This window comes from Streptomyces gottesmaniae, assembly GCF_031845845.1.
Taxonomy (GTDB): domain Bacteria; phylum Actinomycetota; class Actinomycetes; order Streptomycetales; family Streptomycetaceae; genus Streptomyces; species Streptomyces akebiae.
Window position 1 is genome coordinate 1 of record NZ_JAVRFJ010000060.1, and the last position, 45,992, is coordinate 45,992.

Genomic DNA, 45,992 nt, shown 5'->3' on the forward strand with positions numbered 1-45,992 from the left:
CTCCGCGACCGCCCCTGCCCGGCGTGCTCCGCCACGGCGCTGCCCGACCCGCTCCGGCCTCTCTGCGGTCGTCGGCTCACGGGGGCATGTGCGCATCAGGTCCGCGCACCCGCCGCTCCGGTCACTCCGGAGTGGTTGCCCACTGGCCGCGGGCGTGGTCGGCCAGGACACTGGAGGCGTGGGTGCAGTCAAAGCGGCGGTCGCCGCGGTCGGAGTCGCGTTCGCGGCCGGTGCGGCCAGTGTCGCAGCGGGCCGGCTGGCCAGCGACGTGGCGCTGAAGGCGCCGCCGGGCGAACCGCTGCCCACCGAACCCCGGCTGACCGTGCACGCCACCGCCGCCGGCCGCATCGCCCTGACCCGCGCCTTCGCCTCCCAGCGGCCCGGCGTCTACGGCCTCACCGGCGACGACTCCCACGCGGTCGTCGGCGCTGTCCTGGACGGCGCACCGCACGCCCCCGACACGGTCGTCCGCCGCCTGGAGCGCGTCACCCACGGCACCCTGGAGCCGGGCGACAAGGTGTGGCTCACCCCCGGCCTCCACCGCGGCGACCCGCGCACCGCGCTCGGCCTCGACCACCACGACGTCGAGATCCCCGGCGAACTCGGCACCCTGCCCGCCTGGTTCGCACCCGGGGACCGGGACATCTGGGTGATCGCCGTGCACGGACTGGGCACCACCCGCGAACACCCCATGAACGTCATGGAGTTCCTGCACCGCCACCACTTCCCGGTGCTCACCCTCGCCTACCGCGGCGACCCGGGCGCCCCCCGCTCACCGGACGGCCTGAACCACCTCGGTGAGACCGAGTGGCGCGACGTGGACGCCGCCGTCCGCCACGCCGTCCGGTTCGGCGCCGAACGGGTCGTCCTGCTCGGCTGGTCCACCGGCGCCACCATGGCCCTGCGCGCCGCCACCCGCTCCCCGCTGCGCGACCGCGTCGCCGGGCTCGTCCTGGACTCACCGGTGCTCGACTGGGCGGCCACCCTGCGCGCCCTCGCCGCCGCCCGCCGCACCCCCGGCGCCCTGCTGCCCCTCGCGGTCCGCGCCGCCCAGGGCCGCACCGGACTGCGCGCCGCCCCCACCGGCGCGGACACCGACTCCTCGGGACTCAGGACACCGACCCTGCTCTTCCACGGCCCCGACGACACCGTCGCGCCCTGGGGCCCCTCCCGAAACCTCGCCGCCCGCCGCCCCGACCGGGTCACCCTCCGCACGGTCCGTCACGCCCCGCACGGCGCCATGTGGAACGCCGACCCCAAGAGCTACGAAGAGGCCCTGCGCCGCTTCCTCACCCCGCTGGTATAGGACCGCGCACGGTCGGCACAGGGAGGGGGAGGTGCCGCGGAATCGCCCCGTCAGAGAGAGGTACGCCACATTCCGTTTAGCGTCGCACCAAGGCGATCCTCCTCGGTGCGGACCCGTGGGAAGACCCGTGCGTTGGCCACCCCTGTCGCCCGCTGTGACATTCCGTTTGGGTTTTCCGACCGTCAACCGGAAGACTGCCCCCGTGACGTCCCGTAATCCGCGCGACTCCAGGCTCCGACTCGTCAGCCCGCGAACCCTGGCCGCCGCTCCCCGAGCAGCAGTGACCCAGCGCCGCCGACCGGCTCCCCGGCCCCCGGAGGGCACACCGCCGCCCGTGGAACTCGCCCGCATGGCCCGCGCCGTCCTGGCGGACGCCGCCCGCGTCGCCCGCTGGGCCGATGCCGCCCTGCGCCCCGGCCGCGAGGGCGCGAGCCCCGACGGCAAGGGCACCCTCTCCGCCGCGACCGCCGAACGGGCCGCCGCCGAACTGGGGCTGACCCCGGCTCAGGTCCGCCACGACTGGGACACGGCACGGCTGGCCGGCCTGGTCGAGGTGCACGGCGACAGCGCGCGCCCCGGCTGGCGTCTGCGTGCCTGGAACCGTGACGACAGCGCCGTACTGCGCGGCTGGGTCGCGTTCTTCGACGCCTGGTCCATCGCCTATCCGGAGCCCGAGGACCGGGAGCCGGCGGCGGTCGCCGAGGTCGTCTCGGCCATGCCCCAGGTCCTCTCCTTCCTCCAGCTCTCCGCCGGGCCCGTCCCCGTGGAGCAGCTCCTCGACCTCCTGGCACAGCGGGTCACCGAACTGCGCACCGAGCGCTGCGAAATCCCTTACGTCCCACCCGTCGCCCCCCACCACCCTTCTGACGAGGCGCTTCGCGCCGCACCCGCTGATCCCGAGCCCGGCGCGGAGCCCACGTCCGAGGACACCCCCCTCGCCCCCCTCCTCGACTGGTCCCTGCGCGCCCTCGCCTCCGTCGGCGCCCTCACCTACGGCGACGGCCAGGCCACCCTCACCCCGCTCGGCAGCTGGGCGGTCTGGGTCAAGCTCGAACAGATCTGTGTCGCCGCGCAGAGCCCCGCCGGGAACATCGAGGTCTCCGCCGAGGACATGCTCAGAGGCTGCGCCCAGCTCCGGCCGAACGCGGCCCGTGCCGAGTACCGCGCCTGGCTCGCCGCCCGCCCCGTCGGCGGCGCCGTCACCGAGCTCATCGACGCCGCCCGCGGCGAGGACGCCCTCATCCGGGGCCTGGCCTTCGAGGCCCTGCGGGTCGTCGGCGCCCCCGCCGAGCCCGACGTCCGCACCGTCGCCGACGAGACCCCGCTGCGCCCCTACGCCCTGCTGTGGCTCGCCGAGCACGAGGGCGCCGACCCCGAGGACGCGCACGAGGTCCTCACCCGGGAGGAGTCCACCTGGCTCTGGGTCGACACGGCCGCCGCCGTCGCCGACCACGGCGAGGCACCCCTGCTCGTACGGCATCTGGAGTCGGCGGTGCAGCCCACGGTCCCCGCGCTGCTCGACGAGGTCCGCGCGGTCGGCCACCCCCGCACCGTCCAGGTCCTGGTCGCCCTCGCCGCGGCCCACCCCGATCCGGCCCTCGCCAAGGCCGTCCGCCGCGCCGCCTTCCAGGTGCACACCGGAGGCAGCTGACCGGGCCGGCCGGCGGGGCCGCGCGCGGCCCCGCCGCTCGCGCGGGTGTCAGCCGCCCGTCTCGGGGGCGTACGTGCCGAAGCTCCACACATTGCCCTCGGCGTCCCGGGCCATGTAGTCCCGGGAGCCGTAGTCCTGGTCCGTCGGGGGCATCAGGATCTCCACCCCGTGCTCCATGGCCCGCCGGTGGTGGGCGTCCACGTCGTCCACGACGACGTACACCCCGGTGGGCCCCGCGCCCTTCATCGCGCCGTCGAAGACACTGCCGCTGCCCTTGGATCCGATCATCACCGCGCCGTTGCCCTGCGTCAGCTCCGCGTGCCGCACGATGCCGTCCTCGCCCTCGTACACCGAGAGCTCGGCGAAGCCCAACGCCTCCGTGAGCTGCCTGACGGCGGCCTTGGCGTCCGCGTAGAGCAGCGTCGGATAGATGCTCGGGCGTCCGTCGTCCCTGCCTGCCATACCGATCACGACCTCTCCGTCGTCCGGAGCCGTCCGGACGGCGACAGCCACCCGGAACACGACCCGCTGCCCAGTTTTGCACCGGACACCGACAACGCCCCGCCGGAAGAAACGGGCCGAGGGCGTCCGCTGCCCGGCGGACCCGGTGACCGAGACCACGTGATCCCTTGTCACACGGGCGGAAAACCGCTTGCCGCCCCCAGTTAGAATCGGCCCATGGCCATTCTCCTCGCGCACTAGACGGCGGGAACGTCCTCAGCCGCCCACACCCGCCACCCCAATCCGCCCTGGAGTCTGTCCGTGATCTCCGCCTCCGGTATCGAGCTGCGTGCCGGTGCCCGCGTCCTCATCGAGTCCGCCACCTTCCGCATCGCCAAGGGCGACCGCATCGGCCTGGTCGGCCGCAACGGCGCGGGCAAGACCACCCTCACCAAGTGCCTGGCCGGCGAGGGCATCCCGGCCGGCGGGACCATCACCCGCTCCGGCGAGGTCGGCTACCTCCCGCAGGACCCCCGCACCGGCGACCTCGACGTCCTCGCCCGTGACCGCATCCTCTCCGCCCGCGGCCTCGACGTACTGATCCGCAAGATGCGCGACAACGAGCAGCGCATCGCCAGCGGCCAGGGCTCCACGCGCGAGAAGGCGCTGAAGCAGTACGAGCGCCAGGAGACGGAGTTCCTGACCAAGGGCGGGTACGCCGCCGAGGCCGAGGCCGCCACCATCGCCGCCGCGCTCAATCTGCCCGACCGGGTGCTCGGCCAGCCGCTGCACACCCTCTCCGGCGGTCAGCGCCGCCGTATCGAGCTCGCCCGGATCCTGTTCTCCGACGCGGACACCCTGCTCCTCGACGAGCCGACGAACCACCTCGACGCCGACTCGATCGTCTGGCTGCGCGACTACCTCAAGACCTACCGCGGCGGCTTCATCGTGATCTCCCACGACGTCGACCTGGTCGAGACGGTCGTCAACAAGGTGTTCTACCTGGACGCCAACCGCGCCGAGATCGACGTCTACAACATGGGCTGGAAGCTCTACCAGCAGCAGCGCGAGGCCGACGAGAAGCGCCGCAAGCGCGAGCGGCAGAACGCCGAGAAGAAGGCCGCCGCCCTGCACTCGCAGGCCGACAAGATGCGCGCCAAGGCCACCAAGACCGTCGCCGCGCAGAACATGGCCAAGCGCGCCGACCGGCTGCTCGCCGGCCTGGACGCCGTCCGTGTCTCCGACAAGGTCGCCAAGCTGCGCTTCCCCGAGCCCGCGCCCTGCGGCAAGACCCCGCTGACCGCCGAGGGCCTGTCGAAGTCGTACGGCTCGCTGGAGATCTTCACCGACGTCGACCTGGCCATCGACAAGGGCTCCCGGGTCGTCATCCTCGGTCTCAACGGCGCGGGCAAGACCACCCTGCTCCGCCTCCTCGGCGGCGTCGAGAAGCCCGACACCGGCCAGGTGATCGAGGGCCACGGCCTCAAGCTCGGCTACTACGCGCAGGAGCACGAGACCCTCGACCCCGAGCGCACGGTCCTGGAGAACATGCGCTCGGCGTCCCCGGACCTGGACCTGGTCGAGATCCGCAAGACGCTCGGCTCGTTCCTGTTCTCCGGCGACGACGTCGACAAGCCGGCCGGGGTGCTCTCCGGCGGCGAGAAGACCCGTCTCGCGCTCGCGACCCTGGTGGTGTCCTCCGCCAACGTCCTCCTGCTCGACGAGCCGACCAACAACCTCGACCCCGCCAGCCGCGAGGAGATCCTCGGGGCCCTGCGCACCTACAAGGGCGCGGTCGTCCTCGTCACCCACGACGAGGGCGCGGTCGAGGCTCTCCAGCCCGAGCGGATCATCCTGCTGCCGGACGGCGTCGAGGACCTGTGGGGCGCGGACTACCAGGACCTCGTCGCGCTCGCTTGATCGAATGGGTTGATCAACCGCCGCTGGATCATTCGGCCCATCGGTGATCCATCATCTGTGTGAGATCTCCTCGTACCGAGGTGTGTCCTACATCGATTTCACGGCCGAGTCCTTCTGCGCGAAGGGCTCGGCCGTCGTGCGTCTCTGACCTGGGACTTCACGGAACAACCCGTTCGGCCGTACGGACACGCCTGTGCGGAATCACGGGTTCCGCTCGTGGGGACGCGCTCCCGTCGTCAAAACCTTGTCGCACGGACCTTGCCGAATGGGTGGCCATCCCGCGCCGGAGGGGTGATCATGAGGAGACCAGAGCGCACTTCCCATGAGGAGGACCGGGTGGCCGAGACTCTGAAGAAGGGCAGCCGGGTTACCGGCGCCGCGCGCGACAAGCTCGCGGCAGACCTGAAGAAGAAGTACGACTCCGGTGCGAGCATTCGGGCACTGGCCGAGGAAACCGGCCGCTCGTATGGCTTCGTACACCGGATGCTCAGCGAGTCGGGCGTCACGCTCCGAGGGCGTGGCGGCGCGACGAGGGGCAAGAAGGCCGCGTCGGCCTGACGCCGGGCGGCCCATCGGCTTCGATGGTGGCCACCCGGTCGGTCGACTGATCGGCCGGGTGGTTACTGTGCAGTCACTTAGCATCGCTTCATCGCTCTGCTGACCGCACCCCATCGGAGGCGCCCCATGGCTTCGCTCGAAACGCTGCTCGACAAGGACGGCGTACGGCTCACCGTCGACGACGCGATCGCCACGGTGACGCTGACCAATCCGGCCAAGCGCAACGCGCAGAGCCCCGCCCTGTGGCGGGCGCTCACCGAGGCCGGTCGGTCGGTGCCGGGCTCCGTCCGCGTGGTCGTGCTGCGTGCCGAGGGCAAATCGTTCTCCGCCGGGCTCAACCGGCAGATGTTCACGCCCGAAGGCATCGAAGGGGAGCCGTCGTTCATCGATCTCGCGCGCCGTGACGACGCCGGGCTCGACGCGACCATCGCCGAGTACCAGGAGGCGTTCACCTGGTGGCGGCGCAACGACATCGTGTCCGTCGCCGCCGTGCAGGGGCACGCCGTCGGTGCGGGCTTCCAGCTTGCCCTCGCCTGTGACCTGCGCGTCGTCGCCGACGACGTGCAGTTCGCCATGCTCGAAACCAGCCTCGGACTCGTGCCCGACCTCACGGGGACCCACCCGCTGGTGAGCCTCGTCGGGTACGCCCGCGCGCTGGAGATCTGCCTCACCGGACGGTTCGTCCAGGCGGACGAGGCCCAGCGGATCGGGCTCGCGAACCTCGCGGTCCCCGCCGACCAGCTCGACGACGCCGTGCGCGACCTCGCCGGTGCGCTGGTGACCGCGCCCCGGGACGCGGTCGTCGAGACCAAGGCGTTGCTGCGCGGTGCCCAGGGCCGGGGGTACGACGAGCAGCGGGCGGCGGAGCGGGCGGCCCAGGCCCGGCGACTGCGGGACCTGGCGGGCGTCGGCGAGTAGTTGGCTCCCGGGCCGGCACCCTCGGGATCAGGTGCCGATCGCTGTGATGAGCACCGCCACCGACGGGCGGTCCGGCAGCGAGTCGCTCACCGCCGCGCGTACCTCGCGCGCCACGTCCAGGGCACGTCGTTCCTCCGTCACCGCCAGCTCCACGCGGACATGGCGGCGGGGGAGGGCCGGCCCGGCGACGATGTCGACCGCACGACCGAGACCGCCGAGGGCGCCGGTCAGACGGGCGACGCCGGGGACGGAGAGCGCCGCCGCGGCCACTCGGGACTCCTCGTCGTCGCCGGCCGGCGCCGCCGGAGCGGCGACGGGGGGCGGCGGTTCGGCCGTCGGACCGGACGGCCCCGCGTCGTCCTCCAGCAGATGGGTCACCCGGAGGTCCACCTCCGTCACCGTCAGTCCGAGGCGTTCCCCGGCGGCGGTGAACAGGGCCGCGCGCAGACGGGCCGCCGTGGCCGGGAGAGGTTCGGTGGCTGGGCCGACCGAGGCCGCGAGGTCGGCCGTGACCCGGAGCGGACCGGGCGGCAGGGCACTCGGGGGCGGGGGCACGGCTGCCTCGCGCCCGCGATCGTCCGCGTCCTCACCCTCGCTCCCACCCGAGTCGACGGACGAGATGCGGAGCCGGCCGAGGCTAAGCCCGCGCAGGGACTCGGCCGTGCGGCGCAGAGCCGATCCGGCCGCGCTCTCCGTGATCCACGCGCCGTCTCGCGGGCCACCCAGGGGAAGTACGCGGCCGAGCCCGAGCTGCTGGCGTACCGCTCTCGTCCAACTGTCCGCCGTCATTCCTCCAGCCTGCCGCATCCCCGGCGCGCGGGGCCGCAACCGCGCTTACTGTGGGCTTGAGGGGGACGACCGGAAGGGACTGACGGCATGACTGACATGACGGAGCGGAACCGGACGGAAGGGCCCGACACCACCAAGGAGTCGACGCAGGTCGGGCGCAGGGCCACCCGGCGCGGCGGCGGTGATCCGGCGGGTCGGGGGCGTACGACCATCGCCGACGGTGTGGTGGAGAAGATCGCCGGGCTCGCCGCGCGGGAAGTGATGGGTGTGCACGCCATGGGCAGCGGGCTGTCACGGACCTTCGGGGCCGTGCGCGACCGGGTGCCCGGCGGTGCCAAGTCCGTGACCCGGGGCGTGAAGGTCGAGGTCGGCGAGGTGCAGACCGCTCTCGACCTGGAGATCGTCGTCGACTACGGGGTGTCCATCAGTGATGTGGCCCGTGATGTGCGCGAGAACGTCATCGCGGCCGTCGAGCGGATGACCGGCCTGGAGGTCGTCGAGGTCAACATCGCGGTCAGCGATGTGAAGCTGCCGGACGAGGAGGACGAGGAGGACGAGTCCCGGCTGCAGTGAGCGGAGATCGCGCCCTCCACCACCCCATTCGTGCCCCGCACCCCGTCCGCCGGTGTTCAGGAGTCTCCGAGTCGCTAGGAGCACAGCATGAGCTTGGCCGTGATCGGCATGGTCGCCGGGATGGCGCTGGGCTTCGCCGGATACTTCGGCGGATTCGGAGCCTTCCTGCTGGTGGCCGCCCTCGGTGCCGTCGGCTTCGTCGTCGGCCGGTTCCTCGAGGGGGACCTGGACCTGGGCGGCTTCTTCCGCCCGCGTGACGACCGGCGCCGATGAACCCCGTGCCAAGCGGTCCTGCCACGGAGCGGAGAGCCGTCGAGTCCGGGGGGCGCGGGGCGCTCCGGATCGCCGACCGGGTGGTCGCGAAGATCGCCTCGCAGGCGGCGCGTGAGGCACTCGAAGCCACGCCGCGGGACTCCGCGCCCCCGCACGCCACCGTCGCCCTCCACCACGAGACGGCGCGCGTGCGCGTCAGTCTCGAACTCCCCTACCCCTCGGACATCGGTGGCCAGTGCGCTGCGGTGCGTCGTCATGTCACCGAGCGGGTAGGGACGTTGGCGGGAATGCACGTGTCGGAGGTGGCCGTCCAGGTCGAACGGCTGCACCTGACGCACGCACACTACGTGGCACAGGGGAGGACGCGATGAGCGAACCCCAGAGCTCCGAGGGCACCACGCGACGACTGCCCGTCATCGAGAAGGCCGACGACAAGGCCGACGAGAAGACAGGCGGGAACGACGGCGGACGGACCGCCGGCCGCGAGCCGGACCAGTCCGCGTCCGCCGCCGACTACGACCCGCTGCCCGTCCTCGACGACGAGAACGGCGACGAGAAACGCTTCTGGTCCGCCCGCAGAGTCCCCGCGGGCATCCTGGCGGTGCTGCTCCTGGCGGGCACCGGCCTCCTCCTGTACGACGTCGCCGCCGTCCGGGCCGACCGGCCCGCCATGGCGTGGCGCCGCTCACTGGCCCGGGAACTGGCCGAACGCCCCCTCGACGACCCGTGGGTGCTCGCCGGAGCCTCGGTCGCCGTACTGCTCGGCCTCTGGCTGCTGCTGCTCGCCGCCACCCCGGGGCTGCGCGACGTCCTGCCCATGCGGCGGGTCCACCCCCGGGTACGGGCCGGGCTGCACCGGGGCGCCGCCGCGCTGGCCCTGCGCGACCGGGCGATGGAGGTCTCCGGCGTGCAGTCCGTACGGGTCCGGGCGGGACGCAGGAGGGTCGACGTCCGCGCGGTGTCCCACTTCCGGGAACTCGACGAGGTGCGGGCCGACCTGGACGCCAGGCTCGCCGACGGCATCCGGGGACTGGGGCTGTCCCGGCCGCCCGCCTTGTCGGTGCGTGTGCGACGGCCCGGCCGGAAGGGATGAGACGCGATGCTGAGGATCCTCAACCGGGTGCTGCTGGGTCTGGCGGGGCTCGTCCTGGTGGTGGCCGGCGGTGCCGTCCTGGCCGTCGGACTCGGCGTGGACCCGCCCTCCTGGTGGCCGCACCACGGCCCCGCGGACGTGCCCCTGAGCGACGCCGAGCGGACCCGGTGGCACGACTCCGGCTGGTGGTGGCCCACCGTCATCGCCGTGCTCGCCCTTCTCGTCCTGCTCGCCCTGTGGTGGCTCACGGCCGTCCTGCGCCGGCACCGGCTGGCCGAGGTCCTCGTCGACACCGGCGACGGCGAGGGAGCGCTGCTGCGCGGGCGGGCACTGGAGGGTGTGCTGACGGCCGAGGCGGCGCAGTCGGACGGCGTCGAGCGCGCCCACGCCCGCCTGACCGGCCGTCGCAGCGCCCCCGAGGCCCGTGTCCGCCTCCGCCTCCAGCCCCATGTGCATCCGGGCGAGGCCCTGCACACCCTGACCACAGAGGCCCTCGCCCACGCCCAGCACTCGGCGGGCCTGGCGGAACTGCCGGCCGAGGTCAGACTGCGGGCGGCCAAGCACCGTGCCGAAAGGGTGAGTTGAGCGCCCGGCGGTTCAGAACCCGTGCCTCATCCCGCCGTCGACCGGCAGCATGATCCCCGTCAGATAGGAAGCGGCCGGCGACAGCAGAAACGCCCCCGCGCGCCCGAACTCCTCCGGCCGCCCGTACCGCCGCAGCGGAATCCGTGACTCGTGCGCCGCCCGTGTCGCCTCCGGATCCGCCGACATCCCGTCCAGCTCCCGCACCCGGTCCGTGTCGATACGGGCCGGGAGCAGGCCGACCACCCGGATACCGCGCGGTCCCAACTCGTCGGACAGCGACTTGGCGAAACCGGCGAGTCCCGGCCGAAGCCCGTTGGAGATGGTCAGCCCGGGGATCGGCTCGTGCACGGACCCGGAGAGCACGAAGCCGATGACGCCGCCCTCGCCCAACTCCGCGGCCGCGGCCCGCGCCAGGCGCACCGCCCCCAGGAACACCGACTCGAACGCGGTGGTCCACTGCTCGTCGGTGTTGTCGGCGACGAACCCCGGCGCCGGACCGCCCACGCTGACCAGGATGCCGTCGAAGCGCCCGAAGTGCTCACGGGCGGCGGCGATCAGCCGCTCGGCGGCCTCGGGGTCCGCGTTGTCGGCGGCGACACCCACCGCGTTCACCCCGAGCGCCGCGGCCGCCGCACCCGCGCTCTCCTCCTCGCGGCCCGTGACGACCACCTTCGCGCCGTCGGCGACGAGTTCCCGCGCGACCGCGTTGCCCAGCCCGCGGGTCGCTCCGGTGACGATGTAGACGCGGTCCTTCAGCCCAAGATCCATGGCCCCTATCCTGCCTTCTCCCCGTCGTAGAGGGCGAGGGCGGTGCCGACGAGACCGACGTGGCTGAACGCCTGCGGGAAGTTCCCGAGCTGACGGCCCGTGACGGGGTCGTACTCCTCCGCGAGCAGTCCCACGTCGTTGACCAGCCCCACCAGCCGTTCGAACAGGTCGCGCGCCTCCTGCGTGCGACCGGTCAGATGGAGTGCGTCCGCCAGCCAGAACGAGCAGACGAGAAACGTGGCCTCGCCGCCCGGCAGCCCGTCGACGGAGCCGGTCGCCGCGGTGAGGTGGTCCGCGCTGTAACGGCGGACGAACCCCTCGTGGCACAGCTCCTCACGGATCGCGTCGACCGTGCCGACGACCCGGGGGTCGTCCGGCGGCAGGAAGCCCATGAGGGGGATGAGCAGCAGCGCGGCGTCGAGTTCGCGGGAGCCGTAGGACTGGGTGAACGTGCCCCGGTCGGCGTCGTAGCCGCGTTCGCAGACCTCGCGGTGGATCTCGTCGCGCAGGGCCCGCCAGCCTTCGAGGTCGCCGCCGGTCAGGGTCGGGTCGTCCTCCAGGGTGCGCACGGCCCGGTCGGCGGCCACCCAGCACATCACCTTGGAGTGCGTGAAGTGGCGGCGCGGCCCGCGCACCTCCCACAGCCCCTCGTCCGGCTTCCGCCAGGCCGTCCGCAGGTACTCCATCAGCGCGCACTGCATCCGCCACATGTCCGGCTTGTCGGGGAGGCCCGAACGCCGGGACACGAAGAGGGAGTCCATGACCTCGCCGTACACGTCCAACTGGAGCTGGTGGACGGCGTCGTTGCCGACCCGGACCGGGCGCGAGTCCTCGTAGCCGGACAGCCACGGCAGTTCGTACTCGGGGATGCGGCGCTCACCGGCGAGGCCGTACATGATCTGCAGGTCGGCCGGGTCGCCGGCGACCGCGCGGAGCAGCCAGTCCCGCCAGGCCTCGGCCTCCTCCTGGTAGCCGCAGGACAGCAGTGCGCCGAGCGTGAGAGTGGAGTCGCGCAGCCAGCAGTGACGGTAGTCCCAGTTGCGGACGCCGCCGATCTCCTCGGGCAGCGAGGTGGTGGCCGCCGCGACGATGCCACCGGTGGGGGCGTACGTGAGGGCCTTGAGGGTGATCAGCGAGCGGACCACGGTGTCCCGGTGCGGACCGTCGTACCGACAGCGCGCCGCCCAGGCCCGCCAGTCGTGGAGGCTCGACCGCAGCGCCTCGTACGGGTCGACCAGACGGGGGCGGGGCTCGTGCGAGGGGTGCCAGGTCAGCACGAACGCGACCTTCTCGCCCGGCTCCACCGTGAACTCCGCGTACGTGGCCCGGTCCTCGCTCCACGACCGCACCCGGGGCTCACTGCGCAGCCACACCGAGTCCGGGCCGGCGACCGCCACCCGGTGGCCGTCCGACCGGCGCATCCAGGGCACCGCCGAGCCGTAGTCGAACCGCAGCCGCAGGGTGCTGCGCATCGTGACCCGGCCGGACAGGCCCTCCACGATCCGTACGACGTCGGGCGCGCGGTCGCGTTGCGGCATCAGGTCGGTGACGCGTACCGCGCCCTCGTCCGTCTCCCACTCGGTGTCGAGCACGAGGGAGTCGTGCCGGTACGACCGCCGCGTACAGGTGCCGCCCTCGCCGGGCGCGATCCTCCAATGGCCGTTCTCCTCGTCACCGAGCAGCGCGGCGAAGCACGCGGCCGAGTCGAACCGCGGCAGACAGAGCCAGTCGATGGAACCGTGGCGACTCACCAGCGCGGCTGTCTGGTGATCGCCGATCAGGGCGTAGTCCTCGATGTGGGGATGCACGGGGGTCGGGTTCCCGGAGCGGGGGGTGATCAGTCCCGTGCCCGGGAAACCGCGCGACCGTCCGTCAGCCCGGCCCCGTCCCCGCCGTCGTCCCTCCCACCCCCGAGAAGATCACCCCGGAGCCGGAAGGGGCCTGGTTGAGGACCCACAGGCCGAGCAGTGTGGCGAGGGCGAAGACGACGAGGACCAGGACGGCCAGGACCAGTCGCCGTCGGCGTTCACGCCGGAGCCAGTCGCCGCGGGCCGTGCGGTAGGCGTCGGGCGCGGCGTGCACCCCGCCCGCCAGTGCGGCGAGCGCCGCGGCCAGCTCCCGCTCGGTGCGGTCCTGACCGGTGTCGTTGCCGGTGGTGTCGTTCATCGCCGGGCCTCCATCGCCTGGGTGAGGGCGGCGAGGCCGCGTGCGGTGTGGGTCTTGACCGAGCCGCAGGAGATGCCCATCGCGGCCGCGATCTCGCTCTCCTTCAGCCCGAGCCAGTGGCGCAGCACCAGCGCCTCCCGCTGGCGGGCGGGCAGTTGCTGGAGCGCCTCGATCAGCACCCGCTGGTCGTCGTGGAGGAGTGCGGTGCTCTCGGCGGAGGCGACCGGTTCCTCCGCCGCCGGGGTCTCCACATGCCGACGGGCGACCTGGAGGTGCCGTATCCGCATCCGCGTCAGGTTGCAGACCGTGGAACGGAGGTACGCCTCCGCAGCCTCGGCGTCCCTCAGGCGCCGCCACTTGCGGTAGATCTGGTAGTACGCCTCGGCCACCACGTTCTCGGGGTCGTCCGCGCCCAGCAGCACCGCGAGGCGCAGCATCGAGGAGTAGTGCAGCTCGAACAGCCGGGCGACACCCGCCTCGCGCTCCACGTCGACGGGGTCCCCGAGGGCACCCGGCGGCAGCGCCGCGCCCGGGACCGGCGGGGAGTCCGGGCCCAGCCCCGGACGGGGGACCAGGGGCTCGGCATGGGGGACCTGGGGCTCGGCGGCCGGAGCGGGCATCTGCCCGAGCGGCCCGGCTGCGGTCATGGGTGCGGGGGCCGCCGGGGACACCGGCATACGCATGTGCGGTCTGCGTCTCACGGGTTGCTCGCTCCCGTCTCGGGGCGCCGCCTGACGGTCAGGCGGGACGGTAGGTCGGTCACGTCGGCGCCGCGCGGGACACCGAGCCGTTCGAGGACCGTGGTGCCGACGACGGCGACGGTCAGATTGAGCAGCAGGGCGAGCAGTCCGGCGTAGATCTCCAGCGAGCCGCCGCCCAACAGCACGATGGACGAGAACCCCTCGCGCACCACCAGGAAGGTGCCGGTCACCATGCCGACACCCCACCCCGCGAGCAGCGCCCGCGGATGCAGCCGCCCGGTGAACAGGCCGACCGCCACCGCCGGGAAGATCTGCAGGATCCACACCCCGCCGAGCAGTTGGAGGTTGATGGCGTCCTGGTCGCGCAGCCCGAACACGAACGCCACCGCGCCCACCTTCGCGGTCAGCGACACCACCTTGGCGATGCGCACCTGACGCTTGGGCGTGGCGGTGGGCTGGAAGTACTCGACGTACACGTTGCGGACGAAGCCGGTGGCGGCCGCGATCGACATCACCGCCGCCGGGACCAGCGCGCCCACGGTGATCGCGCCGAACACCAGGCCGGCCAGCGGGCCCGGCATCAACCGGTCCACCAGCATCGGCACGGCCGCCTCGGCACCGCCCTCGGGGGCCTCGACGCCCGACGCGAGCGCCGCGACCCCGAGGAAGCCGAAGAGGGCCAGGAGTCCCGTCCAGGCGGGCAGCGCCACGGCGACCTTGCGGACCGTGCGCGCCCCGTCGGCGGCGAAGCCGGCGGTCAGCACGTGCGGGTACATCAGCAGGGCCAGCGCCGAACCGAGCGCGAGGGTGGCGTAGGCGGGCTGCTGTTCGGAGGCGAGGAGCAGCGCGGACTCCTCGACGCTCGTGCCGCCGAGCCGGCGGGCCGCTCCCTCGAAGACCGCGCCCGGCCCGCCGAACCGTTGCAGGACCAGCCAGCACACGGCGGTCAGCGACACGAAGACGGCCACCGCCTTCAGCGCCGAGATCACGGCCGGCGCCCGCAGCCCGTGCCGGTACGTCGCCACCGCGAGCCCCGCGAACAGCGCGACCATCACCAAATCGCCGGCCGCGCCCTTCGGATACACACCCCCGGCCGTCAGCACCGCCCTTATGCCGAGCAGCTGCAACGCCAGGTACGGCATCGTCGCGAGTATCCCGGTCAGCGCCACCACCAGGGCGAGCGGCGCCGAACCGTACCGGCCGCGCACGAAGTCCCCGGCCGTCACGTACCCGTGCCGCCGGGCCACCTCCCACAGCCGGGTCAGCAGGACGAAGGCAAGCGGGCAGACGATCACCGTGTACGGCACCGCGAAGAACGCCGGTGCCCCGTTGCCGTACGCCAGTCCCGGTACGGCGGTGAAGGTGTACGCGGTGAAGATCGTGCCGCCGAGCAGCAGCCAGGTCCACACCGGGCCGAGGCCGCGGTCGGCCAGCGCCCAGCCCTCCAGGGAGGGCAGCCGGTCGCTGGGGCGCAGCCGGCGCGCGGTGACGGCGAGCAGCGACGCTCCGCCGATCACGGCGAGGAACGTCGCGGTCATGGCAGCGTCCGCCATGGGTCACCGTCCTTGGTGTGCCTGGGCCACCGGCTGTACCTCGGCCCTCGCGTGTTGGTTGCGTCGACGGCCGGTTCGGAGGACACGAATCGGCGGGAAATCTTCTGGAAATTCGCTGTCAACCGGATCCGTCGGGTGGGCAACTCTTGCACAGACCCACAGCGACAGGGAGAGGAGCACAGCCCATGGCACACCACGCTCACCAGCGACTACGGCGCGTCGCGACCGCCGTCCTGCTCCTCGCCCCCGCCGCGGGACTGCTCTGGGTCCCCTGGTACGCCGGTGCCGAGCCACGGCTGGCGGGCACGCCGTTCTTCTACTGGTACCAGCTCGCCTGGGTCCCGGGATGCGGTCTCTGCCTGCTCGCCGCGTACGCGCTGACGGGCCGACCACGCCCGGACCGCGGCCGCCCGGACGGGCCGCGCCCGGACCGACATCGCTGAGCCGCAGTCCTCCCGCCCTCTCACCGCTTCCCGCCCCGCCTCCCTCCCAGAGCCCTTCTCCCTCTCCCCGTTCCGCTCGCCCTTCTGCCGGTCTCTCGCCGCGCACCCGTTGAAGTCACAGGAGCCGCCATGCCTACGTCAGCCATGCCCGAATCCGGTCCCGAGGCGCCGGAGAGATCCCGTATGTCGCCGAGATCGATCGCGCTCTGGATAGCCGTCGCCCTCGTCGGAGCGATCGGCTGGGCCGTGCTCGCCCTCTCCCGGGGTGAGGAGATCTCCGCCGTCTGGCTGCTCATGGCGGCCCTCGGCTCGTATGCGATCGGCTACCGCTTCTACTCCCGGTTCATCGCCCGCCGGGTCCTCCAGGTCGACGACAGCCGGGCCACCCCGGCCGAACGACTGGAGGACGGCGTCGACTACCACCCGACCGACAAGCGGGTGCTGTTCGGCCACCACTTCGCGGCCATCGCCGGCGCCGGCCCGCTGGTCGGACCGGTGCTGGCGGCCCAGATGGGCTATCTGCCGGGCACCATCTGGATCATCGCGGGTGTGATCTTCGCCGGCGCGGTCCAGGACATGATCGTCCTGTTCCTCTCGATGCGCCGGGACGGCAAGAGCCTCGGCCAGATGGCCCGGGACGAGATCGGCAAGGTCGGCGGCGCCGCCGCGCTGATCGGTGTCTTCGCCATCATGATCATTCTGCTCGCGGTTCTCGCCATGGTCGTCGTCAACGCCCTCGCCGAGTCCGCGTGGGGCACCTTCTCGGTCACCATGACCATCCCGATCGCCCTCTTCATGGGCTTCTACCTGCGCTACCTCCGCCCCGGCCGGGTCGTCGAGACCAGCTTCATCGGGGTGGCCCTGCTGCTGCTCGCCATCCTCGGCGGCGGCTGGATCCAGGACTCCTCGCTCGCCGAGTACTTCGTCTGGAGCCCCGAGACCCTGGTCTTCTGCCTGGTCGGCTACGGCTTCGTCGCCTCCGTGCTCCCCGTGTGGATGCTGCTGGCCCCGCGCGACTACCTCTCCACCTTCATGAAGGTCGGCACCATCGCCCTGATGGCCGTCGGTGTCGTGGTCGCCGCCCCGAACCTCCGCGCCGAGTCGGTCACCGAATTCGCGCACACGGGTGCCGGGCCGGTCTTCGCCGGCTCCCTCTTCCCCTTCCTCTTCATCACCATCGCCTGCGGCGCCCTGTCCGGCTTCCACGCCCTGGTCTCCTCCGGCACCACGCCGAAGCTGATCCAGAAGGAGTCCCAGGTCCGGATGATCGGCTACGGCTCCATGCTCACGGAGTCCTTCGTCGCCGTGATGGCCCTGATCGCCGCGTGTGTGCTGGAGCCCGGCCTCTTCTACGCCATGAACTCCCCGGCCGCGCTGCTCGGCCCGACGGTCGACACCGCCGCCGAGGCGGTCAAGAACCTAGGCTTCACCATCACCCCGGAACAGCTCACGGCGGCGGCCGAGGCCGTCGAGGAGGAGACCCTCGTCGGCCGCTCCGGCGGTGCGCCCACCCTGGCCGTGGGCATGTCGGAGATCTTCGCCGGGGTCTTCGGCGGCGCCGGGATGAAGGCCTTCTGGTACCACTTCGCGATCATGTTCGAGGCCCTGTTCATCCTCACCACCGTGGACGCCGGCACCCGCGTCGGGCGCTTCATGCTCCAGGACATGCTCGGCAACGTCTGGAGGCCGATCGGCCGCGTCACCTGGAAGCCGGGCATCTGGATCACCAGCGCCCTGGTCGTCGGCGCCTGGGGCTACTTCCTCTACGCCGGTGTCACCGACCCCCTCGGCGGAATCAAGCAGCTCTTCCCGCTCTTCGGCATCGCCAACCAGCTGCTCGCCGCGGTCGCCCTCGCCGTCACCACCACCGTGCTCATCAAGTCCGGCAAGCTGCGCTGGGCCTGGGTCACCGGCATCCCGCTGGCCTGGGACGTGGCCGTCACCTTCACCGCCGGCTGGCAGAAGATCTTCTCGGACAACCCCGCCATCGGCTTCTTCGCCCTGCGGGACAAGTACGCGGCGGCCATCGACAAGGGCGAACTCCTGCCCGGCGCCACGAACATGGACGACATGCACACGATCGTCACCAACAACACGGTCGACGGCGTGATCATGGCGATCTTCCTGCTCCTGGTCCTCACGGTCCTGGTCAACTGCGCCGTGGTCTGTGTGCGCGCCGTACGGTCCCCGGTGCCCCTGCCGTCGACCGAGGCGCCGTACGTCGAGTCCCGCATCGACGCCGACGACACCGAGAAGCAGTTGGTGGGAGCCCGCCGATGACCGCCCGGGACTGGGTGCGAGGGGTCCGCTGGTACCTCCGGGAACTCACCGGAGAGGCCGAGTACGACCGCTACTGCGAGCGTCGGCGCCGCCACCACCCGAAGGTTCCGCTCCCGACCCGCAGGGAGTACGACGCCCTGCGGACCCGGCAGAGAGAGGAACACCCGGAGGGCCGCTGCTGCTGAGAGCCACGGCCTCCTGCTGAGCCGGCCCAGGGTGCGTTGTCGGGTGCGGGTCCGGTGGGGCTTCTCGCGCAGTTCCCCGGGCTTTTTGGGGCGCGGGGAACTGTGCGAGAAGCCCCCACGCACCCGCACCCGGCAGCGCACCCGAACCCACCCCACTCCGACCCCCGGATCCAGAGATGCTGAGACGCCGACCCTCCCTGCTGATCCGTCCCGAACTCGACGACGCCCCCCTGCACAGGACGCTGACCGAACTCCGCCCCACCCCCCAGCTCCACGGCCTCGGCGCGGGCCGCACCCGCCCCCCGTGGGAACCCGTGGCCGACCTCCTGCGCGCCACCGGCCGCGACTGGGACCGCCGGGTCCACCGCATGGCCGTACTTGCTCAGCGACTCCCCGCCGCCGTACCCCAGCGCTGGACGGCCGACCGCCCGGAGGACGGCGACGCCCTCACCCTGCGCGCCTTCGTCGAGTCGCACCACACCCCGGCCACCGACCGGGCCGCCGTCCGCCGCGCCGAGCACTCCTGCCTCCGCGCCGCCGAGGCCTGCCCCGAGGACCCCACCCCCTGGCTGGCGCTGCTGTCCCTGATGTACACCTGCGCCGTACCGGTCAAGGACGCCGTGCCCGTGTGGACGGAAGCCGTCGACCGGGCCCCCTGGCTCCGGACCTCGTACCACCGCCTGCTGCGCTATCTGTCCCCGCGTGGGCACGGGACGGTCCCCGACATGATGGACTTCGCCTGGCAGGCCGCCGCCCGCGCGCCCCACGGCTCACCGCTGGCCCTGCTCCCGGTGGCGGCCCGCGTCGAACTCATGGCCCACCGTCAGGGATCGACACCCGTCGACGTCCTCGGCTCGGGCGGCGGCAACTGGAACGAGCCCCGGTCCGTGCACGAGATCGACCTGGCCCTCAAGGGCTGGTTCGACGTCGGCACCGCACCCCACGCCGAGGTCGTCACCGACCTCAACACCCTCGCCTTCGCCCTCACCCGCGCGCACCGCCCGGCCGAGGCCGCCCCCGTCTTCGAACGCCTGGGCCGCCACATGACCCCCCACCCGTGGGACCTGCTCCCCGAGCCGCGACGCACGTTCGCGTACTGGCGGGAGCGCGCGGCCGAGAGTCGCGACCGCACCTGAGCCCGGCCGACGCCTACACCGGAGTCGGTGCCGTCTCCTTCTCCTCCTCGGCCTTCGTGGCCGCCGCCTGCGCGCGGTCGCGGCGTTCCCGGCGGGCGAGGATCACGTAGCCGATGGGTACGCCGAGGGCGAAGAGCCACCACTGCAGGGCGTACGCGTAGTTCAGCGCGGCGTTCTCGTCGCCGGGGCTGCCGAGCTGTTCCGGGGTGTCCCCCTTGGGCTCGGGAGCGGTCTGCGCGAGATAGCCGCCGAGGACCTGGACGCCGAGGCGCTCGGCCTCCCGACCGCTGTCGATCAGCATGATCTGCCGGTCCGGCAGGCCCTGGAGATCCTTGATGCCGCTCGCCTCGGTCGTCTCGTCGGGCATCAGCCGCCCCGTGACGGTGACCTCGCCGGCCGGCGGCGCGGGAATTCTGGGGAACGCGGTCTGGCTCGGACCGTTCGCGGGGATCCAGCCCCGGTTGACGAGCAGCACCTTGCCGTCGTCGAGCACGAACGGGGTCAGCACATGGAAGCCGACCTCGTCGTCGGCGTTGACCCGACGGCGGACGACGACCTCGTCATCGGTGTCGAACCGGCCCTCGGCGGTCACCGTGCGGTAGCGCTCGGCGCTGGTGACGGTGTGCCCGGGGGACGTCAGCCGCTCCACGGGCACGGGCTTCGCGGCCAGCGCTTCGGCGACGAGCTGGTTGCGCGCGCTGCGCTCCTCGTAGCGATGCATCTGCCAAATGCCCAGCCTGACCATGGTCGGGATCAGGACGAGGGAGAGCAGCGTGAGGATCACCCACTGCCGGGACAACAGGAAGCGGTACACCCCACGACCGTACAACTCGGTCGTGGGGTGTGTTCGGGCGGGTGCGCACTCGCAGGTGTTCAGACTTTGTCGACGATGCCCGCCTTCCCCTCGGCCCGCGCGCAGTGGGCGCCGCAGTACCAGTGGCCGTCGACGTCGACGCCCTGGCCGATGATCTGCACCCGGCAGTGCTCGCAGATGGGGGCCATGCGGTGGATCGCGCAGGAGAAGCAGTCGAAGACGTGCACCGCGCCCTGGGCGTGGATCTCGAAGGTCATTCCGTAGTCATTGCCGCAAACTTCGCATCTCGCCATGCGCCACAGGGTGGGCCGTCGCCGCCGCGCGGGCGAGCGGACGCCGGGCGAGTCGCCCGGCAATCACCCGTCCGTACGGGTCACTCGTCGGCGGGCGCGACATCGCGGAGCAACTGCCCGAACGCGGCCTCGTCCACCACCGGCGTGCCGTACTGCCGGGCCTTGACGACCTTCGACGTGTTCGAGTCGGGGTCGTTGGTGACGAGCAGGCTGGTCACCCGGGACAGGCTCGTCGCCACATGCAGCCCCGCCTCGACGGCGCGGTCCTCCAGCAGGTCGCGTTCGATCGACGTGTCCCCGGAGAAGGCGACCCGCATGCCCTGCTTGAGCGGTTTGCCGTCCTCGAAGCGCCCGGGATTGGGATAGGGGCACGCGGGCCGCTTCCGCGAAGGACGCCAACTGGTGGGCCGGTAACCGCCGTAACCGCCGCCGTGGCCCGCCTGCTGCCCGATGCGGGGCGTGGCGGGGCTGTCCCGCCACTCGGTCAGCGGCCGGCACTCGTGCAGCGGCAGCCGTACGCCGCTCGCGGCGGCGACCCGCAGACTCGGCCGGAACGCCTCCGCCAGCACCCGGGCGTCGTCCAGCGCGTGGTGCGCCCGCTGCTGCACCACCCCGAAGTGCGCGGCGAGGGACTCCAGTTTGTGGTTGGGCAGCGGCAGTGCCAGCTCCTTCGACAGCGCGATCGTGCACAGCCGTTGCCGCACCGGCGCCTCGGTCTCCGCGCGCGCGTACTCCCGGGCGATCATCGACCAGTCGAACACCGCGTTGTGCGCGACGAGCACGCGGTCCGCCAGCCGCGAGGAGAACTCGTCCGCGATCTCCTTGAACAGCGGCGCCCCTTCGAGCACATCACTCGTCAGCCCGTGGATCCACACCGGCCCCGGATCCCGCTCCGGGTTCACCAGCGTGTACCAGTGGTCCTCGACCTCGCCCCGCGCGTCCAGTCTGTACACAGCCGCGGAGATTATCCGGTCGTCCCGGGCCAGCCCGGTGGTCTCCACGTCCACGACCGCGTACCCCTGTGGGTACGCGGCCGGCCAAGGCGCTTGCGACGCTGCGGTCGTGTGGTCTTCGAGCATGGTCCCTGAGGATACGGGCCGGGACTGACAGCTCGTTACCCGGCGCCGACCCGGGAGAGGTGACGGAGCGACAGCTCTGCTCCTGCCCCCCCGGTTTGGTGGAGAACGCCAAGAAGCAAGCGCGTACCGCCGGAAATACTTGTCAGTAACAACGTCTAGCCCCCGTCGACCAGCGGTTCTACCGTGCCCCCATGCCGAACCTGCCCGATGTCGTGCTGTGGTCGATACCCGCCTTCGTGCTGCTCACCGTGATCGAGGTGATCAGTGTCCGGATCCATCCGGACGAGGATGCCGCGGGGTACGAGGCGAAGGACGCCGCGACGAGCGTCGGGATGGGGCTCGGGAGCCTCGCCTTCGACTTCCTCTGGAAGATCCCGATCGTCGCGGTCTACACGGCCGTCCACGAACTGACCCCGCTGCGCGTCCCGGTCCTGTGGTGGACCGTCCCGCTGATGCTGCTCGCGCAGGACTTCTTCTACTACTGGTCGCACCGCGGCCACCACGTGATCCGGATCCTCTGGGCCTGTCACGTCGTCCACCACTCCAGCCGGAAGTTCAACCTCACCACCGCCCTCCGGCAGCCCTGGACGACCTGGACGGTGTGGCCCTTCTACGTCCCGCTCATCGCCCTCGGCGTGCACCCGGCCGCGCTCGCCTTCTGCTCCTCCGCCAACCTCGTCTACCAGTTCTGGATCCACACCGAGCGGATCGGGAAGCTGCCCCGCGCCTTCGAGTTCGTCTTCAACACGCCCTCGCACCACCGGGTCCACCACGCCTCCCAGGGCGGCTATCTGGACCGCAACTTCGGCGGCATCCTCATCGTCTGGGACCGGCTCTTCGGGTCGTTCGTCGAGGAGACCGAGCGGCCGGTGTACGGCCTGACGAAGAACATCGACACGTACAACCCGCTGCGGGTCGCCACACACGAGTACGTCGCCATCGCCAAGGACCTGAAGCAAGCGAGCGGTTGGGGTGAGCGCGCGGGACGGGTCTTCGCGGGGCCCGGCTGGAAGCCCGCGCAGCCGGCCCCGACCTCGGCCACCACCTCAGCCTCAGCCTCAGCCTCAGCCTCAGCCTCAGCCCCGTCCACGTCCTCGTCCTCGTCCTCGTCCTCGCCCTCGTCCGCGTCCTCGAAGACCGTCGCGTGAGGCGGGACAGAGGGGCCGTGCTCCTCGTCGCCTTCGGGGTCGCCGCCGGCGTCGACCTCGCCTCCCTGGCCGTCGGGTTCGACGCGGGGCACCTCGCCGCCAAGCCCCTGCTGATGCCCCTGCTCGCGGCGTACGCGTACACGCGTGGCGCGCCCCGACCGCTGCTCGCCGCCCTGCTCTTCGGCTGGGGTGGCGACGTGCTGCTCCTCTCCGACGCCGAACCGGCCTTCCTCGCCGGGATGGGCTCCTTCGCGGTGGGGCACGTCTGTTACCTCGTGCAGTTCGGCGGACTCGGTCGACGTGACGGACTCGGTCGACGCGACGGACCCGACGGAGCCGGCGGACTCGGCAGGTCCGGACAGCCGACGTACGGCGCGGCGTCCAGCGCGCCGTCTGCCGCCGAGTCCGGTGTCGCGCCCGCCGTCGCGTCCGGTGTCGCGTACGGCCTCGCCCTGGTCGTCGCCGTCGTGGGTCTGTGGCCCGGTCTGCCGGCGGACTTGCGCCTCCCCGTCGCCTGCTACAGCGCCCTGTTGACGACGATGGCGTGGGCCGCCGCCCGGGTCGGGCTCGTCGCGGGGCTCGGCGGCGCGCTCTTCGTGGTGTCGGACATGCTCATCGCGACCGGCGTCGCCGAGTGGCCGCAGCCGCCCCGCCCCGATCTGTGGATCATGCTCACCTATCTGGCGGCCCAGTACCTGCTGACCCGAGGGGTCCTCGGCGCCCCCGCCCCGTCGCCCCTCACCAGCGGATCGGCAGCGGCAGAGCCGTCATGAGCGCCGACACGGCGACGACCGCGCCCAGCACCACCACCTCCGCGCGGGCGGGAGCGCAGGCGCCGAGGGGATCGTCGGCCGCGCGGCGCAGCCGCAGCCGGGCCCAGAGGGCCAGCACGGCGACGGCGGCCACGAGCAGGACCTTGGCGAACAGGGCCCGCCCGTACGCCGTCTCCGTCAGTTGGTCGAGGACCGTGCCCGGTGGCATCCGGCGCAACGTGCTCCACACCCCGCTGGCGGTGACGGCGGCGAGCAGAACGGCGGCCACGCGCGCGTAGAGCCCCAACAACGCGGTGCCCGGCCCCGACGAGCGCCACGCGCGCGTGCGCAGGGTCCGCAGCACGTGCAGCAGTCCGCCCGCCCACAGTGCCGCGCACGTCAGGTGCACCACCGTCAGACCGGTGCCGACCAGCGGGTCGTGGTGGTCCGTGCTCGGGTGGGCGCGCAGCGCCTCCGCGACGACCACGGCGGCGAGGGGCAGCGCCTGGGCGGCCGGCCGGCGGGACAGCGCCAGCAGACCGGCCGCCGCGAAGGCGTTGACCTCCACAAGGGCGAGCTTGCCGTCCCGGGTCTCGTAGAGGCCGCCCACGTCCATGTCGGCGGGGGAGTCCGGCACCAGATTGCCCGTGGCCACGACCGAGGCCAGCCCCAGGGAGGCCACGAGACCGGCGCCCGCCGCCCAGGGCGCCCAACTGCCCGGTGTCCGCCCGGGCGCACCGGGCACCCGTCGCACCAGCCGGGCCACGAACAACTCGCCCACCGGCACGCACAGCGCCGCCAGCAGCACCGTCCGCAGCAGGGCGATCCCGCCGGTCCCGGGTGCCGCGGCCTCACCCGTGCCGTCGAGCGCGACCCGCGGCCCGAGCAGGGGTATCAGCGCCGCTGCGGTCACCAGGACGAGCACGACGACGGCCCGTCCGGCCCCACCCCCGGTCCGGGCGGACCGCCGCTCCGGCCCGTCCGCTTCCGCTGCCGTCGCCACCGTCGTCCGTCTCGTCGGGCTCACCCGGAAAAGTCCACCAGCCGTACCAGAATCGGGCAAGTGCCGGAAAGCGGCCGACAGTTCGATATTTCGCCCATGTGTACGGTTCTGAGCTCCCGGTGGGTCAACGCCAGCGCGGCTCGTCCGCTCCCCAGAGCCCGGGCGGGCGGGTCCAGTCCTGCGGCCCGCCCTCGAAGGAGACCGGCGACCGCGCGTACCGCAGCCGCCCCAGCTGGCTGTCCCGCTCGGTGAGCCACGCCTCCGGCCCGTCGTAGCCCGCGCGCCCGTCCGGGCCGGGCGCGACATCGTCCGTCAACCAGGCCGCCGTACGCGCGAGTGCCAGCCGGACCGCGCGGCCGCCGCCCCCGTCCGCCCGCTCGGTGAGCGCCCGCAGCACGGCCGCCGCCAGCAGATACCCCGTCCCGTGGTCCAGCGCCTGCGCGGGCAGCGCGCCCGGCTGTTCCGCGGACCCCTCGACCGCCGCGATGCCCGTGGCCACCTGCACCAGACTGTCGAAGCCCCGCCGCCCCGCCCACGGCCCGTACGCGCCCCAGGCCGAGAGCTGTGCCACGACCAGCCCGGGCCGGCGCTCGACCAGCGCCTCGGGCGACAGACCGAACCGGTCCAGCGCGCCGGGCCGGTACCCGGTGACGACGACGTCCGCCTCGGCGAGCAGCGCCTCGAAGACTCCGGGGTCCGCGGCCAGATCGAGCGTCGCCGACCGCTTCCCGAAGCCCGTGTCGGCGTGCTGGTCGAGGATCTCGGGTGTGCCGGGTGGGTCGATCCGCAGCACGTCCGCGCCCAGGAGGGCGAGCGTGCGTGTGGCGACCGGGCCCGCGATGACCCGGGTCAGGTCCAGGACACGCACTCCGGCGGCCGGCCGCGCGGACACCTCCGTCCCGGGTGCGAGCACGCGCGCGCGTGGCGCGTCGGCACCGTCCCACCGCCGCCACTCGACGAGCGGACGCTCCCGCAGGGCCGCCGCCTGCCCGTGCGCGGACCACTCCTTCGGTGTCCGCAGGGCGAACGCCAGGCCTCCGGCCGCGCACACGGCCTCCTCGACCTCCAGGGACGCCCGTTCGGCGAGCGCCGACGCGACGGCGGACACCTCACCCCCCGGCAGATCGCCGGCGGGCACCCCGAGCGCGGACAGCAGCCGCCGCCGGTGGTGCGGATAGTTCGCGTGCGTCCGCACCCACCCGTCCGCCGTCCGCCAGAACCGCGACAGCGGCGCGAAGGTGACCGGTGCCCGCCCGTCGACCAGCAGATGACGTTCACTCACGAAGGCGGTGCCGACCGCCCCGTCGTCCACCCGTACCCGTGGAACCTCGGTGAGCCCGGCCCGGCGCGCACCCAACTCGGCCGCCGCGAGCGCGCACACCCCGACGCAGGTCCGCGCCAGTTCCCGTACCGGCAGCCGGGCGTCGAGCACCCCGCTCCGTACGACGGTCGAGATCCGCCGCGGCAGGGCGGGATCGCCGCCGAGTGCCGCCCACACATCGTCCATGTCTGTCATGACCGCACTATGCAGCCGAAGGGCCGGGCGGTGTGACACCGCCCGGCCCGACGACCTCCTGCGAGACGAACCCCTACCTGGTCACCGCGTCCAACGCGTCGGTGGTGCCGAAGCCGTAGAAGCCGTTGTGGTTCTTCGGCCCCTCGCAGACCGCGTCGGCCTTGCCGTCCCCGTCGATGTCGTACGGATCGGTGCAGGGCGTGGCGTCGGCCTGGGCGTACAGCAGTGCCTTGACCAGCGCCGCCGGCGCGTGCGGGTGGGTCGACTTGATCAGCGCGGCGACGCCCGCGACGTGCGGGGACGCCATCGACGTACCGGCCATGTAGCCCCACGAACCGCCGGGCAGCGGGCCCAGGATCAGACCGCTGGTGGCGGGCGGGGCCGGGGTCTGGAAGCGGGTCGAGTCGCCGCCGGGTGCGGCGATGTCGACGACGCCCAGACCGTGGTTGGAGAAGGACGACTTGATGCCCTTGGCGCCGGTGGAGGCGACCGTGACGACACCCGGCAGCTGGGTCGGGATGTCGAGGCACTCGGACGGGTCGATCACCCGGTCCGACGGGGTCGAGTCGTTGGGCGAGACCGGGTCGGTGATCTCGTCGGCCGCGAGGTCGTAGTTCTCGTTGCCGGCCGCGGCGACGTTGACCGCGCCCTTCTTCTCCGCGTACTTCGTCGCCCGGCCGAGGGCCTCCACCAGCGCCTTCTGGTCCGGGTCGTTCTTGCAGTTGAAGTACCAGGGATCGGTGTAATAGCTGTTGTTGGTGACGTCCACACCGTGCTCGGCGGCCCACATGAAGCCGCAGACGACGGCCTCCGTGTAGAAGAAGCCGGCGGTGGTGGACACCTTGATGCCGGACACCTTCACCCCGGGCGCCACACCCGTGACACCGACGCCGTTCTTCGCGGCGGCGATCTCCCCGGCCACGTGGGTGCCGTGCGCGCTCTCCGTGGGCCCCGGCCGCCAGGCTCCGTCGCTGGTGTCGGGCTTGCCCGTCACGCAGTTGACGGAGGCGTCACGGTCGAAGTTCGGCGCGATGTCCGGATGCGTGTCGTCGACACCCGTGTCGATGACGGCGACGGTGACGTCCCGGCTGCCGAGCGACACCTCGTGGGCCTTGTCGGCCTTGATGGCCGGCAGGTCCCACTGCAAAGGCTCCAACGGGTCCTGCCCGTCCGCCGCCTCGACGTCCGCCATCTCCTCGGCGGTCAGCACCTTCGGGGTGCCCACGTCGGTGGTCGACTGCGCGGGCAGCGGCGCGGTCCGGGTGGAACCGGCCGACTGGACCCCGCGCACCTTACGGATCTCCGCGGCGAAGCCGGGGTTCGAGGAGTGGACGACGACGACACCGATCCGGTCGTACGACGTCACGATCGTGCCGCCGGCCTGAGCGATCGCCTTCCTCACGTGCGCGGAGGGCCCGTGCCCCGCGCGCACGTTGACGACGTAGCTGAGCCCGGTCGCGTCGGCCTGCCCGGCCGATGCGGCCGATCCGGTCGACTCGGCCGCCGAGGCCGTGATGTTCGGTACGACGACCAGCGCGGTCGCCATGGCCATCCCCAGCGGGATCGCGGTCAGACGACGGGAGCGCTTGAGAGGCGCTGTCATGCTGTCTCCAGTTCGTCGTGGCTGCTCACCGGCTGCGTTACTTGACGGCCTTCAGGGCGTTGACGATGCCGAACCCGTAGAAACCGTTCACGCTGGGGCTGCCCTCGCAAACCGCGTCCTGGACGCCGTCGCCGTTCTGGTCGTACGACGTCGGGCAGGCCTGCTCGTCCGCCTGGGCCTTCAGCAGCTTCTGCAGCTGCTTCGGGGACGCCCACGGGTGCGTGGACTTCAGCAGCGCGGCGACACCGGCGGCGTGCGGCGACGCCATCGACGTGCCCTGGAGGAAGCCGTAGGCGCCGTTCGGCATGGTGGACAGGATGCGGCCGTTCTTCGACGGCGTGTCCGGGATCTGGTAGCGGGCGTCACCGCCCGGCGCGGCGATGTCGACGACGCCGTTGCCGTACGTGGAGTAGTACGACTTCTCGTTCTTCACGCCCGTCGCGCTCACCGTGACGATGCCCGGCAGCTGCGTCGGGACGTCGAAGCACTCGCTCGGGTCGATGGTGCGCTCGACCGGCGTGGTGTCGTTGGGGCTGGACGCGTCCAGGATCGCGTCGGAGGCGAGGTCGTGGTTGGAGTTGCCCGCCGAGGCCAGGTGCAGGGTGCCCTTCTTCGTGGCGTACTTCTGGGCCCGGTTGACGGCGTCGACGATGGCCTTCTGGTCCGGGTCGTCCACGCAGTTGTAGAGCCACGGGTCCACGTAGTAGCTGTTGTTCGTGATCTCCACGCCGCGGTCGGCGGCGAAGACGAACGCGCAGACGACGCTCTCCGCGTAGAAGAGGCCGCTGCTGCGGTCGGTCACGTTGATGCTGGAGACCTTCACACCCGGCGCGACACCGGCGACACCGACGCCGTTGCGGGCCGCGGCTATCTCACCGGCCACGTGGGTGCCGTGGTAGTCCTGCGGGGTGTACGGCCGCCAGGAGCCCTCACTGGTGTCCGCGACACCGCCGTCGCAGTTGGCGGACTGGGAGGCGGAGAAGTTCGGCGCGAGGTCCGGGTGGGTGTCGTCGACGCCCGTGTCGATCACGGCTACCGTGACCTTCTTGCTGCCGTCGTCGATCTTCGCGGCCTGGTCGGCGCCGATCGACCGCAGGTCCCACTGGTCGGCCTCGAGGGGCTCGGCGTCGGGGATGTCCGCCGAGGCGGCCTTCACCTTCGCGGCCTCCGCGTCCGTCAGCATGTCGACGGCACCCAGGTCCGTCGTACCGGCGGGGGTCAGCGGCGAGGTCCGGGTGGCACCGGCGGACTGCACTCCACGGACCGCGCGGATCGTCGCACCGAAGGCCGGGTCGGTCGAGTGGACCACGATCACGCCGATCTTGGCGTAGGTGATCACTACCTTGCCGCCGGCCTGGGCTATCGCCTTCTGCACGGAGGCGATCGTGCGCTTGTCCGTCTTCGTGTTCACGACGTACGACAGGTTCGGGCCCTCCGCGGTCGCGGCGGTGGACTCCGCGAGCGGGGCCGCCGTGGCGACACCGGGCAGGAAACCGAGCGAGGCGGTCAGCGACAGGACGACCGGCACCGCGAGAGCGAGCCGTCGTCTGGAGCGCAGATGAGCCATGGGATCTCCACATCATCCTGAAAGAAACCGGCCCGGGACACACGGGTGCCTGGGCAGGTACATGACGTTGGTGGTGCAGCCCGAAGCTATCCCTGGTCGTCGTCGGCCAGCAATGACTTCACGGGCGGGAGGCCGAAGTAGAGGGGTAACCCTCGAAGTCGCCGCACCTGAGGGCGCTTTCCGAGCCGGCGCGCCTCGGCTTCCGCATCGGTTCTCGATCGGTTCTCGAAAGAAAGCCGCGCGGTTGAACCGGTCCTCGTGCGCCGCCGTGACGTTGAGCAGGGAGCCCGAGCACGATCGTGCACCCGTCATCGAAGGAACAGAGCCGACCCCATGTCCGAACCCAGTCCGTCCCCCGATCCGACGGCGAACACGTCACCATCCACCGTCGCGACCGCGGCGGAGACGCGAGGAGACTCCGTGGCAACCGACGCACCGCCCCCAGCGAAGGCAGAGCATCACCTCCCCTCACCCGAGGAGTTCGCGGCGGTCCATGAGAGCGCCGAGTTCGCCGAACTGCGCCGCTCCTACCGCTCGTTCGCCTTCCCGCTGACCGTGGGCTTCATCGCCTGGTACCTGCTGTACGTCCTGCTCTCCAACTACGCGGGCGACTTCATGGGCACCAAGCTCTTCGGCAACATCAACGTCGCCTTCGTCCTGGGCGTCGCACAGTTCGTCACCACGTTCCTCATCGCCTGGTGGTACTCGAAGCACGCCGCCGCGAAGCTCGACCCCAAGGCCGAGGCGATCAAGTCCCGGATGGAGGGCGACGCATGAGCCCCGTACAGCAGACGTTCCTCGCGGCCAACGAGGCCAGCGAGCACCGGCCGCTCATCATCACCCTGTTCGCGCTGTTCGTCCTGGCGACCCTCGGCATCACCATCTGGGCCGGCCGCCAGACCAAGGACGCCGCCGACTTCTACGCGGGCGGCCGCCAGTTCAGCGCCTTCCAGAACGGCCTGGCCGTCTCCGGCGACTACATGTCCGCCGCGTCGTTCCTCGGCATCGCCGGCGCGATCGCCCTCTTCGGCTACGACGGCTTCCTCTACTCCATCGGCTTCCTGGTCGCCTGGCTGGTCGCCCTGCTCCTGGTCGCCGAGCCGCTCAGGAACTCCGGCCGCTACACCATGGGCGACGTCCTCGCGTACCGCATGCGCCAGCGTCCCGTCCGCACCGCGGCCGGCACCTCCACGATCGTCGTGTCGATCTTCTACCTGCTGGCCCAGATGGCGGGCGCGGGCGTCCTGGTCTCGCTGCTCCTCGGCATCACCTCCGACGCGGGCAAGATCCTCATCGTGGCCCTCGTCGGTCTCCTGATGATCGTCTACGTCTCCATCGGCGGTATGAAGGGCACCACCTGGGTCCAGATGGTGAAGGCCGTCCTGCTGATCGGCGGCACGCTCCTCATTACGTTCCTGGTGCTGCTGAAGTTCAACTTCAACATCTCCGATCTGCTCGGCACCGCCGCCGAGAACAGCGGCAAGGGCGCCGCCTTCCTGGAGCCCGGCCTCCAGTACGGCGCGACCGGCACCTCCAAGCTGGACTTCATCTCCCTCGGCATCGCCCTGGTCCTCGGCACCGCCGGTCTGCCGCACATCCTGATCCGCTTCTACACGGTGCCCAACGCCAAGGCCGCCCGTAAGTCCGTCAACTGGGCGATCGGCATCATCGGCGGCTTCTATCTGATGACCATCGCCCTCGGCTTCGGCGCCGCGGCGCTGATCTCCCAGGACGAGATCATCGCCTCCAACCCGTCCGGCAACACGGCGGCACCGCTGCTCGCGCTGCACCTGGGCGGCGTCGACTCGGCCTGGGGCGCGATCCTGCTCGCCACGATCTCGGCGGTGGCCTTCGCGACCATCCTCGCCGTGGTCGCCGGCCTGACCCTCGCCTCCTCGTCCTCCTTCGCGCACGACATCTACGCCAACGTCATCCGCAAGGGACAGGCCTCCGGCGCCGAGGAGGTGCGCGCGGCCCGCTGGGCGACCGTCTTCATCGGCGTCGTCTCCATCGGCCTCGGCGCCCTCGCCCGCGACCTGAACGTGGCCGGCCTGGTCGCCCTCGCCTTCGCGGTCGCGGCCTCCGCCAACCTGCCCACGATCCTCTACAGCCTCTTCTGGAAGAGGTTCACCACCCAGGGCGCGCTGTGGTCGATCTACGGCGGTCTGATCGTCGCCGTCGGCCTGGTGCTGTTCTCGCCCGTCGTCTCCGGCGACCCGAAGGCGATGTTCCCGGACGTCGACTTCGCCTGGTTCCCGCTGAAGAACCCGGGCATCATCTCCATCCCGTTCGGCTTCCTCATGGGCTTCCTCGGCACGGTCCTGTCCAAGGAGAAGCCCGACGAGGCCAAGTACGCCGAGCTGGAGGTCCGCTCCCTCACGGGCACCGGGGCGCACTGACCCGGCCCACTGCGCACGGGGCCGTCGTAGATCCCTACGGCGGCCCCGCGTGATGCCCGGGTCGTGGGTATCTACGGCGATTCGGTGCCGCGTCTCGTGCGATCGGGCCGGTGATGTCGTCAGCGCCGTCACGTAGGCTCGCAGATGTCGAACGATTGTGATCCGCCGCGAGGGAGGGGGCCCACGTGCTCATCGACACCTACGGCCGAGTGGCCACCGACCTGAGGGTCTCGCTGACCGACCGGTGCAATCTGCGCTGCACGTACTGCATGCCCGAGGAGGGCCTGCAGTGGCTGGCCAAGCCCGACCTGCTCACGGACGACGAGATCGTCCGTCTCATCGACATAGCCGTCCGCGTCCTGGGCGTCGAGGAGGTCCGCTTCACCGGCGGTGAGCCGCTCCTGCGCCCCGGCCTCGTCGGCATCGTGGAGCGCGTGGCCGCCCTCGCCCCCCGCCCCCAGATGTCCCTCACCACCAACGGCATCGGCCTCAGGCGCACGGCGTCGGCCCTGAAGGCGGCCGGTCTGGACCGGGTGAACGTCTCCCTGGACACCCTGCGCCCCGACGTCTTCAAGACCCTCACCCGCCGGGACCGCCACAAGGACGTCCTCGAAGGCCTCGAAGCCGCCCGTGACGCCGGCCTGACCCCGGTCAAGGTCAACTCGGTCCTGATGCCGGGCCTGAACGAGAACGAGGCCCCGGACCTCCTCGCCTGGGCCGTCGAGCACGACTACGAGCTGCGCTTCATCGAGCAGATGCCCCTGGACGCCCAGCACGGCTGGAAGCGCGACGGCATGGTGACCGCCGGCGACATCCTGACCTCGCTGCGCACCCGCTTCGACCTCACCCCCGAGGGCCAGGACGAACGCGGCTCGGCCCCGGCGGAGCGCTGGCTGGTCGACGGCGGCCCGCACCGTGTGGGCGTCATCGCCTCCGTGACCCGCCCCTTCTGCTCCGCCTGCGACCGCACCCGCCTCACCGCCGACGGCCAGGTCCGCACCTGCCTGTTCGCCCGCGAGGAGACCGACCTGCGCGCCGCACTGCGCTCCGGCGCCCCGGACGAGGAGATAGCCCGCATCTGGCGCCTGGCCATGTGGGGCAAGAAGGCGGGCGCGGGCCTCGACGACCCGTCCTTCGTCCAGCCCGACCGCCCCATGTCCGCCATCGGGGGCTGACCGGGGGCTGACCGGGGCGAGCGCGCTCTACGGCGCCTGTTCCTCCCACTCGGAGAACCGGACGACATCCTTCAGGAAGCCCCGCACACCCAGGAACTGCGACAGATGCTCCCGGTGCTCGTCGCACGCGAGCCACGTCTTGCGCCGCTCCGGCGTGTGCAGCTTCGGGTTGTTCCAGGCGAGCACCCAGACCGCGTCGGCACGACAGCCCTTGGCCGAACAGACGGGGGAGGACGGATCGGAGCCGGGGACGTTGAGGATGTTCACCCGTCGACCCTAGCCGCAGAAAAGGCGACGCCGAGCAGCCACGGGGGGAGCTGCCCGGCGTCGGTCTGTCGCTCCGACGGGGGATGCGGAGCGCGTACGAAGTATGTCACGGGTAGGCCTCTGCCCGGCACAGGAACTACATGATTGATCTGAGCTTTTCTTGAGCTTGGCGGGTGGCCGGATTCCGTTTCGCGGGGGAGGCCCGAGGGCCGTGCTCAGGCCCGCTCGCGCGGCTCGCTCCGCCGATCCCCGGCGGGATCGGCCGTGGAGTCCTCCGGGACGGATTCCGCAGGCGGCGCGATCATCGGCCGCATGGGGGCACTCACGAACGTGGACGGCAGTGAGGGCGCGTTCTCCCGGCCCGCGTTGGCGATCACCACGGCGACGTACGGCAGCACCGCGCCGAGGACCAGCGCGACGACCGCGACGTGCCGTTCGACGTTCCACAGGACCGCGGCGGCGATCACCGCGAGGGTGCGCACGGACATCGAGATGATGTAGCGACGCTGCCGGCCGCGGACGTCGTCGGCGAGGCCCTGCCGGGCACCTGTGATCCGGAAGACCTCGACGTTGCTCTGCTTCCGCATCGCGTTCCACCACCCGCCTGTATCGGACGCTCACCGGCCCGTGCCCCGCCCGTGTCCGCTACAGGGAACGCGGTCCGGACAAGCCCCACGTTACGCCGCGTCTGCGCCGCCTACGAGACCGGGTCACCTTCCACCAGGAGTGCGCGAAGTGCGCCGTAGCGCGTACAGCCGTGCCCGACATGCGGCGTACCGCAGGCGGGCCGACACTGGGCGTAATGCTCACGTCGAGCCGTACGAGGAGGCAGCCATGGGCTGGTTGTGGGCGATCATCGTGGGATTCGTACTGGGCCTGCTGGCCAAGGCGATCCTCCCGGGCAAGCAGCACAGCCCGCTCTGGCTGACGACGATCTTCGGCATGCTGGGCGCCGTCGTCGGCAACGCGATCGCACGCGGCTTCGGTGTCGAGGAGACGTCCGGCATCGACTGGAGCCGCCACATCTTCCAGCTCGTCGCCGCGATCGTCATCGTCGCTCTGGGTGACATGGCGTACATGGCGACCCTGGGAAAGAGGAAACAGCAGCGCTGAACTGCGAAGGGGCGCGGGGAACCCGCGCGAGCGACCACATTCCAAGCGGCGCTCGCCGGATCCACCACGCCCCTACGGCGCCTAGGCGCCGGCCACCTCGACCGCGGCCAGGTTCTTCTTCCCGCGCCGCAACACCAGCCACCGCCCGTGAATGAGGTCCTCCGGCGCCGGCACGGCGTCCTCCGCGGTGACCTTCACGTTGTTCACGTAGGCCCCGCCCTCCTTCACGGTCCGCCGACCCGCGGACTTGCTCGGCACCAGCCCGACCTCCGCGAGGAGGTCCACGACCGGCGCCAGCTCGGCCACCTTCGCGTGCGGCAGCTCGGACAACGCCGCGGCCAGCGTCTTCTCGTCCAGCTCCGCCAGCTCGCCCTGACCGAAGAGGGCGCGCGACGCGGCGATCACGGCGGCCGTCTGCTGCGCCCCGTGCACCAGCGTCGTCAGCTCCTCGGCCAGCGCCCGCTGCGCTGCCCGCGCCTGCGGCCGCTCCTCCGTCTGCTTCTCCAACTCCTCAAGCTCCGCACGGGACTTGAAGGAGAGGATCCGCATGTACCGGGTGATGTCCCGGTCGTCCACGTTCAGCCAGAACTGGTAGAACGCGTACGGCGTGGTCATCTCCGGGTCGAGCCAGACGGCGCCGCCCTCGGTCTTGCCGAACTTGGTGCCGTCCGCCTTGGTCATCAGCGGGGTGGCCAGCGCGTGCGCCTCCACGCCGGGCTCCAGCCGGTGGATCAGATCCAGACCCGCCGTGAGGTTGCCCCACTGGTCGCTGCCGCCCTGCTGGAGGGTGCAGCCGTACCTCCGGTAGAGCTGGAGGAAGTCCATGCCCTGGAGGATCTGGTAGCTGAACTCGGTGTAGCTGATGCCCTGGTCGGACTCCAGACGACGGGCGACGGAGTCCTTCGTCAGCATCTTGTTGACGCGGAAGTGCTTGCCGATGTCCCGCAGGAACTCGATGGCGGACAGGCCCTCGGTCCAGTCGAGGTTGTTGACCATGACGGCCGCGTTCTCGCCCTCGAAGGACAGGAACGGCTCGATCTGGCCGCGCAGCTTGCCGACCCAGCCGGCGACGGTCTCCGGATCGTTCAGCGTGCGCTCCGCCGTGGGGCGGGGGTCACCGATCAGGCCCGTCGCACCGCCGACCAGCGCCAGCGGCCGGTGACCGGCCTGCTGGAGCCGGCGCACGGTGAGCACCTGCACCAGATGTCCGACGTGCAGGGACGGCGCGGTCGGATCGAAACCGCAATAGAACGTGACGGGACCGTCCGCGAGCGCCTTGCGCAAAGCGTCCTCGTCGGTGGACAGGGCGAACAACCCCCGCCACTTCAGCTCGTCGACGATGTCCGTCACGGTTCTCGTGTCTCCTCGATTAGGGCGTAACCAGGTACGAGGTTATACGCCCTGGCTGACAGAACTCATATTGAAATCCGGCACCCGCAGGGCGGGCATCGCGGCCCTGGTGAAGTAGTCGCTCCACTCGCGCGGCAGCGTCTTCTCCGTGCGCCCCGCCTCCGTGGCCCTGCCCAGCAGGTCCACCGGCGACTCGTTGAACCGGAAGTTGTTCACCTCGCCCGTGACCTCGCCGTTCTCCACGAGGTAGACGCCGTCGCGGGTCAGGCCGGTCAGCAGCAGCGTCGCCGGGTCGACCTCGCGGATGTACCAGAGGCAGGTCAGCAGCAGCCCGCGCCGGGTGTTCGCGACCATCTCCGCCAGGGAGCGGTCCGCCCCGCCGTCCAGGACCAGGTTGCCGATCGTCGGCACCACCGGCAGCCCCGTCAGGCCCGCGCTGTGCCGGGTGGTCGGCAGATGCGCGATCTCGCCCCCGCTGATCCACTCGGTCGCCTTCAGCGGCAGCCCGTTGTCGAACACCGAGCTGTCGCCGCCGGAGGAGTGGGCCAGCACGAAGGGCGCGGACTCCAGGCCCGGCTCGTTCGGGTCGCTGCGCAGGGTCAGCGGCAGCTCGGTCAACCGCTCGCCGATCCGCGTGCCGCCGCCCGGCTTGCTGAACACCGTCCGCCCCTCGGCGGCGTCCCGCGCCGACGCCGACCACATCTGGTAGATCAGCAGGTCGGCCACGGCCGTCGGGGGCAGCAGCGTCTCGTACCGTCCGGCGGGCAGCGGCACCCGCCGCTCGGCCCAGCCGAGGCGCACGGCCAGCTCCGCGTCCAGGGACGCCGGGTCGACGTCCTTGAAGTCCCGTGTGGAGCGCCCCGCCCACGCCGAACGCTTGCGGTCCGGGGACTTGGCGTTCAGCTCCAGCGTCCCGTTCGGCTGGTCGTGGCGCAGCCGCAGCCCGGTGGACGTGCCGAGATAGCTCGACACCAGTTCGTGGTTGGCGAAGCCGTACAGCTCACGGCCGCCCGCACGCGCGCGTGCGAAGGATTCGCCGAGGGCCGGCGCGAAGTCGGCGAAGACGGCGGAGGAGGTCTCGGCGGGCGCGTCCGTGAAGTCGGGGGAGTGCTCCACCCCCGTGACCAGCGGCTGGGCGTCCTCGGCCGGCCCGGCGCCGCGCGCGGCGGCCTCGGCGGCCCGCACCAGCGGCTCCAGCTCCTCGGCGGTGACGGCGGCTCGCGACACGACCCCGGAGGCGGTGCCCTCCTTGCCGTCGACGGTGGCGACGACGGTCACCGACCGGCCCCGGGTGACCCCGTTCGTGGTCAGCGCGTTGCCCGCCCAGCGCAGGTTCGCCGTCGAGTACTCGTCGGCGATCACCACACAGCCGTCGGCCCGGGAGAGCGCGAGGGCCCGCTCGACGATCTCGTGCGGCTTGTGCGCCTTGTTGTTCCGCGCGCTCATCGACCGGCCTCCTGCGTGGTGTTCAGAATGTTGACGCCCTTGAAGAGGGCCGAGGGGCAGCCGTGCGACACCGCGGCGACCTGACCCGGCTGGGCCTTGCCGCAGTTGAACGCGCCGCCCAGGACGTAGGTCTGCGGCCCGCCCACGGCCGCCATGGACCCCCAGAAGTCGGTCGTCGTCGCCTGGTAGGCGACGTCCCGCAGCTGCCCGGTGATCCGCCCGTTCTCGATCTTGAAGAAGCGCTGCCCGGTGAACTGGAAGTTGTACCGCTGCATGTCGATGGACCAGGACCGGTCCCCGACGACGTAGACGCCCCGGTCGACCCCGCCGATCAGATCCTCCGTCGACATCCCGGCCGGATCCGGCTTAAGCGACACATTGGCCATGCGCTGCACCGGCACATGCCCGGGGGAGTCGGCGTACGCACAGCCGTTGGAGCGGCCGAGGCCGGTCAACTTGGCGATGCGGCGGTCGAGTTGGTAGCCGACGAGGGTGCCGTCCCGGACGAGGTCCCAGCTCTGGCCCGCCACGCCCTCGTCGTCGTACCCGATGGTCGCCAGACCGTGCTCGGCGGTGCGGTCACCGGTGACGTTCATCAGCTCGGAGCCGTACTTGAGCTTGTGGAGCTTGTCGAAGGTGGCGAAGGACGTGCCGGCGTAGGCCGCCTCGTAGCCGAGCGCGCGGTCCAGCTCGGTGGCGTGGCCGATGGACTCGTGGATGGTCAGCCACAGGTTGGACGGGTCGACGACCAGGTCGTAGACGCCCGCCTCGACACTCGGTGCCCGCATCTTCTCCGCGAGCAGCTCCGGGATGCGCGCCAGCTCGTCGTCCCAGTCCCAGCCGGTGCCCGTCACGTACTCCCAGCCGCGCCCGACCGGCGGTGCCAGCGTCCGCATCGAATCGAACTCACCACTGGACTCGTCGACGGACACGGCGGTCAGCGACGGATGCAGCCGTACGCGCTGCTGGGTGGTCACGGTCCCCGCGGTGTCGGCGTAGAACTTGTTCTCGTGGACCGTGAGCAGCGAGGCGTCGACATGGTTGATCCCGTCGGCCGCCAGCAGCCGCGTGCTCCACTCCGTGAGCAGCGCTGTCTTCTCCTCGTCGGGGACCGTGAACGGGTCGATCTCGTAGGAGGAGACCCAGGTCTTCTCCGCGTGCACCGGCTCGTCCGCCAGCTCCACCCGCTCGTCCGACCCGGCGGCCTTGATGACCTGTGCGGACAGCTTGGCCATGGCCACGGCCTGCGAGGCGACCTTCGCGGCGGCGTCCATCGTCAGATCCACCCCGGAGGCGAACCCCCAGGTCCCGCCGTGCACCACCCGCACCGCGTACCCGAGGTCGGTCGTGTCCGACGACCCGGCGGGCTTCGCGTCCCTGATCCGCCAGGACGCGCTGCGCACCCGCTCGAACCGGAAGTCGGCGTGGTCGGCGCCGAGGGCCCGCGCACGGGCCAGGGCCGCGTCGGCCAACGCCCTCAGCGGTAGTGCCGTGAAGGCTTCGTCGATGGAATGAGGCACCGAGGTCTCCCTGTTGCCGAACGGTTGTCGTGGCCTGTCGGGTCCGATCATGTCGCGCCCGCGGGCGGCGGGACCACATCTTTCCGGCTGTGGCCGGCGGGCTTTCTGTAGGGACCCCACAGCGACTCCCCCGAGCCACTGTCACAGCTCGAATGCCCGCCGGGCGAAGCGGACCGATAGGTTTCGAGGGAAGGCGCCAGCCGTCCAGGCATTGGGCAGGCGTGCAGACCGCTAAGGAAAGGGTGATCCGTTGAGCCGCTCGGTTCTCGTCACCGGAGGCAACCGGGGCATCGGCCTCGCCATCGCCCGCGCGTTCGCCGACGCCGGCGACAAGGTCGCCGTCACCTACCGCTCGGGGGAGCCGCCGGCCGGCTTCCTCGCCGTCCGGTGCGACATCACCGACCCCGAGCAGGTGGAGCAGGCCTACAAGGAGATCGAGGCCGAGCACGGCCCGGTCGAGGTCCTGATCGCCAACGCCGGCGTCACCAAGGACCAGCTCCTGATGCGCATGTCCGAGGAGGACTTCACCTCGGTCATCGACACCAATCTCACCGGCACCTTCCGTGTCGTCAAGCGCGCCAACCGAGGCATGCTGCGCGCCAAGAAGGGCCGCGTCGTCCTCATTTCCTCGGTCGTGGGCCTCTACGGCTCGCCCGGCCAGGCCAACTACGCCGCCTCCAAGGCCGCCCTGGTCGGCTTCGCGCGTTCCCTCGCCCGTGAGCTGGGCTCGCGCAACATCACCTTCAACGTCGTCGCCCCCGGCTTCGTGGACACCGACATGACCAAGGTGCTCACCGACGAACAGCGCGCGGGCATCGTGAAGCAGGTGCCGCTCGGCCGTTACGCGCAGCCCGAGGAGATCGCCGCGACGGTGCGGTTCCTCGCCTCGGACGACGCCTCGTACATCACTGGAGCCGTCATCCCCGTAGACGGCGGACTGGGAATGGGTCACTGATCACCATGAGCGGAATCCTCGAGGGCAAGCGCGTCCTGATCACCGGTGTGCTGATGGAGTCCTCCATCGCCTTCCACACCGCCAAGCTGGCCCAGGAGCAGGGCGCCGAGATCATCCTCACGGCCTTCCCCCGGCCCACGCTGACCGAGCGCATCGCCAGGAAGCTCCCCAAGCCCACCAAGGTCATCGAGCTCGACGTCACCAACGACGAGCACCTCGGGCGCCTGGCCGACATCGTCGGTGAGGAGCTGGGCGGCCTCGACGGCGTCGTCCACTCCATCGGCTTCGCCCCGCAGGACGCCCTCGGCGGCAACTTCCTGAACACGCCCTTCGAGTCCGTCGCCACCGCGATGCACGTCTCGGCGTACTCCCTGAAGTCGCTGACCATGGCGTGCCTGCCGCTGATGCAGAACGGCGGCTCGGTCGTCGGCCTCACCTTCGACGCGAAGTTCGCGTGGCCGCAGTACGACTGGATGGGTCCGGCCAAGGCCGCTCTGGAGGCCACCAGCCGTTACATCGCCCGGGACCTGGGCAAGCAGAACATCCGCTGCAACCTGGTCTCCGCCGGCCCTCTCGCCTCCATGGCCGCCAAGTCCATCCCGGGCTTCGGCGAGCTGGCCGCCGTGTGGGACGACCGTTCGCCGCTGGAGTGGGACCTCAAGGACCCCGAGCCGGCCGGTCGCGGCGTCGTCGCGCTGCTCAGCGACTGGTTCCCCAAGACCACCGGCGAGATCATCCACGTGGACGGCGGGCTGCACGCGATCGGCGCGTGAGCACCACCGCTCCGGGCTCCGCCACGGTTCGAGGGCGCGCATCCATTCGGGTGCGCGCCCTCGCCGTACTCCTGTCCGCCGGGATCATCACTCGTTCGGCTCATCCGGCGGGCCGCCGGAGCCGAGTGCCGCGCACGCTGGACGTGTACCGCTCAGCCACTCGGCCGAGGAGGTCCCCCTTGTGCGCATCTCCCGCAGCATCGCCCCAGCTGTCGTCGCCCTGGCTCTCGTCCTCACCCTCCCGTCCGAATCGGCACCGCACGCGCGCGTGGAGACCGGGGAGCGGCTCGCGCGCGCGGTGGTGGACGACAAGCCCGATCCGTTCGGGGCGGCCTGCCACAGCACCGTCACCGGCTCCCAGGTGATCGGGTACTGCTTCAACCCCCACGCGGCCGTCGACCACGTCCGGCTGCACATCGAGTGCGCGCGGTGGTGGGACCTCGACAGCGACAGCGCCGCCGTCGAGACGGGTCCCGCGCGGACGGTACGGCTCACCGGGCGCTGCTGGAAGGAAGTCCGCTCGGTGTGGTTCAGCCACCAGCGGGGTCAGGGCTGACCCGGCCGGGAGAGCAGTGGAACGGATAGCCGGCCGCCTCCGCCGCGGCGGTCGGCGCGTCGCCCGCGCGGATGGCGTCCACCAGCCGGGCGTGGTCCATGTACGTCTCCGGGGTCAGCTCCTCGCCCACGTCACCGCGCAACCAGTCCCGCAGGACCTCCCCCAGGTCCGCGTAGACCGTCGTCACGACGTCGTTGTGGGACGCGGCCACGACCGCCATGTGGAAGGTCGCGTCGGCGGTCACGAAGGCCTCCGTGTCGCCCGAGGCCCATGCCTCCTCCCGGCGCGCCAGAAGCGCGTCCAACTGCTTGAGGTCCTTCTCGGTGCGCCGCTCGGCCGCCAGCTTCGCGGCGCTCGACTCCAGGGCGGAGCGGAGCTCGGCGATGTGGCGCGGGTCGGCGTCCGCGAAGCGGCGGTGCATCACACCCGCGAGCTCGCTGGTCGCGACGACGTAGGTGCCGGAGCCCTGGCGGATGTCCAACAGGCCGTTGTGCGCGAGCGCGCGGACGGCCTCACGGACCGTGTTCCGGGCGACGCCCAACTCCTCGACCAGTTCCGGCTCCGTGGGGATGCGGGAGCCGACCGGCCACTCGCCGGAGGTGATCTGGTTCCGCAGCGCGGCGATGACCTGTTCGGACAGCGCCGATCGGCGGGGATGGCTCAGCGGCATGGCACACCTTCGCACGCAGTGGCCGACCGGGAGCAGCCGGGCCATGGACAACCAATCATCCCATGATTCTATGATGGGGGTCATGGTGAGCGAGGAGACCTTGACGGCGACATCCCCATCCACGACCACGTCCCCACGGGGCCGGGCGCCGTCTGACACCCCCACGTCCGACCGGACCGCGGCCGAACCCCCGACGCCCGCCACGCGCGCGTGGACGACCCGCCTGGTCGTCGTCGGCATCGTCCTGACGGCCCTCAACCTCCGTCCCGCCATCACCAGCCTCGGTGCCCTCCTCGAAGAGGTGCGCACCGGGCTCGGCATGAGCGGCAGCGTCGCCGGGCTCCTCACCTCCGTACCGCCGCTCTGCTTCGCCCTCTTCGGCGTCATGGCGCCCCGGCTCGCCCGCCGGTTCGGTCCGGCCGCCGTCGTCTGCGCGGGCATGGCCGCCATCGCCGGCGGCCTGCTGATACGGCCGTACGCCGGCGGCACGGCCGGATTCGTGGCCGCGAGCGCCCTCGCCCTGATGGGCATCGCCGTCAGCAACGTCCTGATGCCGGTCATCGTCAAGCGCTGGTTCCCGGACCGGGTCGGCTCCATGACGGGCCTCTACTCCATGGCCCTGGCCCTCGGCACCTCCGCCGCGGCGGCCGTCACCGTGCCCATGACCGAGGTGCTGGGCGGGAGTTGGCGGACCGGGCTGGCCGTGTGGGCGCTGCTCGCGGCGGCGGCCGTGGTGCCGTGGCTCGCGTTGCTCCGGGACCGCGGCCAAGACCGGGACACGCGCCCGGCGGAGAACCCCGGGGGAGCGTCGGGCTCCGCGCGCGAGGCGGCGCCCGCCCTGCGGATCACCCGGAGTCGTACCGCCTGGGCGCTCGCCGTGTTCTTCGGTCTCCAGGCGACCGCCGCCTACATCACGATGGGCTGGATGGCGCAGATCTTCCGGGACGCCGGGGTCCCCGCCGGCACGGCTGGGCTGCTGCTGGCCGTCACCATGGTGATGGGCGTGCCGCTGGCCTTCGTGATCCCCCGGCTCGCCACCCGCCTGCCCCACCAGGGGCCGATCGTGGTCGCCCTGGGCGTCTGCGGCCTCCTCGGGTACGGCGGCCTCCACCTCGCCCCGGCGGAGGGTGCCTGGGCGTGGGCGCTGCTGATCGGCGTCGCCAACTGCTCCTTCCCGCTCGCGCTCACCATGGTCGGCATGCGGGCCAGGACCGGCGCGGGCGTGGTCCAGCTGTCCGCCTTCGCGCAGAGCACGGGCTACCTGATCTCGATCCCCGGCCCGTTCCTCGTCGGCGTCCTCTACCAGCACAGCGGCGGCTGGGGCCTGCCCCTCGCCCTCATGGCCGCCCTGATGCTCCCGCAGATCGCCGCGGGCGTCCTGGCGGGCCGCGACCGGATCGTGGAGGACGAGGCGGCCCGCCGGGGCTGACCCCGGCGGCCCCACCGGGGGGCGGGGGTGCGAGACTGAGCGCATGCCAGTGCTCGACCCGAACCCCCAGAACGGCCAGAAGAAGATGCTCCTGGTCTTCGGCTCGTTCCTCGCCATCTTCGTCGTCATCGGGATCATCGCGGCCATCGCGTCACCGTGACCGCCCAGGGGTGGGGGTAACCCCCCGTCCCCTAGGGGGCGAGTCTCAGGGTGAAGTGGGTGGATCACCGGATGGGTCGGACCGCCCGCGTTCCGTAGCGTCGAGATGTGGCCGCAGGGGACCCGCGAGGGCCCACGGAGGACCGGGCCACGAGGACTCGCAGACCACGGAGGCGGCATGTCGGCCCGTACGCACCCCCGGCCCCACCCGGCGACCACGAGCGGCGTCGGCGTCCGGCTGCCCTGGTGGGCGGTGGCCCTGCCGGCCCTCGCCTTTCTCACGCTCCTGCTGCTGATCTCGAACCCCGCGCAGGCCCAGGCGGCGAGCGGCGACCCCGTGATCACCGACGTCGTGGAGCGCATACAGCACGCCCTGTCGAGCCACACACGGTGACGAGCGTCCAGCCCACCGGAATCACCTGTACCGGTGTCGGGTATCCGCACTTCAACTCCCTGCGCCTCGTGGCCTGTTTCGTGCGAAGCTGGGACGCATGAGCGTCGCAGAATCCCGCAGGATCGTCCTTTTCCGGCATGCGAAGGCCGACTGGCCCCAGGTTTCCGACCACGAGCGGCCGCTCGCCGACCGGGGCCGCATGGACGCCGCCGTCGCCGGGCGCAAGCTGGCCGACTCCGGAATCCCCCTCGACCTTGCCCTCTGCTCCACCGCCGTCAGGACCCGCGAGACCTGGAAGCTGGCCGTTCACGAACTGCCCGAGCGACCGAAAACGGTCTACGAGGAGCGGATCTACGAGGCCTCGCCCGGCGAGTTGATCGCCCTGCTCAACGAAACCCCGGACGACGCGCAGAACGTCGTGCTGGTCGGTCACAACCCCGGAATCCAGGGCCTCGCCGACATCCTCGCAGGCAGTGCCGAGGGCGACGCCCGCGAGCGCATGAACCGCCTCGGCTTCCCGGCCGCCGCCTTCGCCGTGCTCACCTTCGAGGGTGCCTGGAAGGGCCTGGAGCCGGGCGGGGGCACCCTGGCCGACTACTGGACGCCGACCGAGTAACTCCGCCGCGTAGCCGCCCCTCCGGCACCCGCACCCCGCACGACAAGGGCCCGGCACCACCTGGTGCCGGGCCCTCCCGTGTGTCTCGCCCCGTCACTCGACGTGCGTGTCCGCCGCCTCGACCTCTTCGCGGGTCACCCCGAGGAGATACAGCACGGTGTCGAGGAAGGGGAAGTTCACCGCGGTGTGGGCGGCCTCGCGCACGACCGGCTTGGCGTTGAAGGCGACGCCCAGACCGGCCGCGTTGAGCATGTCGAGATCGTTCGCGCCGTCACCGATCGCCACGGTCTGCGCCAGTGGGACCCCCGCCTCGGCGGCGAACCGGCGCAGCAGCCGTGCCTTGCCCGCCCGGTCCACGATCTCGCCCTCGACCCTGCCGGTGAGCTTCCCGTCGACGATCTCCAGGGTGTTGGCCTGCGCGAAGTCGAGGCCCAGCCGCTCCTTCAGATCGTCCGTGACCTGGGTGAACCCGCCCGAGACGACACCGACTTGGAAGCCGAGCCGCTTCAGCGTACGGATCAGTGTGCGCGCCCCCGGCGTGAGCCGGACCTCGCTGCGCACCTTCTCCACGACCGACGCGTCCAGCCCCGCCAGCAGCGCCACGCGTGCGTGCAGCGACTGCTCGAAGTCCAGCTCGCCGCGCATGGCGGCTTCCGTGACCTCGGCGACCTCCTTCTCGCAGCCGGCGTGCGCGGCGAAGAGCTCGATCACCTCGTCCTGGATGAGCGTGGAGTCCACGTCCATCACCACCAGCCGCTGGGCCCGGCGGTGCAGCCCCGCCGCGACGACGGCCACGTCCACACCGAGTGCCACCGACTCGGTGACCAGCGCGGTCCGCAGTGTCTCCGGCTCCGCGCCGGACACCGCGAACTCGACGGCCGTCACCGGGTACTTGGCGAGCCGGAAGATACGGTCGATGTTGCCGCCGGTGGCGGTGATCCGGGCGGCGATGCGGGCGGTGGACTCGGCGGTCAGCGGGTGGCCCAGCACGGTGACGTGCGAGCGGCCGAGACCACGGGGCCGGTTGTCGCCCAGGCCGGAGATGATCTCCGCCTGCATCTTCATCGACTCCGCCCAGCTGTGGACGGTCGCCCGCAGGTCGCCCTCCTGCCCGGCGGGCGGCTCGGTCACGAGCGCGCACAGGACGATCCGGCCACGGGTGACGACCTGCTCGATGTCGACCACGTCGACGGAGTACGCGGCGAGGGTGTCGAACAGCCCGGCGGTGATCCCCGGCCGGTCCTTGCCGAAGATCTTGACGAGGAGGGTGGGGATGTCAGAGGAGGTCTGCGAAGCGCTCATGATGTGCCAACCGTATCCGGCGCCCCGTGCCTTTTGCCCCTGAGGTCCGCCCAGCGGACGGAGAACACTGGGTTACCGGCGATTGAAGCGCACCGAGATCACGCACGACACCTCGGGGAGCCCGCCCGGCCGGCCCCACTCCTGCCGGCGCGGGGCTCGCGCCCGGGTGGCCCTGCCCGTGACTCGGAGGACCTGTTCGTGGTGGCCTTGTCTTCGGGCTGAGGAGTCGGCGCCGGGGTGGCCCTGCCTCTGGATCGGAGGGGCCGTCTGGCGGGGTGCCGCTGTTGGTGTGAGGGCTTGCCCCGGGCGGCCCAGTCTCTGACTCGGAGGGCCTGCTTGTGGTGGCCCTGCCCTCGGGCTGGGGAGTCGGCACGCGGGTGGCCTTGCCCCTGGACGGGAGGGTCCGCTTGGCGGGGTACTGCTGGCCTGCAGAGCTCGCCCTCGCGCAGGCCCGCTCGCGGCTCGGAGGGTCCGCCTGGCGTAGCCCAGGCTGGTGGCCCTGAGAGTTCGCGCCCGCGCAGCCCCCTTCCTGCTTCGGATTCCTGGTTCGGAGCGTTGAGGTGGATCCGCCCCGGCTAGGGGAAGCCGCCTTGCGTGACCCAGCCCCTGGCTCGAAGGGTCCCTCTGCCGTGGCCCGCCGTCGGCCTGGAGGCTCGCCCCCTGCACGGCCCGCTCCTGGCTGAGGAGAACGCGCCGCCCCCGCGTGCCCCACCCCGTCCCCGACAGCCAGACCCCGCGTCCCCCCCCCTCGGGC

Annotated in this window: 48 protein-coding genes; 27 read left to right on the plus strand and 21 right to left on the minus strand. The window is 71.8% G+C overall.

The window, feature by feature from the left end:
* The first annotated feature begins 178 nt into the window (after positions 1 to 178).
* Positions 179 to 1,306: an alpha/beta hydrolase family protein gene (locus RM704_RS41720; protein WP_033529181.1), complete on the plus strand. Its 1,128-nt coding sequence runs from the start codon at positions 179 to 181 to the stop codon at positions 1,304 to 1,306.
* Between the two features lie 202 nt (positions 1,307 to 1,508).
* Entirely contained in the window at positions 1,509 to 2,957 is a 1,449-nt protein-coding gene (locus RM704_RS41725) for a hypothetical protein (protein ID WP_192829733.1), read from the plus strand.
* Positions 2,958 to 3,005: 48 nt separating this feature from the next.
* On the opposite strand, the gene RM704_RS41730 is transcribed toward RM704_RS41725, so the two are convergent.
* A complete protein-coding gene (locus RM704_RS41730; protein ID WP_033529252.1) occupies positions 3,006 to 3,428 on the minus strand; it encodes a VOC family protein in 423 nt (140 codons plus the stop codon).
* A gap of 291 nt (positions 3,429 to 3,719) precedes the next feature.
* On the opposite strand from RM704_RS41730, the gene RM704_RS41735 reads away from it, so the two are divergent.
* The 3 genes from RM704_RS41735 to RM704_RS41745 all read left to right on the plus strand — a co-directional run bounded on the left by RM704_RS41735 (position 3,720) and on the right by RM704_RS41745 (position 6,794).
* Positions 3,720 to 5,318 carry an ABC-F family ATP-binding cassette domain-containing protein gene (locus tag RM704_RS41735; protein WP_033529182.1) on the plus strand — a complete coding sequence of 533 codons (1,599 nt, stop codon included), beginning with the start codon at positions 3,720 to 3,722 and terminating at the stop codon, positions 5,316 to 5,318.
* A gap of 336 nt (positions 5,319 to 5,654) precedes the next feature.
* Complete coding sequence (locus RM704_RS41740) at positions 5,655 to 5,876, plus strand: helix-turn-helix domain-containing protein (protein WP_006123601.1); 222 nt, start codon at positions 5,655 to 5,657, stop codon at positions 5,874 to 5,876.
* Positions 5,877 to 6,002: 126 nt separating this feature from the next.
* On the plus strand, positions 6,003 to 6,794 hold the full coding sequence (locus RM704_RS41745; protein WP_033529183.1) for an enoyl-CoA hydratase/isomerase family protein: 792 nt from the start codon (positions 6,003 to 6,005) through the stop codon (positions 6,792 to 6,794).
* Between the two features lie 27 nt (positions 6,795 to 6,821).
* Here RM704_RS41745 and RM704_RS41750 read toward each other — a convergent pair whose 3' ends face one another.
* Positions 6,822 to 7,583, minus strand: a complete 762-nt coding sequence (locus RM704_RS41750; RefSeq protein WP_033529184.1) for a hypothetical protein — start codon at positions 7,581 to 7,583, stop codon at positions 6,822 to 6,824.
* A gap of 87 nt (positions 7,584 to 7,670) precedes the next feature.
* On the opposite strand from RM704_RS41750, the gene RM704_RS41755 reads away from it, so the two are divergent.
* From RM704_RS41755 to amaP, 5 genes are all read left to right on the plus strand, one after another.
* Complete coding sequence (locus tag RM704_RS41755; RefSeq protein WP_033529185.1) at positions 7,671 to 8,156, plus strand: Asp23/Gls24 family envelope stress response protein; 486 nt, start codon at positions 7,671 to 7,673, stop codon at positions 8,154 to 8,156.
* An 87-nt stretch (positions 8,157 to 8,243) separates the two neighbouring features.
* Positions 8,244 to 8,429: a hypothetical protein gene (locus tag RM704_RS41760; RefSeq protein WP_033529186.1), complete on the plus strand. Its 186-nt coding sequence runs from the start codon at positions 8,244 to 8,246 to the stop codon at positions 8,427 to 8,429.
* On the plus strand, positions 8,426 to 8,800 hold the full coding sequence (locus RM704_RS41765; RefSeq protein WP_033529187.1) for an Asp23/Gls24 family envelope stress response protein: 375 nt from the start codon (positions 8,426 to 8,428) through the stop codon (positions 8,798 to 8,800). The genes RM704_RS41760 and RM704_RS41765 overlap by 4 nt, the downstream gene beginning before the upstream one ends.
* Complete coding sequence (locus tag RM704_RS41770) at positions 8,797 to 9,522, plus strand: DUF6286 domain-containing protein (RefSeq protein ID WP_033529188.1); 726 nt, start codon at positions 8,797 to 8,799, stop codon at positions 9,520 to 9,522. Before RM704_RS41765 ends, RM704_RS41770 begins: the two co-directional genes overlap by 4 nt.
* A 6-nt stretch (positions 9,523 to 9,528) precedes the next feature.
* Entirely contained in the window at positions 9,529 to 10,107 is a 579-nt protein-coding gene (amaP, locus tag RM704_RS41775; protein WP_033529189.1) for an alkaline shock response membrane anchor protein AmaP, read from the plus strand.
* Between the two features lie 12 nt (positions 10,108 to 10,119).
* On the opposite strand, the gene RM704_RS41780 is transcribed toward amaP, so the two are convergent.
* From RM704_RS41780 to RM704_RS41800, 5 genes are all read right to left on the minus strand, one after another.
* A complete protein-coding gene (locus RM704_RS41780; RefSeq protein ID WP_033529190.1) occupies positions 10,120 to 10,875 on the minus strand; it encodes an SDR family oxidoreductase in 756 nt (251 codons plus the stop codon).
* A gap of 5 nt (positions 10,876 to 10,880) precedes the next feature.
* Complete coding sequence (locus tag RM704_RS41785; RefSeq protein WP_033529191.1) at positions 10,881 to 12,683, minus strand: glycoside hydrolase family 15 protein; 1,803 nt, start codon at positions 12,681 to 12,683, stop codon at positions 10,881 to 10,883.
* A 64-nt stretch (positions 12,684 to 12,747) separates the two neighbouring features.
* Positions 12,748 to 13,041, minus strand: a complete 294-nt coding sequence (locus RM704_RS41790) for a hypothetical protein (protein ID WP_033529192.1) — start codon at positions 13,039 to 13,041, stop codon at positions 12,748 to 12,750.
* The gene (locus RM704_RS41795; RefSeq protein ID WP_033529253.1) at positions 13,038 to 13,661 is read right to left on the minus strand and encodes a SigE family RNA polymerase sigma factor; all 624 of its coding nucleotides are present in this window, start codon (positions 13,659 to 13,661) and stop codon (positions 13,038 to 13,040) included. Before RM704_RS41795 ends, RM704_RS41790 begins: the two co-directional genes overlap by 4 nt.
* Before the next feature lie 77 nt (positions 13,662 to 13,738).
* Positions 13,739 to 15,295 carry a sodium:solute symporter family protein gene (locus tag RM704_RS41800; protein ID WP_033529193.1) on the minus strand — a complete coding sequence of 519 codons (1,557 nt, stop codon included), beginning with the start codon at positions 15,293 to 15,295 and terminating at the stop codon, positions 13,739 to 13,741.
* 185 nt (positions 15,296 to 15,480) lie between these two features.
* On the opposite strand from RM704_RS41800, the gene RM704_RS41805 reads away from it, so the two are divergent.
* From RM704_RS41805 to RM704_RS41820, 4 genes are all read left to right on the plus strand, one after another.
* Positions 15,481 to 15,738 carry a DUF3311 domain-containing protein gene (locus tag RM704_RS41805; protein WP_033529194.1) on the plus strand — a complete coding sequence of 86 codons (258 nt, stop codon included), beginning with the start codon at positions 15,481 to 15,483 and terminating at the stop codon, positions 15,736 to 15,738.
* A 129-nt stretch (positions 15,739 to 15,867) separates the two neighbouring features.
* Positions 15,868 to 18,018: a carbon starvation CstA family protein gene (locus RM704_RS41810; protein WP_033529195.1), complete on the plus strand. Its 2,151-nt coding sequence runs from the start codon at positions 15,868 to 15,870 to the stop codon at positions 18,016 to 18,018.
* The gene (locus RM704_RS41815; RefSeq protein WP_033529196.1) at positions 18,015 to 18,203 is read left to right on the plus strand and encodes a YbdD/YjiX family protein; all 189 of its coding nucleotides are present in this window, start codon (positions 18,015 to 18,017) and stop codon (positions 18,201 to 18,203) included. Before RM704_RS41810 ends, RM704_RS41815 begins: the two co-directional genes overlap by 4 nt.
* 176 nt (positions 18,204 to 18,379) lie before the next feature.
* Positions 18,380 to 19,339: a hypothetical protein gene (locus tag RM704_RS41820; protein WP_033529197.1), complete on the plus strand. Its 960-nt coding sequence runs from the start codon at positions 18,380 to 18,382 to the stop codon at positions 19,337 to 19,339.
* A 13-nt stretch (positions 19,340 to 19,352) separates the two neighbouring features.
* On the opposite strand, the gene RM704_RS41825 is transcribed toward RM704_RS41820, so the two are convergent.
* From RM704_RS41825 to RM704_RS41835, 3 genes are all read right to left on the minus strand, one after another.
* Positions 19,353 to 20,153: an SURF1 family cytochrome oxidase biogenesis protein gene (locus tag RM704_RS41825; RefSeq protein ID WP_033529198.1), complete on the minus strand. Its 801-nt coding sequence runs from the start codon at positions 20,151 to 20,153 to the stop codon at positions 19,353 to 19,355.
* Positions 20,154 to 20,212: 59 nt separating this feature from the next.
* Positions 20,213 to 20,446 (minus strand): metallothionein, encoded by a 234-nt coding sequence (locus tag RM704_RS41830; protein WP_078937249.1) that lies wholly within the window; start codon positions 20,444 to 20,446, stop codon positions 20,213 to 20,215.
* 80 nt (positions 20,447 to 20,526) lie between these two features.
* Positions 20,527 to 21,525: a DEDDh family exonuclease gene (locus RM704_RS41835; RefSeq protein ID WP_033529200.1), complete on the minus strand. Its 999-nt coding sequence runs from the start codon at positions 21,523 to 21,525 to the stop codon at positions 20,527 to 20,529.
* Positions 21,526 to 21,716: 191 nt separating this feature from the next.
* On the opposite strand from RM704_RS41835, the gene RM704_RS41840 reads away from it, so the two are divergent.
* Together RM704_RS41840 and RM704_RS41845 are read left to right on the plus strand one after the other, a co-directional pair.
* Positions 21,717 to 22,673: a sterol desaturase family protein gene (locus tag RM704_RS41840; protein ID WP_052146208.1), complete on the plus strand. Its 957-nt coding sequence runs from the start codon at positions 21,717 to 21,719 to the stop codon at positions 22,671 to 22,673.
* Entirely contained in the window at positions 22,670 to 23,446 is a 777-nt protein-coding gene (locus RM704_RS41845) for a lysoplasmalogenase (RefSeq protein WP_033529201.1), read from the plus strand. Before RM704_RS41840 ends, RM704_RS41845 begins: the two co-directional genes overlap by 4 nt.
* On the opposite strand, the gene RM704_RS41850 is transcribed toward RM704_RS41845, so the two are convergent.
* The 4 genes from RM704_RS41850 to RM704_RS41865 all read right to left on the minus strand — a co-directional run bounded on the left by RM704_RS41850 (position 23,412) and on the right by RM704_RS41865 (position 29,114).
* Positions 23,412 to 24,452, minus strand: a complete 1,041-nt coding sequence (locus RM704_RS41850) for a CopD family protein (RefSeq protein WP_052146209.1) — start codon at positions 24,450 to 24,452, stop codon at positions 23,412 to 23,414. The two genes, RM704_RS41845 and RM704_RS41850, sit on opposite strands and share 35 nt — an antisense overlap.
* 100 nt (positions 24,453 to 24,552) lie before the next feature.
* The gene (locus RM704_RS41855; RefSeq protein WP_033529203.1) at positions 24,553 to 25,944 is read right to left on the minus strand and encodes a CoA transferase; all 1,392 of its coding nucleotides are present in this window, start codon (positions 25,942 to 25,944) and stop codon (positions 24,553 to 24,555) included.
* A 73-nt stretch (positions 25,945 to 26,017) separates the two neighbouring features.
* Positions 26,018 to 27,547 carry a S8 family peptidase gene (locus tag RM704_RS41860; RefSeq protein WP_033529204.1) on the minus strand — a complete coding sequence of 510 codons (1,530 nt, stop codon included), beginning with the start codon at positions 27,545 to 27,547 and terminating at the stop codon, positions 26,018 to 26,020.
* A 37-nt stretch (positions 27,548 to 27,584) separates the two neighbouring features.
* On the minus strand, positions 27,585 to 29,114 hold the full coding sequence (locus tag RM704_RS41865) for a S8 family serine peptidase (RefSeq protein ID WP_033529205.1): 1,530 nt from the start codon (positions 29,112 to 29,114) through the stop codon (positions 27,585 to 27,587).
* 420 nt (positions 29,115 to 29,534) lie between these two features.
* On the opposite strand from RM704_RS41865, the gene RM704_RS41870 reads away from it, so the two are divergent.
* From RM704_RS41870 to moaA, 3 genes are all read left to right on the plus strand, one after another.
* Positions 29,535 to 29,891: a DUF485 domain-containing protein gene (locus RM704_RS41870; RefSeq protein WP_033529255.1), complete on the plus strand. Its 357-nt coding sequence runs from the start codon at positions 29,535 to 29,537 to the stop codon at positions 29,889 to 29,891.
* Complete coding sequence (locus RM704_RS41875; RefSeq protein WP_033529206.1) at positions 29,888 to 31,513, plus strand: monocarboxylic acid transporter; 1,626 nt, start codon at positions 29,888 to 29,890, stop codon at positions 31,511 to 31,513. Before RM704_RS41870 ends, RM704_RS41875 begins: the two co-directional genes overlap by 4 nt.
* A gap of 185 nt (positions 31,514 to 31,698) precedes the next feature.
* Positions 31,699 to 32,688 (plus strand): GTP 3',8-cyclase MoaA, encoded by a 990-nt coding sequence (moaA, locus tag RM704_RS41880; RefSeq protein WP_033529207.1) that lies wholly within the window; start codon positions 31,699 to 31,701, stop codon positions 32,686 to 32,688.
* A gap of 27 nt (positions 32,689 to 32,715) precedes the next feature.
* Here moaA and RM704_RS41885 read toward each other — a convergent pair whose 3' ends face one another.
* A complete protein-coding gene (locus tag RM704_RS41885; RefSeq protein ID WP_033529208.1) occupies positions 32,716 to 32,955 on the minus strand; it encodes a hypothetical protein in 240 nt (79 codons plus the stop codon).
* A gap of 215 nt (positions 32,956 to 33,170) precedes the next feature.
* Complete coding sequence (locus RM704_RS41890; RefSeq protein WP_033529209.1) at positions 33,171 to 33,542, minus strand: DUF3099 domain-containing protein; 372 nt, start codon at positions 33,540 to 33,542, stop codon at positions 33,171 to 33,173.
* A gap of 247 nt (positions 33,543 to 33,789) precedes the next feature.
* Between RM704_RS41890 and RM704_RS41895 the strand changes: the two genes are divergently transcribed.
* On the plus strand, positions 33,790 to 34,068 hold the full coding sequence (locus RM704_RS41895) for a GlsB/YeaQ/YmgE family stress response membrane protein (protein WP_033529210.1): 279 nt from the start codon (positions 33,790 to 33,792) through the stop codon (positions 34,066 to 34,068).
* 81 nt (positions 34,069 to 34,149) lie between these two features.
* Here the strand turns inward: RM704_RS41895 and tyrS are convergent, their stop codons facing one another.
* From tyrS to RM704_RS41910, 3 genes are read right to left on the minus strand one after another with little or no spacing between them, the layout of a single operon-like run.
* Positions 34,150 to 35,418 carry a tyrosine--tRNA ligase gene (gene tyrS / locus RM704_RS41900; RefSeq protein ID WP_033529211.1) on the minus strand — a complete coding sequence of 423 codons (1,269 nt, stop codon included), beginning with the start codon at positions 35,416 to 35,418 and terminating at the stop codon, positions 34,150 to 34,152.
* Between the two features lie 42 nt (positions 35,419 to 35,460).
* Positions 35,461 to 36,864 (minus strand): metallopeptidase TldD-related protein, encoded by a 1,404-nt coding sequence (locus tag RM704_RS41905; RefSeq protein ID WP_033529212.1) that lies wholly within the window; start codon positions 36,862 to 36,864, stop codon positions 35,461 to 35,463.
* On the minus strand, positions 36,861 to 38,384 hold the full coding sequence (locus RM704_RS41910) for a TldD/PmbA family protein (protein WP_033529256.1): 1,524 nt from the start codon (positions 38,382 to 38,384) through the stop codon (positions 36,861 to 36,863). The genes RM704_RS41905 and RM704_RS41910 overlap by 4 nt, the downstream gene beginning before the upstream one ends.
* A gap of 250 nt (positions 38,385 to 38,634) precedes the next feature.
* On the opposite strand from RM704_RS41910, the gene fabG reads away from it, so the two are divergent.
* The 3 genes from fabG to RM704_RS41925 all read left to right on the plus strand — a co-directional run bounded on the left by fabG (position 38,635) and on the right by RM704_RS41925 (position 40,668).
* Positions 38,635 to 39,339 (plus strand): 3-oxoacyl-[acyl-carrier-protein] reductase, encoded by a 705-nt coding sequence (fabG, locus tag RM704_RS41915; RefSeq protein ID WP_033529213.1) that lies wholly within the window; start codon positions 38,635 to 38,637, stop codon positions 39,337 to 39,339.
* 5 nt (positions 39,340 to 39,344) lie between these two features.
* Positions 39,345 to 40,112, plus strand: coding sequence for an enoyl-ACP reductase FabI (gene fabI / locus RM704_RS41920; protein ID WP_033529214.1), 768 nt, complete (start codon positions 39,345 to 39,347; stop codon positions 40,110 to 40,112).
* A gap of 181 nt (positions 40,113 to 40,293) precedes the next feature.
* Positions 40,294 to 40,668, plus strand: coding sequence for a hypothetical protein (locus tag RM704_RS41925; RefSeq protein WP_033529215.1), 375 nt, complete (start codon positions 40,294 to 40,296; stop codon positions 40,666 to 40,668).
* Here the strand turns inward: RM704_RS41925 and RM704_RS41930 are convergent.
* Entirely contained in the window at positions 40,643 to 41,338 is a 696-nt protein-coding gene (locus tag RM704_RS41930) for a FadR/GntR family transcriptional regulator (protein ID WP_033529216.1), read from the minus strand. The genes RM704_RS41925 and RM704_RS41930 overlap by 26 nt on opposite strands.
* A 70-nt stretch (positions 41,339 to 41,408) precedes the next feature.
* On the opposite strand from RM704_RS41930, the gene RM704_RS41935 reads away from it, so the two are divergent.
* From RM704_RS41935 to RM704_RS41950, 4 genes are all read left to right on the plus strand, one after another.
* A complete protein-coding gene (locus RM704_RS41935; protein ID WP_033529217.1) occupies positions 41,409 to 42,767 on the plus strand; it encodes a CynX/NimT family MFS transporter in 1,359 nt (452 codons plus the stop codon).
* Positions 42,768 to 42,810: 43 nt separating this feature from the next.
* Positions 42,811 to 42,927, plus strand: a complete 117-nt coding sequence (locus RM704_RS41940; protein WP_005477623.1) for an SGM_5486 family transporter-associated protein — start codon at positions 42,811 to 42,813, stop codon at positions 42,925 to 42,927.
* A gap of 177 nt (positions 42,928 to 43,104) precedes the next feature.
* Entirely contained in the window at positions 43,105 to 43,320 is a 216-nt protein-coding gene (locus tag RM704_RS41945; protein WP_033529218.1) for a hypothetical protein, read from the plus strand.
* 97 nt (positions 43,321 to 43,417) lie between these two features.
* A complete protein-coding gene (locus RM704_RS41950; protein ID WP_033529219.1) occupies positions 43,418 to 43,936 on the plus strand; it encodes a SixA phosphatase family protein in 519 nt (172 codons plus the stop codon).
* A 93-nt stretch (positions 43,937 to 44,029) separates the two neighbouring features.
* Here RM704_RS41950 and serB read toward each other — a convergent pair whose 3' ends face one another.
* Positions 44,030 to 45,238 (minus strand): phosphoserine phosphatase SerB, encoded by a 1,209-nt coding sequence (gene serB / locus RM704_RS41955; RefSeq protein WP_033529220.1) that lies wholly within the window; start codon positions 45,236 to 45,238, stop codon positions 44,030 to 44,032.
* Positions 45,239 to 45,992: the final 754 nt, after the last annotated feature.

Bases quoted from the DNA above. Each gene is read 5' to 3' on its own strand.
- RM704_RS41745 (WP_033529183.1), top strand. From the start codon at position 6,003: ATGGCTTCGCTCGAAACGCTGCTCGACAAGGACGGCGTACGGCTCACC.
- RM704_RS41750 (WP_033529184.1), bottom strand. From the start codon at position 7,583: ATGACGGCGGACAGTTGGACGAGAGCGGTACGCCAGCAGCTCGGGCTC.
- RM704_RS41755 (WP_033529185.1), top strand. From the start codon at position 7,671: ATGACTGACATGACGGAGCGGAACCGGACGGAAGGGCCCGACACCACC.
- RM704_RS41760 (WP_033529186.1), top strand. From the start codon at position 8,244: ATGAGCTTGGCCGTGATCGGCATGGTCGCCGGGATGGCGCTGGGCTTC.
- RM704_RS41765 (WP_033529187.1), top strand. From the start codon at position 8,426: ATGAACCCCGTGCCAAGCGGTCCTGCCACGGAGCGGAGAGCCGTCGAG.
- RM704_RS41770 (WP_033529188.1), top strand. From the start codon at position 8,797: ATGAGCGAACCCCAGAGCTCCGAGGGCACCACGCGACGACTGCCCGTC.
- amaP (WP_033529189.1), top strand. From the start codon at position 9,529: ATGCTGAGGATCCTCAACCGGGTGCTGCTGGGTCTGGCGGGGCTCGTC.
- RM704_RS41780 (WP_033529190.1), bottom strand. From the start codon at position 10,875: ATGGATCTTGGGCTGAAGGACCGCGTCTACATCGTCACCGGAGCGACC.
- RM704_RS41790 (WP_033529192.1), bottom strand. From the start codon at position 13,041: ATGAACGACACCACCGGCAACGACACCGGTCAGGACCGCACCGAGCGG.
- RM704_RS41795 (WP_033529253.1), bottom strand. From the start codon at position 13,661: ATGCCCGCTCCGGCCGCCGAGCCCCAGGTCCCCCATGCCGAGCCCCTG.
- RM704_RS41800 (WP_033529193.1), bottom strand. From the start codon at position 15,295: ATGGCGGACGCTGCCATGACCGCGACGTTCCTCGCCGTGATCGGCGGA.
- RM704_RS41805 (WP_033529194.1), top strand. From the start codon at position 15,481: ATGGCACACCACGCTCACCAGCGACTACGGCGCGTCGCGACCGCCGTC.
- RM704_RS41810 (WP_033529195.1), top strand. From the start codon at position 15,868: ATGCCTACGTCAGCCATGCCCGAATCCGGTCCCGAGGCGCCGGAGAGA.
- RM704_RS41815 (WP_033529196.1), top strand. From the start codon at position 18,015: ATGACCGCCCGGGACTGGGTGCGAGGGGTCCGCTGGTACCTCCGGGAA.
- RM704_RS41820 (WP_033529197.1), top strand. From the start codon at position 18,380: ATGCTGAGACGCCGACCCTCCCTGCTGATCCGTCCCGAACTCGACGAC.
- RM704_RS41830 (WP_078937249.1), bottom strand. From the start codon at position 20,446: ATGGCGAGATGCGAAGTTTGCGGCAATGACTACGGAATGACCTTCGAG.
- RM704_RS41835 (WP_033529200.1), bottom strand. From the start codon at position 21,525: ATGCTCGAAGACCACACGACCGCAGCGTCGCAAGCGCCTTGGCCGGCC.
- RM704_RS41840 (WP_052146208.1), top strand. From the start codon at position 21,717: ATGCCGAACCTGCCCGATGTCGTGCTGTGGTCGATACCCGCCTTCGTG.
- RM704_RS41855 (WP_033529203.1), bottom strand. From the start codon at position 25,944: ATGACAGACATGGACGATGTGTGGGCGGCACTCGGCGGCGATCCCGCC.
- RM704_RS41860 (WP_033529204.1), bottom strand. From the start codon at position 27,547: ATGACAGCGCCTCTCAAGCGCTCCCGTCGTCTGACCGCGATCCCGCTG.
- RM704_RS41865 (WP_033529205.1), bottom strand. From the start codon at position 29,114: ATGGCTCATCTGCGCTCCAGACGACGGCTCGCTCTCGCGGTGCCGGTC.
- RM704_RS41875 (WP_033529206.1), top strand. From the start codon at position 29,888: ATGAGCCCCGTACAGCAGACGTTCCTCGCGGCCAACGAGGCCAGCGAG.
- RM704_RS41890 (WP_033529209.1), bottom strand. From the start codon at position 33,542: ATGCGGAAGCAGAGCAACGTCGAGGTCTTCCGGATCACAGGTGCCCGG.
- RM704_RS41895 (WP_033529210.1), top strand. From the start codon at position 33,790: ATGGGCTGGTTGTGGGCGATCATCGTGGGATTCGTACTGGGCCTGCTG.
- RM704_RS41905 (WP_033529212.1), bottom strand. From the start codon at position 36,864: ATGAGCGCGCGGAACAACAAGGCGCACAAGCCGCACGAGATCGTCGAG.
- fabI (WP_033529214.1), top strand. From the start codon at position 39,345: ATGAGCGGAATCCTCGAGGGCAAGCGCGTCCTGATCACCGGTGTGCTG.
- RM704_RS41930 (WP_033529216.1), bottom strand. From the start codon at position 41,338: ATGCCGCTGAGCCATCCCCGCCGATCGGCGCTGTCCGAACAGGTCATC.
- RM704_RS41935 (WP_033529217.1), top strand. From the start codon at position 41,409: ATGATGGGGGTCATGGTGAGCGAGGAGACCTTGACGGCGACATCCCCA.
- RM704_RS41940 (WP_005477623.1), top strand. From the start codon at position 42,811: ATGCCAGTGCTCGACCCGAACCCCCAGAACGGCCAGAAGAAGATGCTC.
- RM704_RS41945 (WP_033529218.1), top strand. From the start codon at position 43,105: ATGTCGGCCCGTACGCACCCCCGGCCCCACCCGGCGACCACGAGCGGC.
- RM704_RS41950 (WP_033529219.1), top strand. From the start codon at position 43,418: ATGAGCGTCGCAGAATCCCGCAGGATCGTCCTTTTCCGGCATGCGAAG.
- serB (WP_033529220.1), bottom strand. From the start codon at position 45,238: ATGAGCGCTTCGCAGACCTCCTCTGACATCCCCACCCTCCTCGTCAAG.